The organism is Escherichia sp. B1147, from assembly GCF_001660175.1.
In the GTDB taxonomy this organism is placed as follows: domain Bacteria; phylum Pseudomonadota; class Gammaproteobacteria; order Enterobacterales; family Enterobacteriaceae; genus Escherichia; species Escherichia whittamii.
In genome coordinates, this window is record NZ_LFHY01000025.1 from 1 (window position 1) to 56,852 (window position 56,852).

The window sequence follows — 56,852 nt, forward strand, 5'->3', positions numbered from 1 at the left end:
CTACGCGAATTTTAGCGAAGCCAGCACGGCAATAACGAATTACATCACAGGATATTACAGCCAGCTCAGACCTCATCAATATAATGGTGGTTTGACGCCGAATGAATCAGAACGATTGTTCTGGAAAAACTCTAAAGCTGTGGCCAGTTTTTGTTGACCACTACAGTTGGCGATGGAGTATTGCTTGTTGCAGGAGAAGGCGGGGCAGCTTTTCATAATGGTGTTTTATGGCAGAGTTTATTTTTACAGTATAAAATGACTCAGGCTGTAGATAATCCATCATAACATTTAAACGGTGGCGACACAGAGTGACGTATAGAAACCAACGTTTATATAAACGGGCGGGAAGCCAGTTCCAAAGCATCAGACGGAAAATCCGCTGGTGCATTTCCCGATCCCTGCTGGTCCCCTCCTCCTCCGCCCACAGGCCCAGTCGTTGTGCCTTATTCCAACACTGCGTATGCACGCGATTTGCAGAACGGGACAGCAACAGTATTTATCTGTAAATCGATGGTGGCACAGAAAGATCGCTCATACTTCTCCACCAGTGAAGGGAATGTTCCGGCAACGCCTGGATTCCAGAAGGGGGTTGCCTCCCATGTGATTAAAGGAAAAGCGTATTTCAAATCCTGGTCGCCCAACGTCAAGTTTGAAGGGCTGGAGGTTCCGCGCCATGAAGATTTGATAACACACAATCATGGTTCCACGGCCAATACACCGCCACATAAGTATATTGATAAAGATGTATTAATAGACGAATGCAAGAAAAACTATGATAAGGTTAAATCAGCTTGCAAAAAAGATCCTAACCAAAAACCTACGTTTGAAAGATTATTGGGGGAAAAGAAATATAAAAATTTAGAACCTTTGCTTAAGAAAGTTGGAATAGATTCAGCCGACTGGATGGAGCATTGTGATGGTTTATGGGTGAAACCCGGATCATTTGGCCTGTCGAAAATTAAGGAAGACTTATCAGAACTGCTTAGCGATATAAAAAACATTCTGAATACCGAGATTGGTGATATCGCAGAGCAAGTTGGGGATGAGATTATCGACCGAGCCATAGAGGCAGGCGAAGACATTGCTATAAGAAAAGCACGTAATGCCGGAATTCGTCATGTTGCAGCTTTGGGCGGAGCTGCTGCTGGTGGCGTGGGAGCTCTAGTAACAGAAGGCGCGGCGGCAATATGGACCATTGGAGATTCAGCCTGGGGGGTAATTGAAGGCGGAGTAGAGGCTTATGATGCTTTGGATATTATAGGTGCCGCAGGAGATGAACTTAAGCTTCTGCCTGGGAAAGTCGAGAAAATGTTAAAAGATGCCGTTGATAATCCTGTAAAAGCAATAACCGATATGATGTCACTGCTCAGCCGACTCAATCCCTGTACCAGGGCCAAGAAATGCATTTTTGTTCCATATGATATGGCAGAAGACTTACAAGGGCATGGATGCTGCCCTGGACAAACCGGACATCATGTGTTACCCGGCGCTATGTTTTATAACAACACAAATTGTCCGAAGTATCGAGATGGTAAAACTCAAGCACATAAAAATGCACCAACAATTTGTGTTGAAGGTACAACAAATAGTCCTGAGTGGGGTAGTCATGGTCAATTGCATGGTAAAATGAGGGATAAAATAAACGAATACAAAAAACCGGGTATTTTTAAGTTCGGTGATCATAATAAGATTGATTATGATGATGCCAGGGATATGGCGATTGATGCTGTCATGGAAACTTTTCCTGAATCTCTATGTAAGCGTAAATGTCTTGAGAAACAATTAGATGAATATTATAAAGAAATGTGCAAGCCTAATATATTAAATGCAAGTAGTGGTATGGGAGGAAAACAATCCCGTCCATACTCTTCCTCCAGTAAAAACAAATAAAAATAACGCGAGATTAAAAATATGCTTATTACTCAAGATGAGTACAATGAAATATTCAACGGGTTTTATATTAATGGTGTTGCAGTAAGAGACACTGGTTATATTTATATAACCATACGAGAAAAGCGAGACGATATAGACCCTGTAATGGAAGAACATCTGGCAAGAAAAAAATTTGTTTCCTTTTTTTTGATGAACCATTAGGAGAGCAATGGGGATACAGCGGTTATGAAGGAATGGACAAGATATTTTCGGCTACAACCAGTATTCCATTCAGTCAGTACGTGGGCGTTACAATGGAAAATGAGGTTTTTGCTATAGGTAGTGGTTTTGAAGGACTTGAAGAGCCGATCCCATATGAATTTGCCATTAGGAATACCCGAACTATTGGTGGACGAGTGTATGTTGTAGGATGCGCACGTAGTGTTGTTCGCAGGATAGACAGAAATAATTGGGAGAAACTAAATAAAGGTATCAATCTACCTGCGCAAGATGAAATTAAAACAATCCGTGAACAGATGCTATTCCTGGGCGCTGCTGGATTTAGTTGTGTGGATGGCTTCTCTGAAAATGATATCTATGCCGCAGGCGGTAAGGGGGATGTCTGGAATTTCGATGGTGATGAATGGAGGCAAATTCATTTTCCCAGCAACATGCTCATTGAATCTATCTGTTGTGGTCAGGATGGCTATGTCTATATTGGTGCGCAAAGCGGTACTATATTTAAAGGTCGAAAAGATCAATGGAAAATGATTCATCGGGGAGAGTTAACCTTACCGTTCAGGCAAATGGTATGGTATGAAAATTGTGTCTGGGCAACGTCTGATTATGGTGTGTGGCAAATAATTGGGGATGATGTTGTTCAGCCAGATTTACCCAGCGAGGTAAAAATGTGCGCTGGTTATATCAGTTGTACAGAAAAAAACCTAGTTCTGGCCGGGTATTATGGTGTAGCACGCTTAGAAAACGGTCACTGGGATATATTGATTAATTGTGTTCAGGCAGAGAAAGGTGATTTCTGTTCTGAGTAGTGATTGTCGCACTGCCATTACAGTCCAGAGACAGGATGTCAACTTTCATTATTAATCAGAAAATATCATAGATAAAAACGTTTAAGAATGCAGTTGGATATTTATTATGCATAAATTATACACCCCTAATAAATTGAATGCAAATAGTGGTATTGGTGGGCGTCAGTCTTGACTATTCTCTAATAAAGAAAAATCAAAATAAAATACATATTAAATTTATGCTGATCACTCAAAATGAATACGATGAAATTTTTAAATATTATTATATAAATGGTGTGGCTGTAAGGGATACTGGTTATATATATTTAACTTTGCGTGAGGCCAGAGATGATATTGTTCCAGTGATGGAAGAGTATAAAGCAAAAAAGAAGTTCGTCTCTTTTTATCATAATGAACCATTAGGTGAACAATAGGGATATTGTAGGTATGAATGAATGGATAAGATTTTCTCAGCTACAACCATTACTCCATTTAGTCAATATGTCGGTGTTACAATGGTCGGTGAGGTTTATGCTATTGGCAGCGTATCAGGATCGTGTATGGGGACGTCTGACTATGGTATATGGCAGATTATGGGAGACGAAGTTATTCAACCAGTTTTACCGCCGGAGGTAAAAATGTGCTCTGGTTATATTAGTTGTACAGAATTAATTCTGGTACTGGCTGGATACTACAGCGCTGCTCGCTAGGAAGACAATAACTGGGATATACTGATTAATCATCTTCAGGCAGAAGGGGGAAATAGTTAGTAATTGCACAATACTTTCATCACAACTAATTATCATGGAAATTTAAATGGGCATTAATATAATAAAACCACTAATACAACAACATGCCAGAGATGCTGTATTTTACTGGCAACAGATTGTTTCAGGATGTTATTCACCACTTATTACCACACAGAAACGCTATCATTTTCATCGTCAGTTAAACGCGCATATGGATGGTTTACGGGCAGCAGGTAACCATGGCTGGGACGCAGCATTTAAAAATTACTCACGCTGGAAATCTGAAGGTGAAGCTTTTGTTTGCTGGTTGCTGGCACTGGAACAGAATGACAAATCGTATATTGCGCAGTTGCATAAAATAGCTACCAGGAATATTGAACCATCATTACGAGGTATGACAGAAGCTCTAGCCTGGCTACCTGAGTCGCAAGCCCGATTAATTCTTGCACACTGGCGTCAGGATTCAGCATCAGATGATTTTATGCTTGAGGCCTGGCTACGCGCTTCAGCAATTGCCGGAATAATTCCACTGGAGGATCTGTCTCCATTATTCGCGCATAAAAACCCACGAATACGCGCCAGTTGCTGTTATCTGGCAGGGAAACTGCGTCTGCATAACTGGCAGCAGGCCATAATCAATATTCTGTCAGACTATGAAGCCGACGTAAGAGAAGAAGCTATACTGGCACTGGCCTGGCTGTCACCTTGTACTGATATCGTGTATGAACTACATGATCTCCTGCTTTTCCATTTGCAGAACGCGCCTCAACGAGGGCTTGCTGCGGTTATTTTGCTCAGGAAACAGGAATATATTGCACGTATGACAGGACTATGCCTGCCACAGGGTGATCCACGTTTAGACAATATTATCAGTTCCATACCAGAGCGTTTACGTCTGCTGACTCTTGCTTATCACGGTGATCCAGCACAACTTCCCGTTCTTTATGATGCTATTAAAACAGAACATACCGCTCGTCTGGCATTCTGGTCAATTGGGTTCATTTCCGGGCTGGATATGACCACACCAGAACACTGTATACAGGAAACTGCAACAACAAATAATGATGAAGAACCACTGAGTTTTAAATCTGATGACACAGATATCGGACTTGTGAGACCAAATGCTCCCGCAGTAATTGCTGACTCCAGTGCATTAAATATCCCCTCTGGTCCTCTTATTTATGGAAAAAAACCATCAATTGAATGGTGTCATGAGTTGTTGTCAACAGCGACTCAGGCAGCACGTTTCGCAGCATCATGGCATCTTGCCACTGGTGATTTGACAGTCCCTAAAGTTGATATCCGTAACGGAAGGATTACATTATGAATAGTAAGAGGAATTACTGGCTTCCAGGTGATAATGCAGTTCAGATAAGCAAGATGCTCCATGAGGGGCGCCGCCTGATTGTATGCCTGTGTGCCAGTTGGTGTTCATCCTGCCAGACATGGGAGAATCATTTCTCCCAATTGGCACAAGAATATACCGCTGATTGCTTCGTATGGCTGGATATTGATAAGCATCCTGACATGGTTGCAGATGTCGATCTTGACACATTGCCCGTTATTTTAATCCAGGATAACAAAACTGTATATTTTCTCGGTACGATAAAGCCAGAAATATCAATATTAAAAAAATTGCTCGGCACAGATAATTTGAAGATAAAAGTGCAAGACCCCGGAATCAGAAGTTTCCTATTAGAAGATGGAGAGGCTGAATACAATACTGGGGAAATATATTATTGATTAGAGCCGATTTTCAACGATGATTATTATACTCAAAAAACATCGATTCGTCTGGGTGACAAATCTTAATTAATTTATTTTTAATGATTTTATAGCAAAAAACTAAGCATTTTGATGTTTATTGGGAACATGTACATTAATTAAGTTGATGGATTTTTTTTTGCTTGTTAATAAATAAGCCTTCCCAGCCCTGAATGCACGATAAGATTATCGGTTTGCATTTAATTACTTATCAGGGAAAGATCACGTAACGCTGCTTTTTTGTACTAAATGATTCGCATTTTATGTTCAATAATTGAGATATTCCTTATTGTCTAAAACTGTTTTTCATAGCTTATATATGATCAAATACTCCTTACATAAATAAGGAGAGCAAAATGGAACTTAAAAAATTGATGGAACATATTTCTATTATCCCCGATTACAGACAAGCCTGGAAAGTGGAACATAAATTGTCTGATATTCTACTGTTGACTATTTGCGCCGTCATTTCTGGTGCAGAGGGATGGGAAGATATAGAGGATTTTGGGGAAACACATCTCGATTTTTTAAAACAATATGGTGATTTTGAAAATGGTATTCCTGTTCACGATACCATTGCCAGAGTTGTATCCTGTATCAGTCCTGCAAAATTTCACGAGTGCTTTATTAACTGGATGCGTGACTGCCATTCATCAAATGATAAAGACGTCATTGCAATTGATGGAAAAACACTCCGGCATTCTTATGACAAGAGTCGCCGTAAGGGAGCGATTCATGTCATTAGCGCGTTCTCAACTATGCACAGTCTGGTCCTCGGACAGATCAAGACGTATGAGAAATCTAATGAGATTACAGCTATCCCTGAACTTCTTAACATGTTGGATATTAAAGGAAAAATTATCACAACTGATGCGATGGGTTGCCAGAAAGATATTGCAGATAAGATACAAAAACAGGGAGGTGATTATTTATTCGCTGTAAAAGGAAATCAGGGGCGGTTTAATAAAGCCTTTGAGGAAAAATTTCCACTGAAAGAATTAAATAATCCAAAGCATGACAGTTACGCAATTAGTGAAAAGAGTCACGGCAGAGAAGAAATCCGTCTTCACATTGTTTGCGATGTCCCTGATGAACTTATTGATTTCACGTTTGAATGGAAAGGACTGAAGAAATTATGCGTGGCAGCCTCCTTTCGATCAATAATAGCAGAACAAAAGAAAGAACTCGAAATGACGGTCAGATATTATATCAGTTATGCTGATTTAACCGCAGAGAAGTTTGCCACAGCGATCCGAAATCACTGGCACGTGGAGAATAAGCTGCACTGGCGTCTGGACGTGGTAATGAATGAAGACGACTGCAAAATAAGAAGAGGAAACGCAGCAGAATTATTTTCAGGGATATGGAAGATCGCTATTAATATTTTAACGAAAGATAAGATACTCAAGGCAGGGGCAAGATGTAAGGTGTGAAAAGCAGCTGCGGACAGAGACTACCTCGCGTCAGTCCTTGCGGGGGCGGGCTTTCGTAATCTTGCTCTGCAAGGGATGATAAAAAGTGCAACTTTATTCCACGCAGCTATTTAGACAGCGTACAGTAAACAAACGAAAGTTGTTATTTCAATGGTCAGGACAAGAGCATGAAGTGTTTACTACACACTATGCTCTTGTCCTGGAGTCAGGTCTTGTTTGGAGGGATAAATGGTAGATATTGTCGAGGCCGATAAAACGGATATTTATTTCATTCAGGAGAGTGTTTATGGCAAAATCGGGTTGCCAGCTTTTGGTAATACAATAGGACCATCTGCACAGCAGATTGTTAAAAAGGTATTCGTTGTCGTTAAAGAACGAGATAAAACACATGCAAAACAGAGATTATTGTTGGAATATAATGGTAATAAACTCTGGATGAATGCTATAGATGGCAGTGAAGCTATCCTGCCAACAGAATTTTCTAAGCGATACGAACTTTCATTATTCAATACTACTAATTTTGGAGAAGATCCTTTTCCTGATGTTAATTTATATAATAATGTGAAATCGAGTTTTTTTGTAAGGTTTGGTGGAACATCCCATCCCGAGGCTTGGGCTATTTATAATGCAAGGACGAAAGAGGTAAAATATATAGAAACTGCAAGGGAGATTGATAAAATATTCAGTGATTTTAATTTGAATGATATATTGCCAATTCACATTGGTCAATGACTTTTTATATTGTGTGATTAAACGATTAAACGATTAAACGATTAAACGATTAAACGATTAAACGATTAAACGATTAAACATTAATGATGATTTATAATATCATCATTATTCTATAACATGAATAAATGGGTTGAATGTGTTATGTTAAAAATGAGTTTATACGTAATAATATTGTTGTTTTCCTTTCAGATTAGTACAGCCATTGCTGGCAAGGAAAGTGAGGTTGTTTCGCCATTATCCATGGGTGTTAATTCTTCACTAGCAATGGAAAATATTTCTGAATATTCCACATCATCGGAACCACAGCAACAGGGAGTATTTCCTGTAATATGTACTCGACTTCATCCAGGCACTGTAATGAAACGCCAGTTATTTTCAGGCTGGGGGCCTGTTTTTATAATTGGTGATGATCCTTTTTCTCTGCGCTGGATGAGTGAACATCTGGCGATGCTTAAATCGCTAAATGCCCTTGGTTTGGTTGTTAATGTTGAATCAGTAGATCGAATGGATGTATTACAGCAGCGGGCTGATGGGTTATTGTTATTGCCTGTTATCTGCGATAATTTTGTGCAAGCTCTGCAATTAAATGCGTATCCGGTATTAATCACAGAGATGGAAATATCACAATGATTAATAACGTAATTACTGCTAATGATATGGTTATTTTGAAAATGGTATTCCTGTTCACTACACCATTGCCAGAGTTGTATCCTGTATCAGTCCAGTAAAATTTCACGAATGCTTTATTAACTGGATGCGTGACTGCCATTCTTCAGATGGCAAAGACGTCATCGCGATTGATGGAAAAGCACTTCCACACTCCTATGTTAAAAGTGGTCGCAGGAGAGCGGGCTTTCGTAGTCTTCACCGACTCTCCCCGTCCTTAAACACAACGCCCACTCACAGCAACCTAAACTCATCCGCATCCCGCCATGCCGGAAACTTTTCTCTATATTCCCGTAACGCCACCATCGAAAGTTCCGCATCTATGCGCGTGGCCTGGTGCGGTTCGGCGGTGGCGATAATCTCTCCTTGTGGGTTAATTACCCGACTGTCACCGCGATAATGGCAGCCGTTGCCATCGCTGCCGACGCGATTACATCCCACCACATACGCCTGATTCTCAATCGCGCGGGCTGTCAACAACGCCTGCCAGTGCAGAGAGCGTGGAGCAGGCCAGTTGGCAACGTAGATTGCCAGGTCATAATCATTGAGATTGCGTGACCACACCGGAAAACGCAGGTCGTAGCACACCAGCGGCAAAATACGCCAGCCGCGCCATTCCACAATCACTCGCTCATTGCCCGCTTTATAATGCAGATGTTCATCCGCCATTCGAAACAGATGACGCTTGTCATAAAAATGCACCGTGCCGCCCGGCTCAACCAGCAAAAAGCGATTAACCGCACCAGAGTCCGTTTGCAATGCAACACTGCCTGCAATCAGCGCATTGCACTGCTGCGCTTTGGCGGTCATCCAGTTCACCACGTCGTGCTGCGCCAGAGACGTAACCGCCGCTTCCATGGCAAAGCCGCTGGTAAACATCTCCGGCAAAACGATCACATCACGCCCGGTAATACTTTCCAGTTGTCGATCAAAGTGGCGCAGGTTGGCGGGACCATCCATCCACACCAACGGTTGCTGCAAAAGCGTAATCTTCAAACCAGGCACGGTGTACAACTCCTTTATGCGAAGGGTTTTATCACTTTAACACCTTATCAGGCTATTACCTTACTGCGGAATAAATTGATAACAAATGCTGATATTGGAAATATCTGATTTGCAAACTATCGTGTTATCGCCAGGCTTTAGGGTGTTAATAACATGGGCAGGATAAGCTCGGGAGGAATGATGTTTAAGGCAATAACGACGGTCGCCGCTTTGGTCATCGCCACCAGTGCAATGGCGCAGGATGATTTAACCATTAGCAGCCTTGCAAAGGGCGAAGCCACCAAAGCTGCGTTTAATCAGATGGTGCAAGGGCATAAGCTGCCAGTCTGGGTGATGAAAGGCGGTACTTATACCCCCGCACAAACCGTAACGTTGGGAGATGAGACTTATCAGGTAATGAGTGCGTGTAAGCCGCATGACTGCGGCTCGCAACGTATTGCGGTGATGTGGTCCGAGAAATCTAATCAAATGACGGGACTGTTCTCGACCATTGATGAGAAAACTTCCCAGGAGAAACTCACCTGGCTGAATGTGAACGATGCGCTCTCGATTGATGGTAAAACGGTGCTGTTCGCGGCGTTGACAGGCAGCCTGGAAAACCATCCGGATGGCTTTAATTTTAAATAATTAGCAGATAAAGAAACGGAGCCTTTCGGCTCCGTTATTCAATTACGCGGCTTCAACTTTCCGCACTTTCTCCGGCAACTTTACTGGCTTCGTCGCCAGCTCTTCCGGCTCAAAGTCATCAACGTTAATACTGCGCAGACGGCTCTCTTCCGCTTTCACCAGAATGGCGGCTTCATCTTTATCAATCAGCCCCTTCGCCAGCGCGTTGTGCGCCAGTTCATCCAGACGGGTAAATGGCAGGTTTTTACCCAGCTCTTTACAGATCCGCTGATGAATCGGGTCGGCGGCAATCACATCCACCAGCGCCTCTTCCAGCAGGCCAACCGGATTATGCTCGCTCGGCGTCAGGTACTGACCGCGACCAATGCGGGAACGGGTGTCGCTCGGCACTTGTAAAATCTTCGCCACTTTATGATCCAGCTTGTCAGACGGTGCCAGATAGTGACGTCCGGTCGGGAAGATCACCACATTCAGCAACCCGGCAACCACGCGGTTCGGGAAGTTTTGCAGTAAATCATCCATCGCCTGTTCAGCCTGATACAGCGCATCCTGAACGCCCCAGTGTACCAGCGGCAGATCGGCTTCATTACGGCCTTCATCGTCATAACGCTTCAGAACGGCAGAGGCGAGGTAAAGCTGGCTTAAAATATCCCCCAGACGTGCCGAGATGCGCTCGCGACGTTTCAGGCTGCCGCCCAGCACCGCCATTGAGACATCAGAAAGCAGGGCGAGGTTGGCGCTCAGGCGGTTCAGATGCTGATAATAACGTTTAGTGGCATCGCCGGTTGGCGTGCTGCTGGTTAAACCGCGCGTCAGGCCCAGCCAGAAGCTGCGAACTTTGTTGCTGCCGACGTGACCGATATGTTTGAACAACAGTTTATCGAACGCGTTGACGTCATTGTTCTTCGCCGCTTCCATCTCTTCCAGCACGTACGGATGGCAACGAATCGCCCCCTGGCCGAAGATCATCATGCTGCGGGTCAGAATATTCGCCCCTTCAACAGTGATGGCAATCGGTGCGCCCTGGTAAGCACGCGCCAGGAAGTTGCTCTGCCCGAGCATAATACCTTTACCGCCAGTGATATCCATCGCATCAATAATCGACTGCTGCCCGCGGTGGGTACAGTGATACTTAACGATAGCCGACAGCACGGCAGGTTTTTCACCGAGCATAATGCCGTAGGTAATCAGCGATGCCGCAGCATCCATCACATAAGCGTTCCCGGCAATACGCGCCAGCGGTTCTTCAATCCCTTCCATCTTGCCGATAGAGATTTTGAACTGACGACGAATGTGAGCATACGCGCCGGTTGCCAGTGCTACCGACTTCACGCCGCCGGTTGAGTTGGAAGGCAGGGTAATGCCGCGGCCCACTGAGAGGCACTCCACCAGCATCCGCCAGCCTTGTCCGGCCATTTTTGGTCCGCCGATAATGTAATCGATCGGTACGAAGACATCTTTACCGCGCGTCGGTCCGTTCTGGAATGGCACGTTCAGCGGGAAGTGGCGACGACCAATCTCCACGCCCGGCGTGGTGGTCGGGATCAGCGCACAGGTAATGCCTAAATCTTCTGCACCACCGAGTAATTTCTCCGGATCGGAGAGTTTAAACGCCAGACCAAGCACGGTCGCAATTGGCGCGAGCGTAATGTAGCGTTTGTTCCAGGTCAGACGCATGCCCAGCACCTGCTGGCCCTGCCATTCACCCATGCAGACAATCCCGGTGTCCGGAATCGCGCCCGCATCGGAACCCGCTTCCGGGCTGGTCAGTGCAAAGCAAGGGATCTCCTGACCACGCGCCAGACGCGGCAGATAGTGATTTTTCTGCTCGTCAGTGCCGTAATGTTGTAGCAGTTCGCCCGGGCCTAGTGAGTTCGGCACGCCGACGGTAATCGCCAGGATCCCGCTCACGCCAGAGAGTTTTTGCAGCACGCGAGACTGGGCATAAGCCGAGAACTCCAGCCCGCCGTACTCTTTTTTGATGATCATCGCGAAGAAGCGATGCTCTTTCAGATACGCCCACAGCTCCGGCGGCAGGTCTGCCAGTTCATGGGTGATCTGGAAATCATTCGCCATCCGGCAGGCTTCTTCTACCGGGCCGTCGAGAAACGCTTGCTCTTCAGCGGTCAGGCGCGGCTGCGGATAGTTATGCAGCTTTTTCCAGTCCGGTTTGCCCTGGAACAAGTCGCCTTCCCACCAGGTGGTGCCGGCATCAATCGCTTCTTTCTCGGTGCGCGACATCGGTGGCATCACCTTACGGAATCCACGGAATACCGGAGCGGAAATCATCGACTTACGCATAGGCGCAAAGTTAAACGGCACGAGGATAATGGCCAGAGGCACCAGTACCCACGCCGACCACAGACCAGCGACGCCGAGGGCGGCTGTCCAGGCGAGCAAAATCAGACTGCTGATAAATAAGCTCACGCGGTGATAGAACAGCGCGCCGAGCAGGACAACCGTAGCGAGAATACTCAAAATCATCATAACGAAAAGCCCCTTACTTGTAGGAGGTCCGACCACTTGTGATGATATGGTTGTAGTGGATGTGAAAACATTTAGCAATGCATTTACAATATAATTACAACAAAGCTCACATTGTTGCTGTTTTTATCCGCACTTCAGGTCAAAAAGTCCTGGTCATTGCACCTGCCTGTACTTCTCGCTTTTGGCGGTATCCGGTACACTGCATTTTGTCTATTACATTTATGCTGAAGGATATCCTCATGTACCAGGATCTTATTCGTAACGAACTGAACGAAGCGGCGGAAACGCTGGCTAACTTTTTAAAAGATGACGCCAATATTCACGCCATTCAGCGCGCGGCGGTCCTGTTAGCAGACAGCTTTAAAGCCGGTGGCAAGGTGCTTTCCTGTGGCAACGGCGGCTCCCATTGCGACGCCATGCACTTTGCTGAAGAACTGACCGGTCGCTACCGTGAAAACCGTCCGGGCTATCCGGCGATTGCCATTTCAGATGTCAGCCACATCACCTGTGTTGGCAATGATTTTGGCTTTAACGATATTTTCTCCCGCTACGTTGAAGCGGTAGGTCGCGAAGGCGATGTGCTGCTGGGGATCTCCACTTCCGGCAACTCAGCGAACGTGATCAAAGCGATTGCGGCGGCGCGTGAGAAGGGCATGAAAGTGATCACCCTGACTGGTAAAGACGGCGGTAAAATGGCAGGCACGGCGGATATCGAAATTCGCGTTCCGCATTTTGGTTATGCCGACCGCATTCAGGAAATTCACATTAAAGTGATCCATATCCTGATCCAGTTAATTGAAAAAGAGATGGTTAAGTAAGTCTGGCGTAGGCCGAATAAGGCGTTCACGCCGCATCCGGCCTGAAAATTCTTAAATCAATCTTCGCCGGGGGCCATGCGCTCCCGCTGTTGTGGAGGTTACCGATGTGCGAATTGCTCGGGATGAGCGCCAACGTCCCTACCGATATCTGCTTTAGTTTCACCGGGCTTGTACAGCGTGGTGGTGGAACCGGGCCACATAAAGATGGCTGGGGCATTACCTTTTACGAAGGTAAAGGCTGTCGCACATTTAAAGATCCACAACCCAGCTTTAATTCCCCCATCGCCAAACTTGTCCAGGACTACCCGATAAAATCCTGTTCGGTTGTGGCTCATATTCGCCAGGCAAATCGGGGCGAGGTGGCGCTGGAAAATACTCACCCGTTTACCCGCGAGTTATGGGGACGCAACTGGACTTATGCCCATAACGGGCAACTGACGGGCTATAAATCACTGGAAACCGGCAACTTTCGCCCGGTCGGTGAAACTGACAGCGAAAAAGCCTTTTGCTGGCTGCTGCATAAATTAACGCAGCGTTACCCGCGCACGCCGGGCAACATGGCTGCGGTGTTTAAATATATCGCTTCACTGGCGGATGAGCTGCGGCAGAAGGGCGTTTTCAACATGCTGCTCTCGGACGGGCGCTATGTAATGGCGTATTGTTCGACCAATCTGCACTGGATCACCCGCCGCGCACCGTTTGGCGTAGCAACGTTGCTGGACAGGGATGTGGAAATCGACTTCAGTTCGCAGACCACACCGGATGATGTGGTCACGGTAATAGCGACACAGCCGCTGACGGGCAATGAAACCTGGCAAAAGATTATGCCAGGCGAATGGCGCTTATTTTGCCTCGGGGAGCGTGTAGTTTGATGCCAGTTGTGGCTGCACAACTTCGTGGCTCAACGGTTTGCTGACCACGTAACGGCCATTGACCACAGAAACGGTCGGTGGCTTACGGGTCTGTTCAAAGTAGTCGTAGCCTGGCTTCAGCTGCTCCCAGAAGTCTTTAAAGTTGGAATACTTATGACGTTGCATGTTGGCGTCGGTCATACGGAACGGGTAAATGCTCACCTGCACACTTGACTGACCAAACACCAGCGCACCAGTAACGAACTGGAAGATCTCATCAATGCCCTGATTGGTCATCGCGTAGCAGCCGATGGAAACACAATCGCCGTGGATCATCAGGTATTTCCCTTCATAACCATGCGCACGGTCATAGGCGTTAGGAAAACCAATATTAATCGCTTTGTAGTAACGGCTATCTGGTTTTAACTGATTACGCTGGACACTATAAAACCCTTCCGGACTTTTGAAATCGCCCTGACGCTGTTTTGGTCCTAACCCGCCGGAATATTTACAGATTTTATAGCTGTCGAGTAGCTGATATTGCTCGCCCATTTTGACGTAGAGATCGAGCGTACGTTCTTCCTTGAAGATTTGGATGTAGACAGGGGATCCCATCAACTGCTGCTTATACTCTTTGCTCACTGGCGTGGTAGAGCTACTGCTGCCCAGCAAACCGGCAAACGAAACGCACGGGACCAACAACATCGCAAGAATTAATGCGATTTTACGCATACTGCTTATTCCTTGATAAAACGGTTACACACGCCAGGACGGCAAAATAGATCCCAAATCGGAATAGTCTGGATTTGGAAGGCTCACATTATCACCAAAAGAGTTTTACGCAAGTCTGTCGGCGCTGGGTTTACAAATTTAGCATAAGTGGTGATTTTCAAAAGTCCGAAAAGCGCATGTAAAACGGATTTATTTCTTATTTCCTAAGATTATGAAACCTCGATAGTAATATGCAAATAAGCAATTAATAATCCCGCTTCTCCTTCCTGTCCTCTAATATTCTCATCTTCATTCAGCCGGTTTATATCCTCCATGTATTTGTTCTCACACGGCAGATTTCTGCATCCAGGCGTGCTTTCGTTATGCGTTTTGCTTCCTTTATTCGCCAGCGCCACCACATCACATATCTCTTTTAGCTACGCCGCCCGCCAGCGGATGCAAAACCGTACGCGGTTGCTAAAACGGTACCAGGCACATCTGAAAACACAGGCCAGCTACATTGTGGAAGGCGATGCACAAAGCAGAAGGGCGCTGCGGCAACATAACCGCGAACAGATAAAACAGCATCCGGAGTGGTTTCCTGCGCCGCTCAAGGCAAGTGACAGACGCTGGCAGTCGCTGGCGGAAAACAACCACTTCTTAAGCAGCGACCACCTGCACAATATTACCGAAGTGGCGATCCACCGTCTGGAGCAGCAGCTTGGCAAGCCTTACGTCTGGGGCGGCACGCGGCCCGACAAAGGCTTCGACTGTAGCGGGTTGGTTTTTTATGCCTACAACAAGATCCTCGAGGCGAAGCTCCCGCGTACGGCGAATGAGATGTATCACTACCATCGGGCGACGATTGTGGCGAACAACGACCTGCGCCGGGGAGATTTGCTGTTTTTCCATATCCACAGCCGCGAAATTGCCGACCATATGGGCGTGTATCTGGGCGATGGGCAATTTATCGAGTCGCCACGTACCGGCGAAACCATTCGGATAAGTCGGTTAGCCGAACCTTTCTGGCAGGATCATTTTTTGGGCGCGCGACGGATTTTGACGGAAGAGACGATTTTGTAGGACGGATAAGGCGTTCACGCCGCATCCGGCAGTTGTGCGCGGATGCCTGATGCGACGCTTTGCGTCTTATCATGCCTACGAGTCTGCGAATTTTTTGCGAGCCGCTTTCCCGATATAAAACAACCTTATTGTCGACTTTTCCTTTTCTTCTTACCGTTGAGAAAAAGGAGTCGCTATGTCTGAATATCGTCGTTATTACATCAAGGGGGGAACCTGGTTTTTCACGGTAAATTTACGGAATCGTCGAAGCCAGCTTTTGACCACCCAGTTTCACGCGCTTCGAAATTCCATTATAAAAGTTAAGCGAGACCGCCCCTTTGAAATCAATGCCTGGGTTGTTTTGCCGGAGCATATGCACTGTATCTGGACATTACCGGAAAATGATGATGATTTTTCTTCTCGCTGGCGGGAAATTAAAAAGCAATTCACCCATGCCTGTGGAATGAAAAATATCTGGCAACCGCGTTTTTGGGAGCACGCCATCCGTAATACCAAAGATTATCGCCATCATGTTGATTATATTTACATAAATCCAGTGAAACATGGCTGGGTAAAGCAAGTGAGTGATTGGCCATTTTCAACGTTTCATCGCGATGTCGCGAAAGGGTTATATCCCATCGATTGGGCGGGTGATGTAACGGATTTGAATGCCGGGGAGCGTATCATTTTATAACTGTGCGCCGGTGCCGGATGCGCTTACGCTTATCCGGCCTTGTATTATCCCTCCTGTGCAGAGAAAATCGGCCAGTTTTCTCTGACCTGCAGTCCGCATGCCGTATCCGGCCTTGGGTTTCTAACCTGCGTTGTAGATTTATGCAGCGGACTGCCTTTCTCCCAGAGTGATAAACCGGACAGTATCATGGACCGGTTTTCCCGGTAATCCGTATTTGCAAGGTTGGTTTCACTATGGAACATGAACTTCATTATATTGGTATCGACACTGCTAAAGAGAAACTGGATGTCGATGTGTTGCGCCCTGATGGCCGTCATCGCACCAAAAAATTCGCTAACACCACTAAAGGGCACGATGAGCTGGTGAGCTGGCTGAAGGGCCACAAGATTGACCATGCGCATATCTGCATCGAAGCGACCGGCACCTATATGGAACCTGTCGCAGAGTGCCTTTACGATGCTGGCTACATCGTGTCAGTCATTAATCCTGCACTGGGTAAAGCTTTCGCTCAGAGTGAAGGACTGCGTAACAAGACTGATACCGTGGATGCGCGCATGCTGGCAGAGTTCTGTCGTCAGAAGCGTCCTGCAGCCTGGGAAGCGCCTCACCCGCTTGAACGCGCGTTGCGTGCCCTGGTAGTACGCCACCAGGCGCTGACAGATATGCACACGCAGGAGCTGAACCGCACTGAGACGGCGCGGGAAGTCCAGAAGCCGAGCATTGATGCCCACCTTCTGTGGCTTGAAGCAGAGCTGAAGCGCCTTGAGAAGCAGATAAAAGACCTGACAGACGATGATCCGGATATGAAACACCGCAGGAAGCTGCTGGAAAGTATCCCGGGTATCGGAGAGAAAACATCCGCGGTATTACTGGCTTATATCGGTCTGAAGGACCGCTTCGCCCATGCCAGACAGTTCGCCGCTTTTGCGGGTCTGATAGCACGGCGTTATGAATCAGGGAGCAGTGTGAGAGGGGCAAGCCGGTTGAGTAAAGCCGGACATGTGTCGCTTCGCAGGGCGTTGTATATGCCTGCAATGGTAGCCACCAGCAAGACAGAGTGGGGACGAGCGTTCCGCGAGCGTCTGACGGCTAATGGCAAGAAAGGAAAAGTGATTCTTGGCGCGATGATGCGCAAACTGGCCCAGGTGGCGTATGGAGTGCTGAAGTCAGGCGTGCCGTTCGATGCGTCACGGCATAATCCGGTAGCTGCATAAAAATCGCGGAAGGGATGAAAAAAACAGCGCCTGACGGCGCTGTGTCTGGCATGCCGGGATACCGGAGTATAAAAAAACTTGCAGGTCATAACAGTATCTACAAATCGTGCCTGAACCGTAGGCCGGATAAGGCGTTCACGCCGCATCCGGCGGTTGTGCGCCGGTGCCTGATGCGACGCTTTGCGTCTTATCAGGCCTACAAACTTGCGCCGAACCGTAAGCCGGATAAGGCGTTCACGCCGCATCCGGCAGTTGTGCACCGATGCCGGATACCTACATCAACGCCCCCATAATCTTCAACTCCAGCTCGTCCGGCACTTCGTTATACGACAGCACATGCAGACCCGGCGCAAACAACCTTGCATAACGCGCCAGTAAAGGGCGCAGCTGCGGCGGCACCAGCAGCACCGGGTCTTTCCCCGCCGCTTTCATCTGCTCTTTTACCTGCGGCATCGTGCTCTGGAACTGGTTGAGCATATTCGGGTCCACCGGCACGCTGTCGAGCATCACTTTCCCGGCCTGTTGCGCCTGATTCACCACATTGGTCAGCAGATTTTCCAGCTCATTATTCAGCGTATATACCGTCAGCTCCTGCTTGCGAACGAACGGATGGGTGATACTGCGCCGCAGTGCCAGGCGCACATCGGCCGCCAGCAGAATATGATCTTTGGTGACGGTGCTACTGGCTACCAGCACGGTGGCGATGGTGACGATATCGCGCAGGGAAACGCCTTCGGTCAGCAGCGCCCGGTACACTTTCAGCAACTGGCTGTAATTCAGCGCCGCGCTCAAATCTTCCGCCAGCCGTGGTGCCATCGACGACAAACGGTTATGCAACTGCGTGATGTCGTCATAGTTAAATAAATCAGGAATATAGCTGCGCACAATCTTATTCACATGGGTAGCAATCACGCTGGCGTTGTCGATCACCTGATACCCCATATTTAGCGCCTTCGCCTTCTGCGCGGGCTGAATCCAGGTGACCGGCATCCCGTACGCCGGGTCGTTCCCCAGCACGCCGTCAATCTCGCCGTAGGTTTCGCTGGAGGGCAGGGCCATCAGTTTATCCGCCGGAATATCCGCTTCATCAGCCTTAATGCCGTTGATGAAAATGGCGTACTGGCTGGGCTTGAGGCGGAAGTTTTCCCGAATGCGGATCTCCGGCAGCAGCACGCCGTTGCCGTCGGAAATCACTTGCCGCACGCCGCGAATACGCTGGGTGAGCGGGTTGCCCTGCGCTTTATCCACCAGCGCCACCAGTTTGTAACCGAGGCTTAAACTGATAGGCTCGATCAGCGGAATGGTTTCCCAACTGACCTGTTGCTCGCTGGTTTCGGTGATGGTGCGGGTCAGCGTTTCGAGGCTTTTCTCTTCCGCCTCCGCCGCCTGCGGCTGTTTGCTCATTCGCCAGCCGGTAAAACCCAGCAGGGCGCTGAACAGCAAAAACGGCAGGTGCGGCATCCCCGGCACCACCGCCAGCACGAACATGATCCCGGTGGCGGTGTAGAGCACCGACGGGCTTGCCAGCAGCTGGTGGCGCACGTCATGGGCGATATCGCCGTTATCGCTGACGCGGGTGACAATAATCGCCGCCGCGGTGGAGAGCAGCAGGGAAGGGATCTGCGCCACCAGCCCGTCGCCGATGGTCATCAGCACATATTGCTGGAAGGCGGCGTCGGCGCTCAGGTTGTATTTGAAGATCCCGATACAGACGCCGCCGATCAGGTTGATCGCCAGAATCATCATCCCGGCGATGGCATCCCCGCGCACAAACTTCGATGCCCCGTCCATCGCGCCGTAGAAATCGGCCTCGCTGGCAACATCTTTACGCCGGGTTTGCGCCTGCGCCTGGTTGATCAACCCGGCGTTAAGATCGGCGTCAATCGCCATCTGCTTGCCGGGCATCGCGTCTAAGGTAAAGCGGGCAGAAACCTCGGAAATACGCTCGGCCCCTTTGGTGACGACGATAAAGTTGATGATCATCAGGATGATAAACACCACGAAGCCGACGACAAAGTTGCCGCCAATCACCACCTGACCAAACGACTCAATCACCTTACCCGCCGCCCCCGCTCCGAGATGCCCGTGCAGCAGCACCACGCGCGTGGAGGCGACGTTCAGCGTCAGGCGCATTAAGGTGGTGATCAGCAAAATGGTCGGGAACAGGCTGAATTCCAGCGGCCTTTTCGCCGATACCGCCACCAGCAGCACCATCACCGCCAGCACAATGTTGAAGGTGAACAGAATATCCAGCAGCGCAGGCGGCAGCGGCAGAATAACCATCGCCAGAATACACAGTATGACCAGCGGCACGCCGAGATTGCCGCCGCGCAGCAGCGCGAGGAACGATTTAGTTGTTTTCGCCATCCAGTTTAAGCACCTCTTTGGGAATGGAAATATGTCTGTTCAGAGCCGGGCGCGGCTGTGTGCCGTCGCGCCAGTGTTTCATTTGCAGGACGTAGGTCAGAACGTGGGCGATGGCCCGGTAAAGCTGAAACGGAATTTGCTGGTTCACCTGAGTGGTGTAGTAAACCGAGCGCGCCAGTCGCGGGAACTCGACCACTTCCACCTGATTTTCAGCAGCGACCTGGCGAATATAGAGGGCGATCTCATCGGTGCCTTTCGCCACCACAAACGGCGCGGCGGCACGCGACTGGTCATACTGCAACGCCACGGCGTAGTGGGTCGGGTTGGTGATCACCACGTTGGCTTTCGGCACCACTTTGCGGATTTGCCCCATCGCCAGCTGCCGTTGCAGCCGCCGCACACGTGCCTTCACTTCCGGCTTGCCTTCCTGATTTTTGTACTCTTCTTTCAGCTCCTGTTTGGTCATCTTCAGCCCTTTGGTAAACAGGGCTTTCGCCAGCGGCACGTCGATCAGCGCAAAGAAGATAAACAGGATGACAAAGTTGCGCATCACGCTGGCGTAGAGCGATAAACCATCATTAATTGCCAGTTTGAACGGCAGCGCCTGCAGGCCGAGAAAGGCGGTAAAGTTATTGCGCAGGCTAATCCACAGCATCACCAGCACCACCACCGACTTCACCGTCATCTTCCCCGTTTCCGCCAGATGTTCACTGGAGAACAGCCGCCCAATGCCTTTTAACGGGCTGATTTTGCTGAAGTCCGGGAGGATTTTTTTCGGCAGAAACAGCCAGCCGCCGGGCACCAGCGAAGAGAGCAGCGCGGCGGCGGGCATCGGCAGCAAGGTGAGAATAAACTTGCCGAGAATTAACAGGTGATGGCGCAGAAACTGGCCGATAACGTCAGGATTATTAATCTCCTGCGCATACTGATGCACGCTGATAAAACTCTCGCGCACAAAATCGGCATACCACGGAAAACTGCTGGAGATCACCACAAATGCCGCAAACAGGCTCGCCGCCAGCCCCATATCCTTCGAGCGCGGTAGTTGCCCCTCTTCACGCGCTTTACGCAGCTTTTGCGCCGAGGGTTTCTCTGTTTTTTCTTCGCTGCTGCTATCCGCCATAGTGACCTTTCAGCGCGTCGAGTTGCTGCAACACAAAATTCGCCAGATGCAGATAGTGATCCGGCAGGTTGTAGAGCAGGGTGGCAAAACAGACCAGCCCCGCCAGCATGTTGATGGGAAAGCCGAGCGAAAAGAGATTCAGCGGCGGCGCAATGCGGTTAAGCAGGCCAAAACAGCCCTGCACAATCAGCATGATAAAAGTGGTCGGCAGCGCCAACAGCGATGCCGACGCCAGCACCCAGCTAAAGGCCAGCGCGACGGTGCGCAGGGTTTGCGGATGCAGCGCGTTGCCAATCGGCCAGTAGGTGAAGCCCTTGTACAACACGCTCACCAGCAGCAGATGCCCGTCCATGGCAAAAAACAGCAGGATCGCGTAGACGTTGATAAGCTCCGCCAGCACGGTGGTCGATGCGCCGCTGCTCGGATCATTCATCACCGCCATGCTCATCCCCATATTGAACGAGAGAATTTGCCCGGCCAGTTGCAGCGCCAGAAACAGAAACTGGAACATCAGCCCGAACAGCATGCCCCATAATAGTTGCTCCACCGTCAGGATCAGGCTGTTGAGCGATAGCAGATCGTGGGGAATGGGATGGGGGATCAACGGCGTGATGATGATTGCCAGCGCCAGCGACAAAATAATCCGCACGCGCACGGTCAGGGCGCTGTTATCCAGCACCGGCACATAGCGCAGAAATGCCATAATGCGCACGAAGGGAAACCATAGCCCCAGCGCCAGATCCATCAGTTGTGTAACGTCGCTTGTGCGCATCTCAATGAACCAGCAACGCGGCCTGGATAAACAGGTGAATGCACAGATCATGCAACTGGATAATCATCCATTTGCCGCACACCCCCAGCACCACCAGCGTGACAATCAGCCTTGGCAAAAAGCTCAGGGTCTGTTCGTTAATCTGCGTCACCGCCTGGAACACGCTCACCAGCAGGCCGACGAGAAGGCTTGGTACTACCAGCACCGAAACCAGCAGGATCACCACTTTTATGCCGCTGGCGACAATGTCGGCGGCGACGTCTACGGTTAACATAATCAGCCCAGCCCCAGCCCGCGAATGCTGGTGGTGAGCGTGCCGATGGTCAGCGACCAGCCGTCGATCAGCACAAACAGCATCAGCTTAAAGGGCAGCGAAACGATCAGCGGCGACAGCATCATCATTCCCATCGCCATCAGCACGCTGGCGACAATCAGGTCGATAACCAGAAACGGGATGTAAATCATAAAGCCAATCTGGAACGCGGTTTTCAGCTCGCTCAACACATAGGCGGGGACCACGATGGAGAGATCCTGGTCGGCGGCATTGCCCTTCGCGCCGCCAATGGTCATGATTTGTGCCATCGCTTTTTTGTCGGTCTGCGCCAGCATAAAGCGTTTCAGCGGCGTAGCAGCGGTACTTAGTGCATCGGTCAGGGTAATCTGATCGTTTTCGAACGGCACCACCGCGTGGTCGTAAATATTGAGCCAGATAGGGCGCATCACCAGCAGGGTGAGAGAGAGCGCAATGCCAATCAGAATGCGGTTTGGCGGCGTTTGTTGCAGCCCCAGCGCCTGGCGCAGCAGCGACAGCACGATAATAAAGCGTGTAAAGCAGGTCATCATCAACACCATCGTCGGCAACAAACCGACGAGGGTCATCAGAATCAACACCTGGATTTTGACGCTGTACTCCTGAGTGTTGCCGTGGGTGACCACATTAAGCAGCGCAATATCGCCGCCCTGGGCCAGCGCCAGAGGGGCGAGCGCCAGCAGCGCCAGACCCAGCGTTAGTTGAGTGCGGCGTTTCATGGCGCCAGGTCGTTGATATCGCGGGTGTTAAACTCCAGCACGCGCAGGCCGTACTTCTCGTTGACCACCACCACTTCCGCTTTGCCCAGCAGGATATTGTTCACTTTAATATCCAGCGGCTCCCCGGCGAGTTTATCCAGCTCAATCACCGTGTCGTCGTCGATGTTAAGCAGGTCGGCTAACATGATTTCTACCGACGACACTTCCAGCGTTAAGGTGACCGGAATGCGTTTTAGCAGCGTCATCGAGTCGGAAAAGCGGTCTTCCTGGCGGGGGACCCGCGTTTCGGTGTCGGCGGAGTTCACCGCAGGCGCAACGTCATCGGTGAGGCCAAAATCCCCGGATAGAATATCGTCTTGTTTACTCATGGCTATTCTCATTTTTGCCCGCCAGTTCCGACAAAAACAGTTTGTCTTTGTCTTCCACAATCAGGGCGCTAAATAATTCAGATTGCCCAATCGCCACCGGAAATGTTTCTCCCAGCGAAAGGGGTAAAATATCCCCGGCTTTTATCTGCGCCAGATCCGCGACATTCATCGACAGCTCGGCGATTTTGACGGTCAGGGTCAGCGGTAGGGAGCGAATGATTTCTTTAATCAGGGCCGGTTTATTGACCGATTTCGCCACCTGCTGCGGTTTACTGTGCTCGCTGTGGCGAATCAGATTTAAAATAAAATCGGTATGGGCGTCGTCGAGCAAAATACGGAAACTGCTCTCTTCATCGCCCGCGAGAGTAAAGGTTAATTGATACGCCCAGTGGGTAATAACCGTGCTGCTGTCCAGTTTTAATTTCAGCGCAATACCGGAGGTTTGCAGATTAAAAATCAGCATGCAGATATCCAGCGCCAGACGGTTCTTTAGTCGCGTTTCGGTTTTGGTCGGCAGTCCGTTATGGGCTTTCGTCTCTTCGAGAGAGGACTCCAGACCATAAAAATTGCCCAGCAGCATTAACAGCAAGGAGCGATCAATATCAAACGCCAGATGCCCGACCTGGGAAACCATCAGCTCGGCGTTTTTATTGATAATATCCATTTCGCAGCCAATCTTTTTTAAGGTGATATTGCTGCGATGCTTTTTGAGAAAATAGCTGCCAAGATGTGAATCAATAACATCAAAATTCCCTGTAAACAGGGTCGGCAGGCGATGGTAGGGGCGTCCAAGCCGATTACCTTCTAATTTAAAGATGCCTGGCGTTTTACTGTACTTCAGCATGGCTTACTTTCTCTGCTGTAATGGTATGGGCGTTTTTGTGCACGCAAATCCGGCAGTGACACAAGGTGAGGTATTAAATAGAGGAGGCGTGAAAGGGGCAAATTATTAATAGAGTGAAAAAATAATTAAATTATTAATGGGTGAGATGTCGGGCATTGTCATAAAACATTGCACGAACGGTAGGCCTGATAAGACGCGTAAGCGTCGCATCAGGCATCGGTGCACGATTGCCGGATGCGGCGTAAACGCCTTATCCGGCCTACGATTCTAACTCATTGTTCATCAACAAATAATATTTTTATTATCGTTTAATTCAAACTTGTTAATCCCGCCGGTGATACGCTTCAGAACATCCTGTTTTCTGTCGCTACTGATATCGTTCACCCTATGTCTGAACTTATTGCAACTGCCGCTTCCAGCATTAACGCTTTTACTCTGGCAAAGCGTGTCGCCGCCTTTAACGTGCCGGTGCTCATTCAGGGCGAAACCGGCGCGGGCAAAGAATGCGTGGCGAAATATATTCACTCCGTAGCCTTTGGTGAAAACGCGCCCTATATCGGTGTGAACTGTGCGGCGATCCCGGAAAATATGCTGGAGGCCACGTTATTTGGCTACGACAAAGGCGCATTTACCGGCGCGATTGCCAGCGTCCCAGGTAAAATGGAACTGGCGAATAACGGCACCTTATTGCTTGATGAAATTGGTGAAATGCCGCTGGCGCTACAGGCCAAAATATTACGCGTATTGCAGGAACAGCAGGTTGAGCGATTAGGTAGCAACCGACAAATTAAACTTAATTTTCGCCTGATTGCCTGCACCAATAAAAACCTTGAACAGGAAGTCGCTGCCGGGCATTTTCGTGAAGATCTTTATTATCGCCTGGCGGTTATTCCTATTACCATGCCGCCGCTGCGTGAACGCCTGAACGATATTATTCCGCTGGCCGAATCATTTATTAAAAAATACGCTACGGTGCTGGTGAAAAATATCACCCTGTCAGAATCTACCCGCCGGGCGCTGCTCAATTACCGCTGGCCCGGCAACGTGCGTCAACTGGAAAACGCCATTCAGCGGGGAATGATCCTGAACCGCGACGGCGTAATTTACCCTGACGCTTTAGGCCTTCCGGAAACGGACGTTGCCGAGCACAGCGAACTGCAATGGCCTGTTCAGCCCACCGTACACATTGCCGAAACCCGCGATTTAGGCCAGCACGGACGAAGCGCCCAGTATCAATATATCGCCGACCTGATGCGTAAATATCAGGGCAACCGCAGCAAAATTGCCGACCTGTTAGGCATTACCCCGCGCGCACTGCGCTATCGACTGGCCTCCATGCGCAAGCACGGTATCGAAGTTTTCTCCTGACCCGGAAGTTAAAAATGAGCATTACCAATATCAACAGCACCATGCAGGCGCAAATCATGCAGGACGTGCAGCGGATGCAGGCCAACGCCCAGGCACCGGTGCTGCCCGCCATGACCTTCAGTTCCACTGACCCGGACGTTTCGTTTAACCGCATTATGTCCGGCGCACTCGGTCACGTAGACCAGTTCCAGCAGGTGGCGGAGCAGCAGCAAACGGCTGTCGACACGGGCAAAAGTGATGACCTCGCCGGGGCGATGATCGCCAGCCAGCAGGCGTCGCTCTCTTTTTCCGCGCTGGTGCAGGTGCGCAACAAAATCGCCACCGGATTTAACGATCTGATGAGTATGTCGATCTAACCCTATGAATGCACAAATAAAGAAGTTAACCCAGGCGTTTCCGGCGTTTCGACTGCGTCTCGCAGATAACAAACGCTGGGCGTTGATGGCGGGAGTGGGGCTTGCCGTTGCGGCGACGGCGATTATCGTCAGTATGCTGTGGACCGGCAATCGCGGCTATGTCTCGCTCTACGGACGCCAGGAAAATCTGCCCGTGTCGCAGATTGTCACCGTGCTGGACGGTGAAAAGCTCACCTACCGCATCGACCCGCAAAGCGGGCAGATACTGGTGCCAGAAGATGCACTGTCGAAAACGCGCATGACCCTTGCCGCGAAAGGCGTGCAGGCGATATTGCCCAGCGGCTATGAGCTGATGGACAAAGACGAAGTGCTCGGCAGCAGCCAGTTCGTGCAGAACGTACGCTATAAACGCAGTCTCGAAGGGGAGCTGGCGCAAAGCATTATGTCGCTGGACGCGGTGGAGAGTGCGCGGGTGCATCTGGCGCTCAACGAAGAAAGCTCGTTTGTGGTCAGCGATGAGCCGCAAAACAGTGCCTCTGTGGTGGTGCGCCTGCACTACGGCGCGAAACTGAATATGGACCAGGTGAACGCCATTGTGCATCTGGTTTCCGGCAGTATTCCGGGGCTGCACGCCAGTAAAGTTAGCGTCGTCGATCAGGCGGGAAATCTGCTGACCGACGGCATTGGCGCGGGCGAGGCGGTTTCTGCCGCTACCCGTAAACGCGATCAGATCCTCAAAGACATCCAGGACAAAACCCGCGCCAGCGTGGCAAACGTGCTGGATTCGCTGGTCGGTACGGGAAATTACCGCGTTAGCGTGATGCCGGATCTCGACCTCAGCACCATCGACGAAACCCAGGAACACTACGGCGATGCGCCGAAAATCAACCGCGAAGAGAGCGTGCTGGACAGCGACACTAATCAGGTGGCGATGGGCGTACCCGGTTCGCTTAGTAACCGCCCGCCGGTTGCGGCGAATCAAATGACCAACGGCACGGAAGAAAACCGCTCGCCGGAAGCGCTTTCGAAACACAGCGAAAGCAAGCGCGATTACTCTTACGACCGTAGCGTCCAGCATATTCAGCATCCCGGCTTTGCGGTGAAACGCCTCAACGTGGCGGTGGTGCTCAATCAAAACGCCCCGGCGCTGAAAAACTGGAAGCCGGAGCAGACCGCACAGCTTACCGCGCTGCTGAACAATGCCGCAGGTATCGACGCCCAGCGCGGCGACAATCTCTCCTTATCACTGCTCAACTTTGTGCCGCAGGTGGTCCCGGTCGAACCGCTAATCCCGCTGTGGAAAGATGACAGCGTGCTGGCCTGGGTGCGGCTGATTGGCTGTGGCCTGCTGGCGCTGTTATTGCTGTTCTTCGTGGTGCGTCCGCTGATGAAACGCCTCACTACCGTGCGAGTGCCTGCCGTTATCGCGGATCCGGAAGCCGTGAGTGAACCGTGGATCGCCACGCCGGAAGACGATCGTAAAAACGTCGATCTGCCGTCGCTGCCTGGCGATGACAGCCTGCCGTCCCAGAGTTCAGGCCTCGAAGTAAAACTCGAGTTCTTGCAAAAACTGGCCATGAGCGACACCGATCGCGTTGCCGAAGTTCTCAGACAATGGATTACCAGCAATGAGCGAATTGACAATAAATAAGAGCAACAGCTACCTGGAACAGGCGGCGATCCTGCTGCTGTGTCTGGGTGAAGAAGCGGCGGCGACGGTGATGCAAAAACTCAGCCGCGAAGAAGTGGTGCGCCTGAGCGAAAACATGGCGCGGCTTTCCGGCGTCAAAACCAGCATGGCGCGCAAAGTGATCAATAACTTCTTTGATGAGTTCCGCGAACAGAGCGGGATCAACGGTGCGTCGCGATCCATGTTGCAGGGCATTCTTAACAAAGCCCTCGGTACCGAGATCGCCAGCAGCGTGATCAACGGCATCTACGGCGATGAGATCCGCTCGCGGATGGCGCGCCTGCAATGGGTGGAACCGCGCCAACTGGCGATGCTGATCTCTGAAGAACATCTGCAATTACAGGCGGTGTTTCTCGCCTTTTTGACGCCGGAAATTTCGGCGGCGGTGCTCTCGTATCTCAACGAATCGGTGCAAAACGAAATTCTCTACCGGGTGGCGAAACTCAACGATGTTAACCGCGACGTGGTGGATGAGCTGGACCGCCTGATCGAACGCGGCCTGTCGGTGCTTTCGGAGCACGGCTCGAAGGTGAAAGGCATCAAACAGGCGGCGGATATCGTCAACCGCTTCCAGGGCAACCAGCAGGTGATCCTCGACCAGATGCGCGAGCGCGATGAAAACGTGCTGGAGCAACTCCAGGATGAGATGTACGACTTCTTTATCCTCAGCCGCCAGAACGAAGAAGTGCGTAGACGTCTGCTCGACGAAGTGCCGATGGAAGACTGGGCGGTGGCGCTGAAAGGCACCGAAGCCCTGCTGCGCCGCTCCATTTATGCCGTAATGCCAAAACGTCAGGTGCAGCAACTGGAAGCGATCACCGCGCGTCTGGGGCCGGTGCCGGTCAGCCGTATCGAACAGATCCGCCGCGAAATCATGGGTATCGCCCGTGAACTGGAAGAGGCGGGAGAGTTTCAGCTACAGCTCTTTGCGGAACAGACGGCGGAGTAACCCATGACCATTGAAACACTGCGCGGGCGCTATCGCCTGCACCGTTTTCCGCCGCGCCAGCGTGCGGTGACCGGAGAACCGCTCACCGCGAGCATCAGCGCCGCCGATTACCAGCGCCAGTTGATGGACGGTTTTCAGGAAGGGCTGCAAAAAGGGTTTGCTCAGGGAATGACCGAAGGCCAGGAGCAGGGCTTTAGCGAAGGTCATCAGCAAGGTTTTGCTGAGGGGCGACGCCAGGGCTACACCGAAGGCAGCCTCGCCGGGCAGCAGGAAGGGCGCAAACAGTTTGTTGAGGCGGCGCAGCCGCTGGAAGCCATCAGCGGAAAAGTGAACGACTTCCTCGCCCATATTGAACGCAAACAGCGGGAAGATTTGCTACAACTGGTGGAAAAAGTCACCCGTCAGGTGATCCGCTGTGAACTGGCGCTGCAACCGACGCAGTTACTGGCGCTGGTGGAAGAGGCGCTGGCGGCCTTCCCGGCGATGCCGAAAACCCTGCAAGTGATGCTGAGTACGGAAGAATTTAACCGCCTGCGCGACGCGGTGCCGGAAAAAGTCAGCGAATGGGGGCTGACGCCTTCGCCGGATCTGCCGCCGGGCGAATGCCGGGTGATTACCGATAAATCTGAACTGGATATCGGCTGCGAGCACCGCCTTGAACAGTGCATGACCGCGCTGCAAGAAACGCTAACGCCGGAGTCGCAGGGTGAGTGATTTTTCTGCTTTCGATAACGCGCTGCGCTCACTGGAGTCGATCCCGCTGGCCCGCGTCGCCGGACGGCTGGTGCGCCTTAACGGCATTCTGCTGGAGAGCGTCGGCTGCCCGCTAATGACCGGGCAACTGTGCCGCATCGAAAGCGCCAATCACACGTTGATTGACGCGCAGGCCGTGGGATTTAATCGCGACATCACTTACCTAATGCCGTTTAAGCAGCCGGTCGGCCTGATGGCGGGGGCGCGCGTCTTCCCGGAAGAAAAAGCCCACGACATCCTGATTGGCGAAAGCTGGTTAGGCCGCGTGGTGAACGGCCTCGGCGAACCGCTGGATGGCAAAGGACGCCTGAACGGCAACGACCTTCTGCCGCCGCTGCCGCCCTCGGTCAACCCCTTAACCCGCCGTTCGGTGGACGAACCATTAGACGTGGGCGTGAAGGCGATCAACGGCCTGCTGACCATTGGTAAAGGCCAGCGCGTTGGGCTGATGGCGGGCAGCGGCGTCGGGAAAAGCGTGCTGCTGGGGATGATCACTCGCCAGACCAAAGCCGACATCGTGGTGGTTGGGCTGATTGGCGAACGCGGGCGCGAAGTGAAAGAGTTTATCGACCACTCGCTGGGCGCGGAAGGACTGGCAAAATCGATTGTTGTCGTTGCGCCCGCCGATGAATCGCCGCTGATGCGCCTGAAAGCCACCGAACTGTGCCACTCCATCGCCGCCTGGTTTCGTGACCGTGGGCATCACGTTTTACTGCTGGTGGATTCCCTCACGCGCTACGCGATGGCGCAGCGGGAAATCGCCCTCTCGCTCGGCGAACCACCTGCCACCAAAGGCTATCCGCCATCGGCATTCGGCATGATCCCCAAACTGGTAGAAAGCGCAGGCAACAGCGAAAGCGCGGGATCGATGACCGCCATTTACACCGTGCTGGCGGAAGGCGACGACCAGCAAGATCCGATTGTCGACTGCGCCCGCGCGGTGCTGGACGGGCATATCGTGTTAACCCGCAAACTGGCGGAAGCGGGGCATTATCCGGCCATTGATATCGGTCAGTCGATAAGCCGCTGCATGAATCAGGTCACCAGCCTGGAACATCAGCAATCCGCCCGCGCGTTAAAGCAAAACTACGCCGCCTATATGGAGATCAAACCGCTGATCCCACTCGGTGGCTACGTGGCAGGCGCGGACGCCAGCGTCGACAAAGCGGTGAAAATGTTCCCTGCAATCGAGCGATTTTTGCGCCAGGAGATGCGCGAACCCGCCTCCCTTGAACTGGTGCAAAGCCGCCTGCAAATTCTCTTTCCTGGTGCTAAAAAGGCAGAACAGTAACTATGCGACAAATCATTGACACCCTGGCGCAATTGCAGCGCCTGCGAGATAAATCGGTCAAAGACAAAACAGTCGAGCTGGCAAAGCAAAAACAGATTTGCGCGGGCTATGACAACAATATCAAGGCGTTAGGCTACCTTGTGGAGAAAACGGCTGCGGGCGCGGCGGCGTCGGTGGAATCGCTGAAAAACGTCAGCGGCTACAAAGGCACCCTGCGCAAGGTAATCGCCTGGCAGGAGCAGGAAAAAACGCTGGCCAACATCAAAGCCACGCGAATGCAGAAAAACCTGACGGCGGCGGCATGCGAAGAGAAAGTGGTGGCCCTGACGCTGGACGACAAACGCCGCGAGCAGCAGGAAAGCGCCACGGCGAAAGCGCAAAAAGCGGTGGACGATATCGCCGTTCAATGCTGGCTGCGGCACAAATTGGCGGAGTAGCCATGAAAACGGTTATCACCTTCGGTACCTTCGATGTGTTTCATGTCGGTCATCTGCGCCTTTTGCAACGCGCCCGCACGCTGGGCGAGCAACTGCTGGTCGGCGTATCGTCAGATGCCCTGAATATCGCCAAAAAGGGCAGAGCGCCGGTTTACCAGCAGGATGACCGCATGGCGATTATCGCTGGGCTGGCGTGCGTGGATGGCGTATTTCTGGAGGAATCGCTGGAAAAAAAAGCGGAGTATCTGCGGGGGTACGGTGCAGATATTTTAGTGATGGGCGATGACTGGGCAGGGAAGTTCGATAGCTTCGCGTATATTTGTGAGGTGGTGTATTTCCCCCGCACGCCGTCGGTGTCGACGACGGGGATTATTGAGGTGATTCGGGGGAGGGGAGGTCGTTATTTATTTCCGAAATAATTAAAAAAATACCCATTATATTTATTGATTTCTTTCTGTTGCACCCCATTAATTTTGAGGTAATCATCTTTGTTTTTTGTCAAGCCTATCTCAATAAAATTCTGTTTCTTCAAAAAATCAACTCTACACTTGTAGTATCTAATAATATCTCCTTTGCTTTGCGAAGCCTCAAAAATATTAGCATCATGAATATTACCGAGTTTTTGGTTTAAATAAAATGCATCTGTTACAAGGTCGTTGACTTTATTTTTATATGAGAAATAGAAACTTGCCCCTCCCATGTCATTACTTTCAGCGACATCCTGGATTTCACCATTAAAAATTATAGTCTGGGTTTTAGCGATGCGAACAAGTTTTGTGTTTTTTTCATAAGTAACCATATTGATGATCATGTGCTTAAGAATGCTTTCATCACCATAGACTTCAAAGACAGGTGTTTGTTTACCACAGCTAATACATACAAATGAAATGATCATAATAAAAAGTCGATATTGTTTATTAATCATCTGATATATTTTTCCTGTGATCATTAAAAACGCTTTGATCAGAAGTTAAACATAGCTCACCATTTTTGTAACATTGCATGGGTAATGCTCTGAGTGGATTTTTTTTATCAGGAAATATAGCATCCCATCCTTCACCTTCTTGAGTTGCAACCATATATGTAAAGTCGAAAGACCATCCAACATTTAATGTCCTTGATATTGATGTTTCTCTTATGTCTGGATAGATAGAAGGGTAGGTGCTTTCTGTTTGCCCCCATACCTTCACATTTTTATAATTATCTAATTTTGATAATTTACTGGCAAAACCAGCACCTGATTTCTCGCCATTAAAGCTGGTTCGGCAACCATACATTATGAACATTGAATCGGTTGTCCAATTGAAATTTATAGAGTCCCAGCCATTTTTTATGTTCATCTGTTGAGGGAAGTCTGGTACTGAAGGGGTGTTAGTTGTCAATTTAGTCGTTGGACCATCGATTTCTCCCGCATGAGAGAATAAGCTAATTTCTTTTACTTTTGCTTTGCTTTCCCCACCATTCTGACTAATTCTGTTCGCTACTATTCCTTTTATTTGATCGAAGCGACTGATTGCAGTGTAATAAACTGGTTGTGTTTCTTTTTTATATGTCTTTGACTTTGTAATATTGAAGTAACGCGTCATGCAAGCTTCTTCAAAAAAAGAACGTCGACTATCATTTGGCTCATCAACCCAAAATAATAGAAACAATTCCTTTGGGCGAGATATTTTTTGAGTGATAATGTTGTTTTGTTTCTGGCTTGTTGTACCGGAAGTTACTTTTTTATCATAAGTCATGTTATCGTTTATGCTCTATCAATTTTAGATAAATGTTAAATTACGCAGTAATTGTTATAGTGTGTAACCTATATTTATGATAAGCAATATGTTTAGCAAGATTCAGGTTTTTTTCAGAATTCATAAAGATCGCGCCCCCACAATCTACGACTTTTACCGATTAATCAGTCTTAAAGATATATGATTTTTAATCAGAGGGTAGATAAGTGCGCTGTTCGTGCCGGATGCGGCGTGAACGCCTTATCCGGCCTGGAAATCCTCACAAATTCAATATATTGCAGGGGCCACGTAGGCCTGATAAGCGAAGCGCATCAGGCAGTTTAACTCAGTGCCTTAACAATCACCATCGCCGCCCGTTCTCCGGCCTTGCCATCCATAAACGCATCGCAATAGTGATGGCGAATCTCCGTAAGCCCCGCCTGCACCGCATCCCAGTCAAACGCCTCTGACAACAAGTAACGCAACTCTGCCATATCATGAGCAACCGGCAATATTTCGCGGATTTGCTGATCGGCGCTTTCAGGAGTGGAGTAGCTTTTCTCGCCGTCGAGCAATGCATTCATGCCCGGAAAGTCGAGCAAGATCACCCGCTTATCAACATGGATAGCATCGAATATAAAACCGCTGTTATCGGTGAGCACGTAATCGGCCTTTGCCAGTAGCGCCAGCGTGTGCTGCGCGGAGTCGGTACGTTGCTTTAAATGCCTGCGGGCCAGTGCCAGTGAGACCGCTTCTTCCAGGCGCGAGCAGGTGCCATGGTGCAGTTTGCAAATCAGGTTCACATCGCCACTTAAGCGCCCTAATTTTTCTGCCCAATGGGGCAGGGAGCTTAATGCGCCAAACGTGGGGGCGTAGAGCACCGTAGGTTTACGGCAATCTGGTTGGATATTTTCCGGCAGAGCGCGGTCGAATGTGCCGTTATGCCAGGCATCGAAGCGCGGGTTACCGACCACCTTCGCGCTGCCATACTGCGCCAGCGCCCGCTGGCTGTAATGGCTGTAACACAAAATGTGCTGATAAAAGCGGTTCCATTCGGCATGGTTCCACGCTTCTTTTGCCAGGCCGTACATGGCGCGGACGTTCACAGGTGCAAGGCCATTAAGCGCGGGCGTGTGGTAAGGGCTGACCAGGCATTTTATTCGCTGACCGCGCGTCAGCATTTCTGACAGACGCATACCTTTAAGGTGTGGATCATCGATGCGCTTCAGCGTCGCCTGCATCTCATCAAGAAACGGTTGATAAGTGCGGTCATTAACCAGCAGCGTGCAGTGTTGCCCTTGCGCCTGAAGCGCGGTGATGATGGGGCGGTAAAGCGCGTAATGGAAGGAGGTTTCCATAAAGAAGCTGATGGTATCGGTAATCGGTGAGGCAGACGGTTTTTTGCTTACCGGTGACTGATTGATTTTATTGAAATAGTGACCAATGTTGTCGGTCTCTTTTTGCTCAATATCACTATAGCCTGCGCGTTGATAACAAATACTGGGGTAACACGCCAGCCATTTGTCGGCGCGCAGCAGCGGCTGCCAGCAGGCTTCCAGCGATTCGTCGTTGTTGCACATCTGCTGCGCCAGTTGCGGGTAGTAGCGGCTGTTCACCAGATAAGCGCATACTTTGCGGCAATCGCGTGCGTGCACCATACCCGGCAAGCTTTTCAGCACGGTTCCTTGCTGTATTTCGCCGCCGAGGAGTATCACTTGCCACGGAATTTTCGCCATGCTGGCAAGCAGCGTGTTCAGTACCCGAATATGTTTTTCCTGTTTGAGGATGAGCGCATCATCTTCCAGTAGCAGATAGTTTTGCCAGCCATGCTGTTGTGCCAGGCGCAGCGCCTGTAAGTGCGACTGATGGCGGCCCCGCTGGCCGTCTTCATTTTCGCAGGCGCTAAGGCGGGTGATCTTCCCGGCAGGAATGCGCAACTGTGCCAGTTCATCGCGGATTTGTTGCAGGCGATCGGCGCGTTTATCGAGGTTAATGATCACCACCTGATCGATAGCCTGATGGTTTATCGGTTGTTGATGCGTGGCGTTATGCAAACTCAGATACTGATTTCTCAACAGCGGATCGGTGACTTTCTCCGTGAGCGGCGTGCTGACTGGCGCACAGGTTCTCAGCACAAAATCTTTATCGAACGTGTTCTGGCTGTGCGAGATACAAAGGATAGTGCGTTCTCCGGGCAGTTGTAGTGGATTCACGCGGAAGTTATCTGTGAAGCTTTTCTCTTCGCCGAGATTACAATTATCGTCGTAACGGTGCTTTTTCAGGTAGTTACGGTGATAGCAAAAGGTGCCGTTGAGGATGTTGCGCGGGCCAAAACTGCGGCTTTTAAAGATGCGGTTGATATGGCTGTACCAGATGGGGATCTGATCGGAACCGGAGATGAGCGCCCGGTGCTTTTGCATCATGGCGATGGTGTACGAGATTTTATCTGCCGGGTAGTAGTCATCATCGTCCATACACAGAATGTATTCGCCTGTCGCCAGTTCGTTGAGCATATTGCGTTTTTTGCCCAGCGGCAGTTTTTCCGGATGGTGAAAATAGCGGATGTTAAAGGCTTCCGGCGTGCCATTGGTCAGGCGGTCAATGATGTGCTGGTGACTTTGTGGGGAGTCGTCGAGGATCACCAGTTCGCGGCGGTCTGCCGGATAATCCTGATAGCGGTACATGTAAAGCAGGTACGGCAGGAATGCGCCACGGTTCCAGGTTGGTGTGACGACGCTGACGAACGGTTTTTCGCGGTGGGTGGCGAGTGTTTTGATAATGGTTGGTGTTGGCATGGTGTCTGGGTGAGTTAATGGATGAATGTGATGGGTAAGGGGGAATCGGTGCACGATTTGCCCTCACCCTCTCCCCGGAGGGGCGAGGGGACCGATCGAGTGCGGCTTCACGTAAGCAGCGAAAACGCTGACAGCAGCGGGTCGGCGGCACATAACGACTGAATTCGCTGGCGAATCAGCTGTGCATTTTCGCTGGCCCGCCAGCGTTCAAACATGGCAAAGAGAGCAAAAATATCCTCCTGTCGCAGCGGCGAACCATCCAGCGTCCACAAACTGATTAACGTGCGGATGAGATAAAAATCGCAAACCAGCGGGCAATAGTCCGCGCCGTCTGCCTGCCCAATCACATCGTGGTAAACCCGGTAGATCAGGTAATTACGTAAAATCCAGGGGGAGGCTGTGAAATGTTGCTGCCAGGTCGTTTGCCACTGCGCCTGAAGCTGCTGTTGTAACAAGGCTTCACTGTTGGCGTCATGCAGCGTCAGCAAGGTAACCTGCAACGGCAGCGAGGCTTTGCGTGGGCTTTCCGGCAGAAGCGACCAGTCAAACGCAAAACTCCCGAGCAGCGTCACCAGTTGGCGCGCCAGCTGTGGCACGGGGGGGAGCTGGGCGAACTGTGCCTGTAGCGTGCCTTTTTGGGCATGAGCGGCCAGCGCCTGTGGCAGCGTCGTCAAACGGGCAAGAATGTCGCCGTCTCTGCCTGGCATTTTGCTGGCGCGGGAGAGCAGGATCCCGACGGCATACAGTGAAAGCTCTGGTGTTAAATCGGGTAGCGTAAAGGTGCTCAAAATTATCTGGTTTACTATTGCATCGCGCGCGGAAAGCTCTGCGGCATTTTCTTCCTCAGGGCGGTAGGTGAGCTGTAATTCAAAGGCCCTGGCATCGTTGAGCACCGCTTCGCAGCTGGCAATATCGGTCAATGCCAGGCTCTGGCGAATCTCGTTTTTCCACACCTTGCGGACGTATAAAGGCGAACCGGGATGTTGCGTCATAAAATTGCGCACATATTCCGGTTCGTAACATTCAATAAAACTCATAGGTGGCTTCCAGTCTTTATTACTAAGCAGGATTTGCAATAAGCGTGCCGGGATTTTTGTTAATCAAAAACAAAGAATTAGGAATGAGGCGGAAAATCCGTTTCCGCTATGGGGGAAGGTATTGCTGTTATTCCTGATACAGAAAATCCGCTTCGCCGCCTAAAAAAGACTGAATAAATTCATACTGGCGAATCAACAGCTCGCCGTTTTTGTCGTTATAGGCTTTGCAGCGTTCCGCTTTTTGCTCAAGGCGTTGCCACAACTGCTGTGCAGCCGCTTTTTGAACCGCCGGAAGCCAGGCAAACACCTGCGCCAGACCGTCACGATTTACGCTGACACCCAGCAGTTGCAGCAGGCTGTGTCGCTGATGGCTATGGCTGTGTAAGTGCTCATAGTGATGCGTTATCTCATCATTTACCGACAGCAGCTCTTCGCTTGCGCGGCGAATCATGCAGATCCGCTGACGCTGAAGCAGTTCGCGCAGGGAATCATACCGCGCGTCGTCGTCGCGAATGCCATTCAGCAGCGCCTTCACCTGTTGTAACCGGATACTCACTTCATCGGCCTCTTAGTTCTGGAAAAAACTCAGCATATCGCTGGCTAACTGTTCGGTGTCTACTTGCAGACTGCCGGAGGCCAGCATCGCCTGCATTTGCGCCACTTTGTCGCTGTCGATATCGCTCTCTTGCTGGTCGTTCAGCGTTTGCTGGGCAGACTGTAATCCCGCCTGGGTAATGTCGTCGGCGCTTAGGGGCGTGGTGGTAGTCGCCGTGCTTTTGCGCGGCTGGCTGGAGCCTGCCGCAGTTGCTGTCGGGCGATTGCCAGGCATAGTCGGGGTGATTTTCATCGCAACCTCGTCTCTGTTTGAAGGTGTGTTACTCCTGTAAAGCGGTGAATGTGGGGCAAAACTTTAATCGCCTGCACAAATTACTCCGCACTTACTGTCGTCACCACGCCGCTTTCCGCCACCCTCGCGCTGATAACCCGCTGGCTGCTGGCGTTACGCACTTTCACCATTTCCCCTTTGCGTCCATTTTTCAGCGCCACGCCGGGCATCGAGGCGGTGATCCCCGCGTTCTGGTAAACAATCATCACTGGCTGCTCGCGCTCGACCAGCACAGGCGAAACCAGTTCTTCTTTGGTAAGCGGTCTGCCCGGTTGCAGCGCGTGTTTACTGCTTAAACCAATCGCTTCATCAAGATCCATCAACACATCACGACGCTGGGCGCTAACGTTGTAAGGCTTCAGTTCCACATCATTCGCCGTGAGCGGCGTATCGCGGGCAATCAGTGACTTCGCCATCACCACCGGCACTCGCACATCCGGGCGCACCGCCACGTTCATCTGCCAGCTTTGCGGGCAACTGACGGTGAAGTTCATTCGGTTGAGGGCGATGTTCGCAGGCGAAGTCAGCGTGACGGCGGGTGTCGTCGCACAGGGTGCAGCGGTCGCAATCTGCGACGGAATGTAGACCTTAAAGGTGTAGCGATAATCATGCCACTGCCGCTGTTGCGCCAGCGATTCAATTTTTTGGCTCGCGGCATTCAGCACCTGGGCGTTGACTTGTTCCCGCGCGCTATGTTGCACGGGATGGACGGCGGCGTAGCCCGGTAAGGCCAGCGCGAGGAGGAAGAACATCTTCCGCCTGCAAAATTGAAAACTCATAAACCCTTTCTCATCAGTCACTTAAAAAATGGCACGGTAATTGCCTAGCGTATGCGGATTGAAGCAGGAGTGACGCAAGAAATGGGGATCAGTTTTCAGCAGGCATTGGGAGTGCATCCGCAGGCAGTGAAGTTACGTCTTGAGAGGACCGAGCTACTGACTGCGAATCTGGCGAATGTCGATACGCCAAATTTCAAGGCTAAAGATATTGATTTTGCCAGGGAGATGCAACGGGCAAATAACGCTGCGGTGGATGTCCAGTACCGCGTGCCGATGCAGCCTTCGGAAGATGGCAACACCGTGGAACTGAACAGCGAACAGGCGCGGTTTTCACAAAATAGTATGGATTATCAAAGCAGTCTGACCTTTCTGAATCTGCAAATCAGCGGTATCAGAGAGGCCATTGAAGGGAAATAAGCATGTCATTTACTGATATCTATCAGATTTCTGGCTCGGCGATGACGGCGCAAACGCTGCGCCTGAATACCGTCGCCAGTAACCTGGCGAATGCCAATGCGCCCGCCAGCAGCGAGGCGCAGGCGTATAAAGCGCGCAGTCCGGTGTTTGCGGCGGTGTATCACCACAGTTTGCTGGCGGGTACACATCGTCATGCCATTGACGGCGCCAGCGTACAGGTGCAGGACGTGCTGCAAACCGGCGGGGCGGTGAAACGCTATGAACCGCATTCGCCGCTCGCCGATGCCAACGGTGATGTCTGGTATCCCGACGTCAACGTGGTGGAACAGATGGCGGACATGATGTCGGCCTCGCGCGATTTTGAAACCAACGTCGATGTGCTCAACAACGTGAAAAGTATGCAGCAAAGCCTGCTGAAACTGGGAGAAGCCTGATGAATACCCTGGCGCTGAATGCGCAATCGCCGCAGCCGACCGCTACGGCGGAAAGCAATAATGTGGCGGCCAGCGACACGCAAAGCAGCAGCGATAGCTCGCCCGTCGATACTTTCCTGACGCTGTTTGTCGCTGAGATCCAAAACCAGGACCCGACTGACCCGACCGACGCCACCGAATATATCGATCAGCTTTCGTCGATGGCGCAGGTGGCGATGATGGAAGAGATGAGCGTGCAGGCCAACACCAACGCGGTGCTGATGAGCAACATTCAGGTGATGGCGCTCGGCAACCTGGTAGGCGACGACATTATGGTGCAGACCACCGCCTTGCAGGTGAGCGACCAGACCATTAACGGTCGCGCTACGCTGGACGATGCCTGTACCACCGCCGATCTCCACTTTACCGATGCCGCAGGCGATGACTACACCGTCTCGCTGATCCCGCAAGGGAGCTCTTCGGTCGGGCCAGGTCAGGTCGATTTCTCGGTGGATCCCGCCGATTACGGCATCCCGCCCGGCGATTACGACGTTTCGGTGGTGACCAACACCGGGGAAGAAGAGGTGCCGATTGAAGTCTCCGGCGAAGTGGAAGATGTGCGCATCCCGCTCGACGGCAGCTCTCCGGTGCTCAACGTTGCAGGTGTGGGGGAAGTGCCGTTCACCATGATTAGCCAGTTTGGCGTACCCGATGCCGACAGTGATGTGGCGTGATGACCGGTGCCAAATTGCCTGATGCGCTTCGCTTATCAGGCCTACATGAATCTGCATGGTTTTGTAGGCCGGATAAGGCGTTCACGCCGCATCCGGCAAAACAACGGGCACGCTGTCAAAATTTGAATTAACAGGACGAAACAATGAGTTATGAAATTGCCGCAACGGGGCTGAATGCCGTTAACGAACAGCTGGACGGGATCAGTAACAACATCGCCAACGCCGGAACGGTGGGCTATAAGTCGATGACCACCCAGTTTTCAGCCATGTATGCCGGAAGCCAGGCGATGGGCGTCAGCGTGGCGGGCACCGCGCAAAGTATTTCGCGCGGCGGTTCGCTGGTCTCTACCGGAAACGCCCTTGATTTGGCGATTAATGACGACGGTTTTTTTGTGATGTGCGACAGCGCGGGCAATATTTCTTACACCCGCGCAGGCTCGTTTGAAACTGACAAAAACGGCTATATCGTCAATGCGTCGGGCGCCTATTTGCAGGGTTATCCGGTGGATGACAGCGGCACCCTGCAAACCGGTACCGTCACGGACATTCAGATCAAAACTGGCAATATTCCGGCGCAGGCCAGCAGCGACCTGACCTTTACCGCTAACTTTGATGCCAGCGATACGGCTATCGATCGTACCACCGTACCGTTCGACCCGACCAACAGCAGCTCCTATACCGATAGCTACACCACCACGGTGTATGACGCGTTAGGTAACGAGCACTCGGTTTGCCAGTATTTTACTAAAACCAGCGATAACACCTGGGAAGTGCAGTACACCTTTGATGGTCAGCAGCAGGCAGGCGTTCCGGCAACTACCTTAAGCTTCGATCCGAATACCGGGAAACTGACCTCGCCCACCTCGCCGCAGACCATTGAGTTTCAGACCAGCGGCAGTGCGCCTATCGATCTCACCGTCGATTACACGACCTGTACGCAATACGGTTCTGAATTTTCGGTCACCACCAACGTCGCCAACGGCTACGCCTCCGCGACTCAGAACGGCGTGCAGGTCGATGACGATGGCAAAGTGTACGCCACCTACAGCAACGGCGAGCGCATGTTACAGGGGCAGGTAGTGCTGGCGACGTTCCCCAACGATGACGGCCTGCAAGCGGTGAGCGGCACCGCGTGGGTACAAACCGGGGAATCAGGCACGCCGCTGATTGGCGTTCCCGGTTCCGGCACCTGCGGCACGCTCACGTCCGGCGCGCTTGAAAGCTCCAACGTCGATATCACCAGCGAACTGGTCAACCTGATGACCGCCCAGCGTAACTATCAGGCCAACACCAAAGTTATCGCCACCAGCACGCAGCTCGATGACGCGCTGTTCCAGGCAATGTAATGGATCGCCTGATTTATACCGCCCTGAGCGGGGCTTCGCAGATCTTGTACGAGCAGCAAATTAGCGCCAACAACCTGGCGAACGTCAATACCAACGGTTTTCGTGCCGACATGGCAATGGCAACCAACGACAAGGTGAAAGGCGGCGGCTTCGACACGCGCTATATGGCGCAGGAAGGGGCCAGCGGCGTGAACGACAGCACGGGCGTTGCGGAGAAAACCGAACGCCCGCTGGACGTGGCGATTCAGGGCGTGGGTTACATCGCGGTGCAGGATAAAAACGGCAACGAAGTCTATACCCGCAACGGCAACATTCAGCAGGATGACCAGGGGCAACTGACCATCGACGGCAATCTGGTGCTCGGGGATAACGGGCCGATCATTCTGCCACCGAACGCGATTGCCTCGTTTGGCAGCGACGGCACGCTCTCGGTGACGCCCGATGACGGCGACGTGACCGCGACGATGGATATCGACCGCCTGAAGCTGGTGGATATTCCGGTTGCTGACCTGGCGAAAAACGGTGAAGGGATGCTGATAACGGCAGACGGCGTTCCGGCTCAGCGCGATGAAAACATCAAAGTTAGCGGCGGTTTTCTGGAGGGCAGCAACGTCTCAGCGGTGAGCGAGATGATGTCGTCCATCGCCATGAACCGCCAGTTTGAAGCGCAGATCAAAATGATGAAAACCGCCGAAGATATCAGCGACGCGGGCAACCGCTTATTGCGCGGCTCGTAACCGCACATCGTAGGCCGGATAAGGCGTTCACGCCGCATCCGGCAACCGCGGCCCAAAAACAACACGGAATTTACCACCATGAACGCAGCATTATGGATCAGCAAAACCGGCCTCTCGGCGCAGGATGCTGAAATGAGCGCGATTGCCAACAACATCGCCAACGTTAACACCACTGGCTTCAAGCGCGACCGGGTGATGTTTCAGGATCTGTTCTACCAGACCCAGGAAGCGCCGGGCGCGATGCTTGACCAGAACAACATTATGCCGACCGGGCTGCAATTCGGTAGCGGCGTGCGCATTGTCGGTACGCAGAAAACCTTCACTGAAGGCAACGTCGAAACCACCGACAACGCCATGAATGTCGCCATTATGGGGCAGGGCTTTTTGCAGGTGCAAAAAGCCAACGGCGATATCGCCTACACCCGCGACGGCAACTTACAGGTGAACGCCGATGGCGTGCTGACCAACTCGCAGGGCTTGCCGTTGCAGCCTGAAATCGACGTTCCGGCGGGGGCGACCAGCGTCGCGTTTGGTGAGGATGGCACGGTGACGGCGATCTTACCCGGCGACAGCGATGCGACCGAGCTGGGGCAACTGACGCTGGTGAACTTCGCTAACCCGGCGGGGCTTTCCGCTGAGGGTGACAACCTTTATCTGGAAACCGCCGCCAGCGGTCAGCCGACCGAAGGCGTGCCGGGCGAAGATGGGCTTGGCACCTTGCAGGACAACGCGCTGGAAGGCTCAAACGTGGATATCGTCAACGAAATGGTGGCGATGATTACGGTGCAACGCGCGTACGAGATGAACGCCAAAATGGTGTCGGCGGCGGACGATATGTTGCAGTACATCAGTCAGACGCTGTAAGGCGAAATGTCGGATGCGACGCTGACGCCCTTCCAGGCACGATAAACGAGTGGACGGCGCATATGAGTTTGGTTGATTAACTGTTAATAAACCGTCCACACGCGCATCAGGCAATGTGCGCACGCTTGTTGTCGGATGCGACGCTGACGCGTCTTATCCGACCTACAAGAGCAGATAACTCATTGTATTTTAAACAGGCAGAACGTGAAAAATTATCTCTGGCTGGTGGCGCTGCTTCCACTCCTTAGCGGGTGTGAATCGCAGGCTATTCTGGTCAAAAAAGACGACGCATACTTTGCGCCACCTACCACCGAAGCGCCGCCTCCGGCAGACGGGCGTGCCGGAGGCGTATTTGAAACGGGCTACAACTGGTCGCTAACCGCCGATCGGCGGGCTTATCGTGTGGGCGATATCCTGACGGTGATCCTCGAAGAATCGACCCAGTCGAGCAAACAGGCGAAAACCAACTTCGGCAAAAGCAACACCGTCGATATCGGCGCGCCGACGATTTTTGGTCACACCAAAGATAAGCTTTCCGGCTCCATCGACGCCAATCGCGACTTTGACGGCAGCGCCACTTCCCAGCAGCAGAACAGCCTGCGCGGGGAGATCACCGTTTCCGTTCATGCGGTGCAGCCCAACGGCATCCTGGAAATTCGCGGCGAGAAATGGCTCACCCTCAACCAGGGCGATGAGTACATCCGTTTAAGCGGCCTGGTGCGCGCCGACGATATCCAGAATGACAACTCGGTTTCCTCTCAGCGGATTGCTGACGCCCGCATCTCCTATGCCGGACGCGGCGCGTTAAGCGACGCCAACGCCGCAGGCTGGCTGACGCGGCTGTTTAACCATCCTCTGTTCCCGATTTAATGCCGGAGAGTGCAATGCAAAAATGGATTAAAACGGTGGTGGTAGCCGTAAGCCTGACGCTGCCCGGCGTGGCGCTGGCGCAATCGCTGGAGTCGCTGGTCAACGTACAGGGCGTGCGGGAAAACCAACTGGTCGGCTATAGCCTGGTGGTCGGCCTTGACGGCACTGGCGATAAAAATCAGGTCAAATTCACCAACCAGACCATCACCAATATGCTGCGCCAGTTTGGCGTGCAACTGCCGAATAAAATTGACCCGAAGGTGAAAAACGTCGCCGCGGTGGCGGTGAGCGCTACGCTGCCGCCGATGTACTCGCGCGGGCAAACCATCGACGTTACCGTCTCGTCGATTGGAGATGCCAAAAGTATTCGCGGCGGCACTTTGCTGCTGACCCAACTGCACGGCGCAGATGGCGAAGTTTACGCGCTGGCGCAGGGTAGCGTGGTGGTGGGCGGGATGAATGCCACCGGGGCCAGCGGCTCAAGCGTAACGGTTAATACGCCGACCGCCGGGTTAATTCCCAACGGCGCGACGGTGGAGCGCGAGATCCCCAGCGATTTTCAGATGGGCGACACCATCACGCTCAACCTGAAACGCCCATCGTTTAAAGATGCCAACAATATTGCGGCGGCGATCAATGCCTCGTTTGGCGGCATTGCCACCGCGCAGAGTTCCACCAACGTTACCGTGCGCGCGCCCACCAGCCCCGGCGCGCGGGTGGCGTTTATGTCGCAACTGGACGATGTACAAGTGCAGGCGGAGAAAATCCGCGCCCGCGTGGTGTTTAACTCGCGCACTGGCACGGTGGTGATGGGCGATGGCATCGCGCTGCATGCGGCGGCGGTGTCGCACGGCAGTCTTACCGTCTCGATTAGCGAAACCAGCAACGTCAGCCAGCCGAATGCCTTTGCGGGCGGGCGCACGGCGGTGACGCCGCAAAGCAATATCGCGGTGAATCATGCGCGCCCTGGCGTGGTGAGTTTGCCGGAGTCGAGCAGCCTGAAAACGCTGGTCAATGCGTTGAACAGCCTGGGCGCAACGCCGGACGACATTATGTCGATTTTGCAGGCGCTGCATGAGGCGGGCGCGCTGGATGCCGACCTGGAGGTGATCTGATGAAAGTTAACGCCAGCGGTGGGATTGACGGCAGCGACGCGTTAATGGGGCCGAAGGTTCAGGCCAATGACATCAAGCAGGCCGCGGAACAGTTTGAGGCGATTTTTTTACGCAACATGCTGAAAGAGATGCGAAAAACCAACGAGTTGTTCGATTCGAAAGATAACCCGTTTAACAGCGATTCGGTGCGCATGATGCAGGGGTTTTATGACGATGAGTTGTGTAACACCCTGGCGCAGCAGCACGGGATTGGGATCGCGGCGATGATTGTGAAGCAGTTGTCGCCCAAGGGGAAATGAGGTGCGCGCTTTGCCCCTCACCCATTTAAGAATCCCCAACCTAACGCCGCTTTTAACCGGCACGATTTACCGGTAAGGACCCAACATGGACATGATTAACATCGGCTACAGCGGCGCATCAACCGCGCAGGTGGAGCTGAACGTCACGGCGCAAAACACCGCCAACGCCATGACCACGGGCTATACCCGCCAGGTGGCGGAGATCAGCACCATCGGCGCCAGCGGCGGTTCGCCGAACAGCGCCGGTAACGGCGTACAGGTGGACAGCATTCGCCGCGTCTCCAACCAGTATCAGGTGAATCAGGTGTGGTATGCCGCCAGCGATTACGGCTATTACAGCACCCAGCAGGGGTATCTTAGCCAACTGGAAGCAGTACTGAGCGACGACAACAGCAGCCTGAGCGGCGGTTTCGATAACTTCTTCGCCGCCCTTAACGAAGCCACCACCAGCCCCGATGATTCTGCCCTGCGCCAGCAGGTGATCAGCGAAGCCGGGGCGCTGTCGTTGCGTATCGACAACACGCTGGATTACATCGACTCGCAAAGTACGGAAATCATCAGCCAGCAGCAGGCGATGGTGTCGCAAATCAACACGCTAACCAGCGGCATCGCCAGCTATAACCAGCAAATCGCCCAGGCCGAAGCCAACGGCGATAACGCCTCCGCTCTGTATGACGCGCGCGATCAGATGGTGGAAGAACTGAGCGGAATGATGGATGTGCAGGTCAGTATCGACGACCAGGGCAACTACAACGTTACCCTGCAAAACGGCCAGCCGCTGGTGAGCGGGCAGCAGAGTTCGACCATCGCGCTGGAAACCAACGCCGATGGCACGCCGTCCATGTCGCTGACCTTTGCCGGAACTACCTCGACCATGACCACCGATACAGGCGGTTCATTAGGCGCATTGTTCGACTATCAAAACGACGTGCTGACGCCGCTGACCGACACCATCAACAGCATGGCGTCGCAGTTTGCCGATGCGGTCAATAACCAGCTGGCGCAGGGTTACGATCTCAACGGTAATCCCGGCGAGCCGCTGTTTATTTATGACGCCAGCAACGCCGATGGCCCGCTGACCGTCAACCCGGATATCACTGCCGATGAGCTGGCGTTCTCCAGTTCGCCAGACGAAAGCGGTAACAGCGACAACCTGCAGGCACTGATCAACATCTCCACCGAACCGCTGGAAATCGACAATCTTGGCAGCGTGACGGTCGGGCAGGCGTGCTCGTCAATCATCAGCAATATCGGCATTTACAGTCAGCAAAATCAGACGGAAGTCGATGCTGCGTCCAATGTCTATTCAGAAGCGCAAAATCAGCAGAGTAGCGTCAGCGGTGTCAGCATGGACGAAGAAGCGGTGAACCTGATCACCTATCAACAAATTTATGAAGCCAATCTGAAAGTCATTTCCGCCGGCGCCGAGATTTTCGATTCGGTGCTGGAAATGTGCAGCTAAGCGGGAGCGCGAGAATGCGAGTAACCACCCAACAAACCTACGTCTCGATGACGCAAAGTTTTAATAATCTCTCCGGCGATCTGGCGCACGTGGTCGAGCAGATGGCAACCGGCAAGCAGATTTTGCAGCCGTCGGATGACCCGATCGCCGCCACGCGCATCACCCAGTTGAACCGCCAGCAGTCGGCGATTGAGCAGTATCAGAGCAATATCGACTCCGCGTCGGCGGGCTTAAGCCAGCAGGAGTCGATTCTCGATGGCGTCAACAACAGCCTGCTGGCGGTGCGCGACGACCTGCTGGAAGCGGCGAACGGCACCAATACTGCCGATTCGCTCGCAAGCCTCGGGCAGGATATTGAGTCGCTGACCGAATCGATGGTCGCGGCGCTCAATTATCAGGATGAAGACGGTCATTACGTGTTTGGCGGCACCATCAACGATCAGCCGCCGATTGTGGCGGTGGACGATGACGGTGATGGCGTTACCGACAGCTACAGTTATCAGGGCAACAGCGATCACCGCCAGACCACCGTGTCGAACGGCGTGGAAGTGGATACCAACGTGGCGGCGAGCGATTTTTTCGGCAGCAATTTAGACGTGCTCAACACCCTGAATTCCCTGTCGCAGGAGTTGCAAAACCCGGATGTTGACCCGGCAGATCCACAAGTGCAGAGCGATATTCAGAACGCCGTTGATGTGGTGGATACCGCCTCGGACGACCTCAACGCCTCGATTGCATCGCTCGGTGAGACGCAAAACACCATGTCGATGCTGAGCGATGCGCAGACCGATATCTCTACCTCTAATGATGAGTTGATTGGTTCATTGCAGGATCTCGATTACGGCCCGGCGTCAATCACCTTTACCGGACTGGAAGTGGCAATGGAAGCTACCCTCAAGACTTACTCGAAAGTGAGTGAGTTGAATTTGTTCAGCGTTCTCTAACTCTTTCAGGAACAGTATGCAGGTCGGACTTACTTCTTCGTCACTCGCTACCGGCGGCGCGCATAGTGCTGCGGTATCGTCGTCAACCGTTGCGCCCACTCAGGCGGTGCGGCAAAAACTCCCGGCGACGGCGAGTGAATATCCGGCCTCGCCGCTGATTGCCACTCGCCCGCAGCGTTACAGTGTGCAGCTTAACGATCAGCTCACCACCTTGCAGCAGGCGGTGAGCTATCTCGGGCAACTGGAGCAGCAGTTGCTCGATTATCGTCATAGCCAGCGTAAGGGCGGGCAGGCGCAGAGTTCAGCGCTGATGCAGATGCTGGACAAACGCACCGCGCTTTCCGGCGGTGCGGTGGACCGCCAGCTGCAGCCAGTGTTGCAGGGGGAAGCGCGGGTGACCTTTCACTCGCCGGATCTGGTGAATCTCGTACACAATCCCACGCCTGGAACGCGGATGTTCAGCGTCTCTGACGGACGGCAGACCCAGCTTTCGGCGGTCATGTTGTCTGAGGATGACAGTCCCGGACAGTACCAGACACGGCTGAATAACGCCCTGCGCCGCGTAGGGGTGCAGATACATCAGCAAGCGGACGGTATAAGTTTCTCCTCCACCGAAAAACAGTGGCCCAACATCGAACGTACCTTAAGCGTGCGCACCGATGGCGATAAGTTGGCGTTTACACCGCTACAAACATTTGCCGAACCGTCGCAGGTCGACCGTTTAGTACAAAGTTTGCAACAGGGTGGGGCGGGGATTTCTCAGACTTTAGAAAGAATTAGTCAGCAACGTGCGCAAATGGCGGTGCAGCAGGAAAAAGCACGGCAGTTGATCGACGGCATGTCCCGCTTCCCGCAAACGGAAAACGCGGTGCAGGCGTCGGAAAACCTCGGCGGTGTGCTCAATAGCGCCAATCATAATTATCAGGTGTTATTACAGGCGGTGAACGGTCAGGCGCGAATTTCCAGCCAGACTGTGAGGAGTTTATTGGGGTAATTATCTGTAGGCCGGATAAGACGCGTCAGCGTCGCATCCGGCATATATTGGCACTCATCAGCATTTTTGCACAGTATTTAACAATTTCTCTAAATTCTGATAAATCGCGCTATTAATATCGTTATTCTGCCAGTCTTCCATATTAAAGGTTAATTGCCAGCTGCCGTTACACTGGTTGCGCAAAACAATATCACTCTCCAGTCGATTACGAACATATTTATAATAGGTTGTCATTGTCATATTATGCGCTGACAATAAATTATCTAATTTGTCTTTTCCTGGAGCGAGAGCTTGCGAAAGTAACGGTGCGGAATTATTTTCTCCAGCAGAACTTAGATGAAATATTTTTATTCTTGGACTATTAACGGATTCTTTTACCAGTTGCGGGGCGTCAGGTGTACTTTTCAAGTGTGAATAACCCATGGTCGAGCCAATAAATATAACAGCCGCGATCAACGCTAACCCCATCAGTCCTTTATGTTTTTTTCTACCAGCCACAGGCGGTGTTGTAGAAGATATCTCTTGTGGCACTGTTTCCTGTGCCTGGTCGGTAATAATCAACTCTTCTGCAGACGATGACTCCGGTAAAGATACATATTCTTTATTGCACAGGTAACCTTTCTTCGGGATGGTTTTGATAACGTTCTGTTGTTTGCCATCATCATCGATGGCGACGCGCAACGCATGGATCGCAGTCGGCAGGCTGTTACCGCCGACAATGCGGTTCTTCCATACTTCGGCACATAAATAAGATCGCGATAAAACAGCATCGGCATTTTTTGCTAATGTTTCCAGCAAAATAAAATGGTATTCGCCGAGGCGACGTGTTTCACCCGTTTCGCAATGTATTAAGGCATTAAGCGACGGGTCCATCCGCCAGTTGTTGATAATAATACTCATAGTCGAGTTTACCTTAGCAAGGGATAAATGTTTCCTGATAGTGCTTTGTATAAAGCACAGTCTTATACGTCCCTGAGAAGATGATTTTTCTGCGTGATAATTAATATTTTATGGTAATAGGATTAATCTTAATCGCTATATGGCATGGAAATGTAACGAAATGACAGGACAGGTACAATAGCCAAATGTGTACTATTTGCAACGCAATGTAAATTTTGGCATCAGTCCATTGATAAGAAAACGAGATAATTGATAGTAATCTTAACTATATCAAGCAATTGAAAAAGACATATTTTGACACCTGGCCATGTGGCAGATATTGCTAATAATCTTTTTATCTGAATTTAAATTCGGCTTTTTTTAGCTAAAAGTGGCATCAGATAAAGTGCAGCGAAAATTTTTTAACGGCGATTTTAAGTTTGCTCCTTAGGTGTCGTTTTTACAGGGTATCGAAACGAAAACGATTAATCCCAAGGAGCAGTATCATGTTATCTATTAACACCAATAACGCCTCAATGGCCGCAGTAAATGCAATCAGCAAAAGCAGCTCTTCTCTGTCTACATCTATGGAACGCCTGGCGACAGGTAACCGGATTAACTCTTCTGCCGATGATGCCGCAGGCAAACAGATTGCTAACCGCCTGACAGCACAGTCCAGCGGTATGGGCGTGGCGCTGAGTAACATCAACGACGCCACCGCGATGCTGCAAACCGCCGACAGCATGTTCGATGAAATGTCTGATGTGCTGGGCCGTATGAAAGACCTGTCAACTCAGGCAGCGAACGGCACCTACAGCGACGACGACCTGCAGGCGATGCAGGATGAATACGACGAACTGGGCCAGCAGATGTCTGACATGCTGCAAAACACCACCTACGGCGGCACCAACCTGTTCGGTGTTTCCAGTACCAGCAACACCGGTACTGACGGTCTGTTCCAGAGCGCAGTGACTTTCCAGGTGGGCGCGGAATCTTCCGACACCATGACCGTGAATATTTCAAGCCAACTGAACACGCTGGTGACCGATCTTTCTGCTATTAGCAACTCCTTTAGTGCAGATCAGGCTGACACCACTGGCACCGCAGGCGTTTCTGGCGGTACTGAACTGACCGCGTCTGGCTCGGCTAACCAGATGATCACCAGCATTTCTACCGCGATGGATGACGTTTCTCAGATCCAGTCCAAGCTGGGTGCGTCTATCAACCGTCTGAACGACACCGCCAACAACCTGACCAGCATGCAGGACAACACTGAAGTCGCTATCGGCAACATTATGGATACCGACTACGCGACGGAAGCGTCCAACATGACCAAACAGCAGGTGCTGATGCAAACCGGCATCACCATGCTGAAACAGTCCAACAGCATGTCCAGCATGGTATCCAGCCTGCTGCAGTAGTGCGGGATTGCCGGATGCGGCATAAACGCCTTATCCGGCCTACAAAATATTGCAAATTCAATATATTGCAGAAACCTTGTAGGCCTGATAAGCGCAGCGCATCAGGCAATGTTGCGTTTGTCAGTCTCAACACCGCCTGTGGGCGGTGTTGTCCTTTCTGCGGCAGGCACTCTTCCGCCAGACCGGAAACGCCATTTCCGCCTGTTTTTCAATTAATTGATTATTCACATAAAAATTATTGGCACGCCTTTTGCCAATAACCATACATCGTTACCCGGAGTCATCAATGATTAACCCAAGAACCATTGCGCAAGAAATTGCTTATGCGGATGTCGCCACTCAGGCAGCAAATTTGCAGGAGAAGCAGAGCGAGCTGGATGCCGAGAGCAGCGGCCTGGAAACCCTTAGCTCGGCGTTGAGTGATTTCCAGAGCGCCGTCGATGCGCTGAACAGCGATACCGACGGCCCGGTGATTTTTGCCGCCACCAGCAATAATGACTCAGCGACCGTTTCCGCTAACTCACAGGCGCAGGCGGGGAGCTACTCATTTTTCGTTGAGCAACTGGCGCAGGGGCAGCAGACCACGTTTAGCATGGGCGATGACACCTTTTCTGCGACGGGGACGTTTGAAATGACCATGGGTGACAGCACCATGGATATCGACCTGGCGTCGGCAGATCAGAACGGCGATGGCGACGGTTTTATCGACGCCAGCGAGCTGGTGAATGCGATTAACAACTCCGACGACAATCCGGGCGTTTCGGCGGCACTGGTAAAAACCGACGGCACCACCACCATTATGCTGACGTCGGACAGTACCGGCGCGCAAAGTGCATTTTCGTTCAGCGTAACGGGGCATGATGCCACGAATGACAGCGCCAGCGCGCCCGTTCCCACGGATGTTTCATCCGCCCAGGACGCGATTATTCATCTCGGCAGCGCCACGGGGCCAGCCATCACCAACAGCAGCAATACGTTTGATGATGTGATCCCCGGCGTCACCATGACCTTTAGCGAAGTTAGCGATTCTGACAGCGATCTCACCACCTTTAACATCAGCGAAGATTCCAGCGCCAGCCAGGAAAAGGTGCAGACCTTCGTTGATGCTTATAACACGCTGATTGATACGGTGGATTCTCTGACCACCAATGGTAGCGACAGCAGTAGCGCCGGGGTTTTTGCGGGCGACGCAGGGCTAAGTTCACTGGCGAACCAGCTCGATGACATCGCCCATGCCAGCTACAACGGCGTGTCGATTGTTGACTATGGCATTACGCTCGATTCTCACGGCCACTTACAGATTGACTCCGACCAGTTCAGCGATGAAATGGCGAAAAATCCTGACGGTCTGAGCTCTATTTTCGTTGGCGACAACAGCATGGTGGCGCAGATGGATGACCTGATTAACACCTACACGGACTCCAGCAACGGCATCATCACCCTGCGCCAGCAGAACATCGACGATCAGATGAGCAAAATTCAGGACGAAGGTGATCAGCTTACTGACACCTATAACGCCAACTACGACCGTTATCTCGAGGAGTACACCAACACGCTGGTTGAGGTGTACACCATGAAAGCCAGCATGGCGGCATTCGCGTAATTTACAAGGGATCACCTTAACGATGTACGAAGTACAGGACGGCTATTCGCAATACAAAGAGGTCGATCTCGCGGCGCGTACCGCGGCGGCCTCTCCGCTTGAACTGGTGCTGGTACTGTTCGCCGGGCTTCTCGACGAACTGGAACGCGCCAAAAGCCACATTGAAGGGCGGCGTTTCGAGAAGAAAGCCCAGAGCATCAACAAATGCATCGACATTCTCAATGCGCTCACCAGTTCGCTGGAGTTTGAAACCGGCGGCGAGCTGGTGGTGAACCTTTCGCGCCTCTATGACCACTGCGTGTATCGCTTGTATGAGGCCAGCGGCGAGCTGTCGGCGGAGAAAATCGATGAAGTGATGCTGATTTTAAGCAACCTGCGCGAAGGCTGGGAAGGGCTTTCGGGCAAGCTGGGTTAACGCCATGAATCAACAACATAAACCGCTTTTCGCACTGATAGATGCGATGAACGAAGCTCTCGATAAACAGCGCTGGCGACGACTTCCGGCGCTGCATCAGCAGTTGATGCGTCAGTTTCACGATTACGCGGCAGCTGAAACCGACGCGGCGCAGTTGGATACGGTGAAGGCGCAGCTGTACGGCGCGTTTAATACCCTGATTAAACGGCGCGAGCAGCGTGCAGATGTGTTAAAGGCGCGTATGGAACAACATCAGCGGCATCAGGAAGGTGTGCTCGCCTACTCAATTGTTAATTTACTTGCGGAGAAGTCATGAATCCGGCATTGCTTGCCACGCTCGGAACGCTTGTTGAAACCGCTTCATTGAAAGCGGACATTTTGCCGCCGGTGAGTGGTGAAAACGCCCCTGCGTTTACGCTGCCAAAAATGGCGGAGCGCGTTCATAGCGCTAAAACTCCCCAGCAACAGGCGACGCGCCCGCAGGATAGCGATCCGGCGGCGATGCAGGCGTTAATGGCGCTGTTACTGCCGCAACCTGCCGCGCCGCATCAGGACACGTCGCAGCCGCGAAACGTGGCGACATCGCCTGTTATCCAGCAGTTGACGAAAGCCGTGGTGCAAAACGCAACGCAACGTCCGGCGCAGCAGCAGGAACTCGCGCCTTTGCCGCCGCAGCTGCAGGCACTGGTGAGCCAGTTGCCACAAGTCAAACCGGATCAGCAGGCCAGACTGGCGACTTACGCCAGTGAAGATTTACACGCCATTGCGCCAGTGCAACCGCGTGCGCCCGCGAAACCAGAACGCGCGAAGCCTGAGCCAACCCGCGTGACTGCGCGCCCGCAGGTCGAGCGTAAAACGGAAAAAGTAGTAACAAGCGAACCGGTTATTGCGCGTTCCGTGTTGCAGGTTAAAACTCCTGAGTTGGTCAGCGATCCTCACGAGATCGTCGCCAAACCTGCCACACCCTCGATGGATGAGCTGGGCGAAAAACTGACGACGCTGTTGAAAGATCAGATCCACTTCCAGCTCAACAAGCAGCAGCAGATCTCCACGATACGTCTCGATCCGCCGTCGCTGGGCAAGCTCGAGATCGCCGTGCAGCTGGATAACGGCAAACTGACGGTGCATATCGGTGCGAATCAAAGCGAAGTCTGCCGCGCGTTACAGCAGTTTAGCGACGATCTCCGGCAACATCTGACGGCGCAAAATTTTATGGAGGTGAACGTGCAGGTCTCCTCCGAAGGGCAGTCGCAGCAGCAGCAACAGTCGGGCCATCAGCAGGAAGAGGTGAGTGCTGCCTTACTTCTTGATGATGCGCCTCAATTTCAACAGAACGAATCCGTTTTGATCAAAGTGTAAAGGCAAGATGAAGAAAATCGTGGTGGCAGGCGTGGTCAGCGCCGTTCTGGCGTTAGTGGTCGGTGCCGGAGCAGGATGGGGAGTCTGGCATCATTATGCTGGAAAAGGAAAACCGACTCATGTCGCGCAGGCGGAATCGGTGGAAACGATGGATGAAAGCAAAAGTGTGTTTGTGACGTTGCCAGAAACCATCGTCACGCTTCATGACAAGAACGGCGCTGACCATTATTTGTCGGCAGAATTAGTGATGGTGGTCGCCAGTGATAAAGAGGCGGAAAAAATAAAACATCAGGAGCCGCTGTATCAAAGTATTGCGGTGGAATGCCTGACGGAAATGAAATTTGAAGATTTGCGTAGCATGAAAATATCTGCCATCCGCAAACTGATTTCTGATGCGCTAAAGAAAGATCTTCAGCGACGAAAAATGAGCGCACCGTATAAGGATTTGCTGGTGAAAAAAGTGGTCTTCCAGTAATCACCAGGCGGATATAAACATGCTACAGGACGTATTCGAGTCAGAAGAATTTGCTGCCGCGCCGGTATTAACCCCGCAGCAGGAGAGCCACTACTTGCAGGCCTATTTACCACTGGTGCGTAAAGTGGTGCGGCAACTTGCGCCGCAGTGCAACTGCATTATTGACCGTCAGGATATGGAACAAACGGCGTTAATGGGGCTGCTTAACGCCATTCGCCGTTACGGGCTGCCGGATGAAGGTTTTGCGGGCTATGCCGTGCACCGTATTCGCGGGGCGATCCTGGATGAATTGCGCGCTCTCGACTGGCGCCCGCGCCAGCTGCGGCAGAAATATCATCAGATGAAAGACCTGATTCGCGAAACGCGTAAAAAACTGGGACACGAGCCGGAGTGGTCAGAACTGGCCGTGGAAGGGATCTCGCATGAAGATTATCTCGAATATCAGCAACTGGAAGGGGCGGAAACGCTCGCCAGCCTGGACGAACTGCTGAACGGCGAAGGGCCTGGTATTCCGCTTGTTGGCAGGGAGCTGGAAGATCAGTTTGTCATCCAGCAAATGTTGCAACAGGCGCTTTCACAATTAAGCGAAAAAGAACAACTGATCCTTTCGATGTATTACCAGCATGAGATGAATCTTAAAGAGATTGCGCTGGTATTAGGGCTGACCGAGGCCCGAATTTGTCAACTGAATAAACAGATCGCGCAGAAAATTCGTGATTTTGTCTATCCGAATTAAAGTGAAAAAATCATGCAAAAAATATTAGGTTTACTGGTGGTGCTCGGCTGCGTATTTGGCGGGTATTTTGAAGCTGGCGGGCAATTAATTGCTATCTGGCAGCCTGCAGAGATAGTTATTATTTTAGGTGCCGGTTTCGGGGCAATGATTATTGGTAACCCGAAACATGTGCTGAAAGAGATTGCCCATCAAATTAAAGGTGTGATCAGTAAAAAACAGCTCGGGCCGGAGTTTCAGCGCCAGCTATTAATGTGCCTGTATGAGTTGCTCGAAATGGTGCAAAACGGTGGTCTGCGCATGTTGGATCAACATATTGAACAGCCGGAAGAGAGCACCGTTTTCCAGAAATACCCGCTGGTGTTAACCCAGAAACGGCTGGTGACCTTTATTGCCGATAACTTTCGCCTGATGGCGATGGGCAAAATCGACGCCCATGAACTGGAAGGTATTCTCGATCAGGAACTGGACACCGCTGAAGAGTCGTTGCTCACGCCGTCGCGCTCGCTGCAACGTACCGCTGAAGCGATGCCGGGATTTGGCATTTGTGCGGCGGTGCTGGGCATCATTATCACCATGCAGTCGATTGACGGTTCTATCGCCCTGATTGGCCTGAAAGTGGCGGCGGCGCTGGTGGGTACGTTTTTAGGCGTGTTTATTTGCTACTGCCTGATGGATCCGCTCGCCAACGCCATGGAACAGCAGGCGCGCGCCGAGCACTCGCTGCTGGAGTGCGTGCGTACCGTGCTGGTGGCCCAGGCGGGCGGCAAACCGACCCTGCTGGCGGTGGATGCCGGGCGTAAGCTGCTGCATCTGGCGTCCAAACCGACCTTCGCCAATCTCGACGCGTGGGTGAACGCGATGCTGGAGCAAGAATAAGCATGAGAAAGACGGGCAACCGCCGCGAGCGTGGGGCAAAAACCACCATCGTCCGGCGGCAGATCAAAAAGAATCATGCCGGGCATCACGGCGGAGCGTGGAAGGTGGCGTTCGCCGACTTTACCCTGGCGATGATGGCGCTGTTTATGACGCTGTGGATTGTGAACAGCGTCAGCAAAAGCGAGCGCGAAAGCATTATGGCGGCGCTGCATGGGCAGTCGATTTTCAATGGTGGCGGGCTGTCGCCGTTAAATAAAATCAGCCCGTCTCATCCGCCGAAACTTGCTACCGTGGCGGTGCCGGAAGAGACAGAGAAAAAAGTGCGCGACGTCAACGAGAAAACGGCGCTTTTGAAGAAGAAATCTGCCACCGAGTTGGGTGAGCTGGCAACCAGTATCAACACCATCGCCCGCGATGCGCATATGGAAGCGAATCTGGAGATGGAGATTGTCCCGCAGGGATTACGCGTGCTGATTAAAGACGACCAGAACCGCAATATGTTTGAGCGCGGCAGCGCGAAGATTATGCCGTTCTTTAAAACGCTGCTGGTGGAGTTAGCGCCGGTTTTTGATTCGCTCGGCAATAAGATCATCATCACCGGGCATACCGATGCGATGG

61 protein-coding genes and 3 pseudogenes (1 of these 64 running past the window's edge) are annotated in these 56,852 nt (G+C 51.8%); 46 read left to right on the plus strand and 18 right to left on the minus strand.

The features are described from left to right. From A9180_RS24450 to A9180_RS23660, 11 genes and pseudogenes are all read left to right on the plus strand, one after another. Window positions 1-157, plus strand: a pseudogene (locus A9180_RS24450) (IS3 family transposase); the annotation flags it as partial. Window positions 158-333: 176 nt separating this feature from the next. Beyond that, a complete protein-coding gene (locus A9180_RS24840) occupies window positions 334-1,890 on the plus strand; it encodes a PAAR-like domain-containing protein (protein WP_262364637.1) in 1,557 nt (518 codons plus the stop codon). Between the two features lie 236 nt (window positions 1,891-2,126). Further along, window positions 2,127-2,921 (plus strand): hypothetical protein, encoded by a 795-nt coding sequence (locus tag A9180_RS20970; protein ID WP_064530426.1) that lies wholly within the window; start codon window positions 2,127-2,129, stop codon window positions 2,919-2,921. Window positions 2,922-3,058: 137 nt separating this feature from the next. Continuing rightward, the gene (locus tag A9180_RS20975) at window positions 3,059-3,334 is read left to right on the plus strand and encodes a hypothetical protein (RefSeq protein ID WP_064530427.1); all 276 of its coding nucleotides are present in this window, start codon (window positions 3,059-3,061) and stop codon (window positions 3,332-3,334) included. Window positions 3,335-3,355: 21 nt separating this feature from the next. Then, window positions 3,356-3,610, plus strand: coding sequence for a hypothetical protein (locus A9180_RS24455; protein WP_105289595.1), 255 nt, complete (start codon window positions 3,356-3,358; stop codon window positions 3,608-3,610). A 106-nt stretch (window positions 3,611-3,716) separates the two neighbouring features. Continuing rightward, window positions 3,717-4,976, plus strand: coding sequence for a hypothetical protein (locus A9180_RS20980; protein ID WP_064530428.1), 1,260 nt, complete (start codon window positions 3,717-3,719; stop codon window positions 4,974-4,976). Further along, window positions 4,973-5,392, plus strand: coding sequence for a thioredoxin domain-containing protein (locus tag A9180_RS20985; RefSeq protein WP_077883554.1), 420 nt, complete (start codon window positions 4,973-4,975; stop codon window positions 5,390-5,392). Before A9180_RS20980 ends, A9180_RS20985 begins: the two co-directional genes overlap by 4 nt. Window positions 5,393-5,769: 377 nt before the next feature. Continuing rightward, window positions 5,770-6,843: pseudogene (locus A9180_RS20990) on the plus strand (ISAs1 family transposase); the annotation flags it as partial. Between the two features lie 231 nt (window positions 6,844-7,074). Beyond that, window positions 7,075-7,578, plus strand: coding sequence for a hypothetical protein (locus A9180_RS20995; RefSeq protein WP_064530430.1), 504 nt, complete (start codon window positions 7,075-7,077; stop codon window positions 7,576-7,578). Window positions 7,579-7,719: 141 nt separating this feature from the next. After that, window positions 7,720-8,208, plus strand: coding sequence for an integrating conjugative element protein (locus A9180_RS21000; protein ID WP_064530431.1), 489 nt, complete (start codon window positions 7,720-7,722; stop codon window positions 8,206-8,208). Window positions 8,209-8,233: 25 nt separating this feature from the next. Next, a pseudogene (locus A9180_RS23660) lies at window positions 8,234-8,428 on the plus strand (ISAs1 family transposase); the annotation flags it as partial. A gap of 50 nt (window positions 8,429-8,478) precedes the next feature. Here A9180_RS23660 and yafV read toward each other — a convergent pair. Next, entirely contained in the window at window positions 8,479-9,249 is a 771-nt protein-coding gene (yafV, locus tag A9180_RS21005) for a 2-oxoglutaramate amidase (RefSeq protein WP_064530432.1), read from the minus strand. Between the two features lie 180 nt (window positions 9,250-9,429). On the opposite strand from yafV, the gene ivy reads away from it, so the two are divergent. Then, window positions 9,430-9,876 carry an Ivy family C-type lysozyme inhibitor gene (gene ivy / locus A9180_RS21010; RefSeq protein WP_016159303.1) on the plus strand — a complete coding sequence of 149 codons (447 nt, stop codon included), beginning with the start codon at window positions 9,430-9,432 and terminating at the stop codon, window positions 9,874-9,876. Window positions 9,877-9,918: 42 nt separating this feature from the next. Here ivy and fadE read toward each other — a convergent pair whose 3' ends face one another. Beyond that, window positions 9,919-12,363 (minus strand): acyl-CoA dehydrogenase FadE, encoded by a 2,445-nt coding sequence (gene fadE / locus A9180_RS21015; RefSeq protein ID WP_064530433.1) that lies wholly within the window; start codon window positions 12,361-12,363, stop codon window positions 9,919-9,921. A gap of 239 nt (window positions 12,364-12,602) precedes the next feature. Between fadE and lpcA the strand changes: the two genes are divergently transcribed. After that, complete coding sequence (lpcA, locus tag A9180_RS21020) at window positions 12,603-13,181, plus strand: D-sedoheptulose 7-phosphate isomerase (RefSeq protein ID WP_016159301.1); 579 nt, start codon at window positions 12,603-12,605, stop codon at window positions 13,179-13,181. Window positions 13,182-13,285: 104 nt separating this feature from the next. Then, window positions 13,286-14,053 carry a class II glutamine amidotransferase gene (locus tag A9180_RS21025; protein ID WP_064530434.1) on the plus strand — a complete coding sequence of 256 codons (768 nt, stop codon included), beginning with the start codon at window positions 13,286-13,288 and terminating at the stop codon, window positions 14,051-14,053. Here the strand turns inward: A9180_RS21025 and dpaA are convergent. Further along, window positions 14,024-14,764, minus strand: a complete 741-nt coding sequence (dpaA, locus tag A9180_RS21030) for a peptidoglycan meso-diaminopimelic acid protein amidase (RefSeq protein WP_064530435.1) — start codon at window positions 14,762-14,764, stop codon at window positions 14,024-14,026. The two genes, A9180_RS21025 and dpaA, sit on opposite strands and share 30 nt — an antisense overlap. A gap of 312 nt (window positions 14,765-15,076) precedes the next feature. On the opposite strand from dpaA, the gene A9180_RS21035 reads away from it, so the two are divergent. The 3 genes from A9180_RS21035 to A9180_RS21045 all read left to right on the plus strand — a co-directional run bounded on the left by A9180_RS21035 (window position 15,077) and on the right by A9180_RS21045 (window position 17,713). Further along, window positions 15,077-15,826 (plus strand): C40 family peptidase, encoded by a 750-nt coding sequence (locus tag A9180_RS21035; RefSeq protein WP_064530436.1) that lies wholly within the window; start codon window positions 15,077-15,079, stop codon window positions 15,824-15,826. A 175-nt stretch (window positions 15,827-16,001) separates the two neighbouring features. Continuing rightward, complete coding sequence (locus A9180_RS21040) at window positions 16,002-16,499, plus strand: REP-associated tyrosine transposase (RefSeq protein ID WP_064530437.1); 498 nt, start codon at window positions 16,002-16,004, stop codon at window positions 16,497-16,499. A 233-nt stretch (window positions 16,500-16,732) separates the two neighbouring features. Continuing rightward, a complete protein-coding gene (locus tag A9180_RS21045) occupies window positions 16,733-17,713 on the plus strand; it encodes an IS110-like element IS621 family transposase (protein ID WP_064530438.1) in 981 nt (326 codons plus the stop codon). Window positions 17,714-17,986: 273 nt separating this feature from the next. Here the strand turns inward: A9180_RS21045 and flhA are convergent, their stop codons facing one another. From flhA to A9180_RS21080, 7 genes are read right to left on the minus strand one after another with little or no spacing between them, the layout of a single operon-like run. Next, window positions 17,987-20,080 (minus strand): flagellar biosynthesis protein FlhA, encoded by a 2,094-nt coding sequence (flhA, locus tag A9180_RS21050; RefSeq protein WP_064530439.1) that lies wholly within the window; start codon window positions 20,078-20,080, stop codon window positions 17,987-17,989. After that, the gene (flhB, locus tag A9180_RS21055) at window positions 20,064-21,203 is read right to left on the minus strand and encodes a flagellar type III secretion system protein FlhB (protein ID WP_064530440.1); all 1,140 of its coding nucleotides are present in this window, start codon (window positions 21,201-21,203) and stop codon (window positions 20,064-20,066) included. Before flhB ends, flhA begins: the two co-directional genes overlap by 17 nt. After that, window positions 21,193-21,975, minus strand: a complete 783-nt coding sequence (gene fliR / locus A9180_RS21060) for a flagellar biosynthetic protein FliR (RefSeq protein ID WP_064530441.1) — start codon at window positions 21,973-21,975, stop codon at window positions 21,193-21,195. Before fliR ends, flhB begins: the two co-directional genes overlap by 11 nt. Before the next feature lies 1 nt (window position 21,976). Next, on the minus strand, window positions 21,977-22,249 hold the full coding sequence (locus tag A9180_RS21065; RefSeq protein ID WP_064530442.1) for a flagellar biosynthetic protein FliQ: 273 nt from the start codon (window positions 22,247-22,249) through the stop codon (window positions 21,977-21,979). A gap of 2 nt (window positions 22,250-22,251) precedes the next feature. Then, window positions 22,252-23,004, minus strand: a complete 753-nt coding sequence (gene fliP, locus A9180_RS21070) for a flagellar type III secretion system pore protein FliP (protein ID WP_000830267.1) — start codon at window positions 23,002-23,004, stop codon at window positions 22,252-22,254. Further along, window positions 23,001-23,372 carry a FliM/FliN family flagellar motor switch protein gene (locus A9180_RS21075; RefSeq protein WP_064530443.1) on the minus strand — a complete coding sequence of 124 codons (372 nt, stop codon included), beginning with the start codon at window positions 23,370-23,372 and terminating at the stop codon, window positions 23,001-23,003. Before A9180_RS21075 ends, fliP begins: the two co-directional genes overlap by 4 nt. Continuing rightward, window positions 23,365-24,216 carry a FliM/FliN family flagellar motor C-terminal domain-containing protein gene (locus A9180_RS21080; protein ID WP_064530444.1) on the minus strand — a complete coding sequence of 284 codons (852 nt, stop codon included), beginning with the start codon at window positions 24,214-24,216 and terminating at the stop codon, window positions 23,365-23,367. Before A9180_RS21080 ends, A9180_RS21075 begins: the two co-directional genes overlap by 8 nt. Before the next feature lie 387 nt (window positions 24,217-24,603). Between A9180_RS21080 and A9180_RS21085 the strand changes: the two genes are divergently transcribed. Genes A9180_RS21085 through A9180_RS21120 form a run of 8 tightly spaced genes read left to right on the plus strand, consistent with a single transcriptional unit; the run spans window position 24,604 to window position 31,479 of the window. Further along, window positions 24,604-25,584, plus strand: a complete 981-nt coding sequence (locus A9180_RS21085; protein ID WP_064530445.1) for a sigma-54 interaction domain-containing protein — start codon at window positions 24,604-24,606, stop codon at window positions 25,582-25,584. Window positions 25,585-25,598: 14 nt separating this feature from the next. Next, the gene (locus A9180_RS21090) at window positions 25,599-25,940 is read left to right on the plus strand and encodes a flagellar hook-basal body complex protein FliE (RefSeq protein ID WP_038355520.1); all 342 of its coding nucleotides are present in this window, start codon (window positions 25,599-25,601) and stop codon (window positions 25,938-25,940) included. A gap of 4 nt (window positions 25,941-25,944) precedes the next feature. Further along, on the plus strand, window positions 25,945-27,591 hold the full coding sequence (gene fliF, locus A9180_RS21095; protein WP_064530446.1) for a flagellar basal-body MS-ring/collar protein FliF: 1,647 nt from the start codon (window positions 25,945-25,947) through the stop codon (window positions 27,589-27,591). Beyond that, window positions 27,569-28,579, plus strand: coding sequence for a flagellar motor switch protein FliG (locus A9180_RS21100; protein WP_064530447.1), 1,011 nt, complete (start codon window positions 27,569-27,571; stop codon window positions 28,577-28,579). The genes fliF and A9180_RS21100 overlap by 23 nt, the downstream gene beginning before the upstream one ends. A gap of 3 nt (window positions 28,580-28,582) precedes the next feature. After that, window positions 28,583-29,293, plus strand: a complete 711-nt coding sequence (gene fliH, locus A9180_RS21105) for a flagellar assembly protein FliH (protein WP_064530448.1) — start codon at window positions 28,583-28,585, stop codon at window positions 29,291-29,293. Then, the gene (gene fliI, locus A9180_RS21110; RefSeq protein ID WP_064530449.1) at window positions 29,286-30,623 is read left to right on the plus strand and encodes a flagellar protein export ATPase FliI; all 1,338 of its coding nucleotides are present in this window, start codon (window positions 29,286-29,288) and stop codon (window positions 30,621-30,623) included. Before fliH ends, fliI begins: the two co-directional genes overlap by 8 nt. Window positions 30,624-30,625: 2 nt before the next feature. Further along, window positions 30,626-31,060, plus strand: a complete 435-nt coding sequence (gene fliJ / locus A9180_RS21115) for a flagellar export protein FliJ (protein ID WP_064530450.1) — start codon at window positions 30,626-30,628, stop codon at window positions 31,058-31,060. Window positions 31,061-31,062: 2 nt separating this feature from the next. Further along, entirely contained in the window at window positions 31,063-31,479 is a 417-nt protein-coding gene (locus A9180_RS21120; protein WP_064530451.1) for an adenylyltransferase/cytidyltransferase family protein, read from the plus strand. Here A9180_RS21120 and A9180_RS24845 read toward each other — a convergent pair. The 7 genes from A9180_RS24845 to flgA all read right to left on the minus strand — a co-directional run bounded on the left by A9180_RS24845 (window position 31,461) and on the right by flgA (window position 38,275). Beyond that, the gene (locus A9180_RS24845) at window positions 31,461-31,985 is read right to left on the minus strand and encodes a hypothetical protein (protein WP_064530452.1); all 525 of its coding nucleotides are present in this window, start codon (window positions 31,983-31,985) and stop codon (window positions 31,461-31,463) included. The two genes, A9180_RS21120 and A9180_RS24845, sit on opposite strands and share 19 nt — an antisense overlap. After that, complete coding sequence (locus tag A9180_RS21130; protein WP_064530453.1) at window positions 31,978-32,799, minus strand: hypothetical protein; 822 nt, start codon at window positions 32,797-32,799, stop codon at window positions 31,978-31,980. The genes A9180_RS24845 and A9180_RS21130 overlap by 8 nt, the downstream gene beginning before the upstream one ends. 320 nt (window positions 32,800-33,119) lie before the next feature. Beyond that, window positions 33,120-35,573, minus strand: a complete 2,454-nt coding sequence (locus tag A9180_RS21135; protein WP_064530454.1) for a glycosyltransferase — start codon at window positions 35,571-35,573, stop codon at window positions 33,120-33,122. A gap of 107 nt (window positions 35,574-35,680) precedes the next feature. Next, the gene (locus A9180_RS21140) at window positions 35,681-36,610 is read right to left on the minus strand and encodes a hypothetical protein (protein ID WP_064530455.1); all 930 of its coding nucleotides are present in this window, start codon (window positions 36,608-36,610) and stop codon (window positions 35,681-35,683) included. Between the two features lie 127 nt (window positions 36,611-36,737). Next, a complete protein-coding gene (flgN, locus tag A9180_RS21145) occupies window positions 36,738-37,166 on the minus strand; it encodes a flagellar protein FlgN (RefSeq protein ID WP_064530456.1) in 429 nt (142 codons plus the stop codon). Window positions 37,167-37,178: 12 nt separating this feature from the next. After that, the gene (gene flgM, locus A9180_RS21150; protein ID WP_064530457.1) at window positions 37,179-37,457 is read right to left on the minus strand and encodes a flagellar biosynthesis anti-sigma factor FlgM; all 279 of its coding nucleotides are present in this window, start codon (window positions 37,455-37,457) and stop codon (window positions 37,179-37,181) included. 80 nt (window positions 37,458-37,537) lie between these two features. Beyond that, window positions 37,538-38,275: a flagellar basal body P-ring formation chaperone FlgA gene (gene flgA, locus A9180_RS21155; RefSeq protein WP_064530458.1), complete on the minus strand. Its 738-nt coding sequence runs from the start codon at window positions 38,273-38,275 to the stop codon at window positions 37,538-37,540. Window positions 38,276-38,356: 81 nt separating this feature from the next. Between flgA and A9180_RS21160 the strand changes: the two genes are divergently transcribed. From A9180_RS21160 to A9180_RS21215, 12 genes are all read left to right on the plus strand, one after another. After that, entirely contained in the window at window positions 38,357-38,692 is a 336-nt protein-coding gene (locus tag A9180_RS21160; protein WP_000512950.1) for a flagellar basal body protein, read from the plus strand. 2 nt (window positions 38,693-38,694) lie between these two features. Further along, window positions 38,695-39,126 (plus strand): flagellar basal body rod protein FlgC, encoded by a 432-nt coding sequence (gene flgC / locus A9180_RS21165; RefSeq protein WP_000010949.1) that lies wholly within the window; start codon window positions 38,695-38,697, stop codon window positions 39,124-39,126. After that, window positions 39,126-39,839 (plus strand): flagellar hook capping FlgD N-terminal domain-containing protein, encoded by a 714-nt coding sequence (locus A9180_RS21170; protein WP_064530459.1) that lies wholly within the window; start codon window positions 39,126-39,128, stop codon window positions 39,837-39,839. The genes flgC and A9180_RS21170 overlap by 1 nt, the downstream gene beginning before the upstream one ends. A 143-nt stretch (window positions 39,840-39,982) precedes the next feature. Next, window positions 39,983-41,185, plus strand: a complete 1,203-nt coding sequence (flgE, locus tag A9180_RS21175) for a flagellar hook protein FlgE (RefSeq protein ID WP_064530460.1) — start codon at window positions 39,983-39,985, stop codon at window positions 41,183-41,185. Then, window positions 41,185-41,922, plus strand: coding sequence for a flagellar basal body rod protein FlgF (locus A9180_RS21180; RefSeq protein WP_064530461.1), 738 nt, complete (start codon window positions 41,185-41,187; stop codon window positions 41,920-41,922). Before flgE ends, A9180_RS21180 begins: the two co-directional genes overlap by 1 nt. A gap of 78 nt (window positions 41,923-42,000) precedes the next feature. Continuing rightward, window positions 42,001-42,786: a flagellar basal-body rod protein FlgG gene (flgG, locus tag A9180_RS21185; protein ID WP_000990541.1), complete on the plus strand. Its 786-nt coding sequence runs from the start codon at window positions 42,001-42,003 to the stop codon at window positions 42,784-42,786. A 204-nt stretch (window positions 42,787-42,990) separates the two neighbouring features. Continuing rightward, complete coding sequence (flgH, locus tag A9180_RS21190; protein ID WP_000800871.1) at window positions 42,991-43,656, plus strand: flagellar basal body L-ring protein FlgH; 666 nt, start codon at window positions 42,991-42,993, stop codon at window positions 43,654-43,656. Window positions 43,657-43,670: 14 nt separating this feature from the next. Further along, a complete protein-coding gene (locus tag A9180_RS21195) occupies window positions 43,671-44,771 on the plus strand; it encodes a flagellar basal body P-ring protein FlgI (protein WP_064530462.1) in 1,101 nt (366 codons plus the stop codon). Continuing rightward, window positions 44,771-45,070, plus strand: a complete 300-nt coding sequence (locus A9180_RS21200) for a rod-binding protein (protein ID WP_000867178.1) — start codon at window positions 44,771-44,773, stop codon at window positions 45,068-45,070. Before A9180_RS21195 ends, A9180_RS21200 begins: the two co-directional genes overlap by 1 nt. Before the next feature lie 85 nt (window positions 45,071-45,155). Beyond that, on the plus strand, window positions 45,156-46,532 hold the full coding sequence (gene flgK / locus A9180_RS21205) for a flagellar hook-associated protein FlgK (RefSeq protein WP_064530463.1): 1,377 nt from the start codon (window positions 45,156-45,158) through the stop codon (window positions 46,530-46,532). A 14-nt stretch (window positions 46,533-46,546) separates the two neighbouring features. After that, window positions 46,547-47,476, plus strand: a complete 930-nt coding sequence (gene flgL, locus A9180_RS21210; RefSeq protein WP_064530464.1) for a flagellar hook-associated protein FlgL — start codon at window positions 46,547-46,549, stop codon at window positions 47,474-47,476. 16 nt (window positions 47,477-47,492) lie between these two features. After that, window positions 47,493-48,470, plus strand: coding sequence for a hypothetical protein (locus A9180_RS21215; RefSeq protein ID WP_064530465.1), 978 nt, complete (start codon window positions 47,493-47,495; stop codon window positions 48,468-48,470). Between the two features lie 57 nt (window positions 48,471-48,527). On the opposite strand, the gene A9180_RS21220 is transcribed toward A9180_RS21215, so the two are convergent. Continuing rightward, window positions 48,528-49,370, minus strand: a complete 843-nt coding sequence (locus A9180_RS21220; protein WP_064530466.1) for a transcriptional regulator — start codon at window positions 49,368-49,370, stop codon at window positions 48,528-48,530. 485 nt (window positions 49,371-49,855) lie between these two features. On the opposite strand from A9180_RS21220, the gene lafA reads away from it, so the two are divergent. The 9 genes from lafA to lafU all read left to right on the plus strand — a co-directional run. Next, window positions 49,856-50,770, plus strand: a complete 915-nt coding sequence (lafA, locus tag A9180_RS21225) for a lateral flagellin LafA (RefSeq protein WP_064530467.1) — start codon at window positions 49,856-49,858, stop codon at window positions 50,768-50,770. A gap of 286 nt (window positions 50,771-51,056) precedes the next feature. After that, entirely contained in the window at window positions 51,057-52,373 is a 1,317-nt protein-coding gene (gene fliD, locus A9180_RS21230; protein ID WP_064530468.1) for a flagellar filament capping protein FliD, read from the plus strand. A gap of 22 nt (window positions 52,374-52,395) precedes the next feature. Beyond that, window positions 52,396-52,788, plus strand: a complete 393-nt coding sequence (fliS, locus tag A9180_RS21235; protein WP_040100479.1) for a flagellar export chaperone FliS — start codon at window positions 52,396-52,398, stop codon at window positions 52,786-52,788. Window positions 52,789-52,792: 4 nt separating this feature from the next. Beyond that, a complete protein-coding gene (locus A9180_RS21240) occupies window positions 52,793-53,104 on the plus strand; it encodes a hypothetical protein (protein ID WP_064530469.1) in 312 nt (103 codons plus the stop codon). Continuing rightward, complete coding sequence (locus A9180_RS21245) at window positions 53,101-54,147, plus strand: flagellar hook-length control protein FliK (protein ID WP_064530470.1); 1,047 nt, start codon at window positions 53,101-53,103, stop codon at window positions 54,145-54,147. Before A9180_RS21240 ends, A9180_RS21245 begins: the two co-directional genes overlap by 4 nt. Before the next feature lie 7 nt (window positions 54,148-54,154). Next, a complete protein-coding gene (locus A9180_RS21250; protein ID WP_064530471.1) occupies window positions 54,155-54,622 on the plus strand; it encodes a flagellar basal body-associated FliL family protein in 468 nt (155 codons plus the stop codon). Between the two features lie 19 nt (window positions 54,623-54,641). After that, on the plus strand, window positions 54,642-55,358 hold the full coding sequence (locus A9180_RS21255; RefSeq protein WP_064530472.1) for a FliA/WhiG family RNA polymerase sigma factor: 717 nt from the start codon (window positions 54,642-54,644) through the stop codon (window positions 55,356-55,358). A gap of 12 nt (window positions 55,359-55,370) precedes the next feature. Then, window positions 55,371-56,234 (plus strand): flagellar motor stator protein MotA, encoded by an 864-nt coding sequence (gene motA, locus A9180_RS21260; RefSeq protein WP_064530473.1) that lies wholly within the window; start codon window positions 55,371-55,373, stop codon window positions 56,232-56,234. 2 nt (window positions 56,235-56,236) lie between these two features. Then, a protein-coding gene (gene lafU, locus A9180_RS21265; protein ID WP_064530474.1) for a putative lateral flagellar export/assembly protein LafU crosses the window boundary here: on the plus strand, window positions 56,237-56,852 show its 5' portion. The gene runs 308 nt beyond the window's last position; only the first 616 of its 924 coding nucleotides appear in the window; its start codon is at window positions 56,237-56,239; the stop codon falls past the right edge of the window.

Bases quoted from the DNA above. Each gene is read 5' to 3' on its own strand.
- A9180_RS20970 (WP_064530426.1), top strand. From the start codon at position 2,127: ATGGACAAGATATTTTCGGCTACAACCAGTATTCCATTCAGTCAGTAC.
- A9180_RS20975 (WP_064530427.1), top strand. From the start codon at position 3,059: ATGCAAATAGTGGTATTGGTGGGCGTCAGTCTTGACTATTCTCTAATA.
- A9180_RS24455 (WP_105289595.1), top strand. From the start codon at position 3,356: ATGGATAAGATTTTCTCAGCTACAACCATTACTCCATTTAGTCAATAT.
- A9180_RS20980 (WP_064530428.1), top strand. From the start codon at position 3,717: ATGGGCATTAATATAATAAAACCACTAATACAACAACATGCCAGAGAT.
- A9180_RS20985 (WP_077883554.1), top strand. From the start codon at position 4,973: ATGAATAGTAAGAGGAATTACTGGCTTCCAGGTGATAATGCAGTTCAG.
- A9180_RS20995 (WP_064530430.1), top strand. From the start codon at position 7,075: ATGGTAGATATTGTCGAGGCCGATAAAACGGATATTTATTTCATTCAG.
- A9180_RS21000 (WP_064530431.1), top strand. From the start codon at position 7,720: ATGTTAAAAATGAGTTTATACGTAATAATATTGTTGTTTTCCTTTCAG.
- ivy (WP_016159303.1), top strand. From the start codon at position 9,430: ATGTTTAAGGCAATAACGACGGTCGCCGCTTTGGTCATCGCCACCAGT.
- fadE (WP_064530433.1), bottom strand. From the start codon at position 12,363: ATGATGATTTTGAGTATTCTCGCTACGGTTGTCCTGCTCGGCGCGCTG.
- lpcA (WP_016159301.1), top strand. From the start codon at position 12,603: ATGTACCAGGATCTTATTCGTAACGAACTGAACGAAGCGGCGGAAACG.
- A9180_RS21025 (WP_064530434.1), top strand. From the start codon at position 13,286: ATGTGCGAATTGCTCGGGATGAGCGCCAACGTCCCTACCGATATCTGC.
- dpaA (WP_064530435.1), bottom strand. From the start codon at position 14,764: ATGCGTAAAATCGCATTAATTCTTGCGATGTTGTTGGTCCCGTGCGTT.
- A9180_RS21035 (WP_064530436.1), top strand. From the start codon at position 15,077: ATGTATTTGTTCTCACACGGCAGATTTCTGCATCCAGGCGTGCTTTCG.
- A9180_RS21040 (WP_064530437.1), top strand. From the start codon at position 16,002: ATGTCTGAATATCGTCGTTATTACATCAAGGGGGGAACCTGGTTTTTC.
- A9180_RS21045 (WP_064530438.1), top strand. From the start codon at position 16,733: ATGGAACATGAACTTCATTATATTGGTATCGACACTGCTAAAGAGAAA.
- flhA (WP_064530439.1), bottom strand. From the start codon at position 20,080: ATGGCGAAAACAACTAAATCGTTCCTCGCGCTGCTGCGCGGCGGCAAT.
- flhB (WP_064530440.1), bottom strand. From the start codon at position 21,203: ATGGCGGATAGCAGCAGCGAAGAAAAAACAGAGAAACCCTCGGCGCAA.
- fliR (WP_064530441.1), bottom strand. From the start codon at position 21,975: ATGCGCACAAGCGACGTTACACAACTGATGGATCTGGCGCTGGGGCTA.
- A9180_RS21065 (WP_064530442.1), bottom strand. From the start codon at position 22,249: ATGTTAACCGTAGACGTCGCCGCCGACATTGTCGCCAGCGGCATAAAA.
- fliP (WP_000830267.1), bottom strand. From the start codon at position 23,004: ATGAAACGCCGCACTCAACTAACGCTGGGTCTGGCGCTGCTGGCGCTC.
- A9180_RS21075 (WP_064530443.1), bottom strand. From the start codon at position 23,372: ATGAGTAAACAAGACGATATTCTATCCGGGGATTTTGGCCTCACCGAT.
- A9180_RS21080 (WP_064530444.1), bottom strand. From the start codon at position 24,216: ATGCTGAAGTACAGTAAAACGCCAGGCATCTTTAAATTAGAAGGTAAT.
- A9180_RS21085 (WP_064530445.1), top strand. From the start codon at position 24,604: ATGTCTGAACTTATTGCAACTGCCGCTTCCAGCATTAACGCTTTTACT.
- A9180_RS21090 (WP_038355520.1), top strand. From the start codon at position 25,599: ATGAGCATTACCAATATCAACAGCACCATGCAGGCGCAAATCATGCAG.
- fliF (WP_064530446.1), top strand. From the start codon at position 25,945: ATGAATGCACAAATAAAGAAGTTAACCCAGGCGTTTCCGGCGTTTCGA.
- A9180_RS21100 (WP_064530447.1), top strand. From the start codon at position 27,569: ATGAGCGAATTGACAATAAATAAGAGCAACAGCTACCTGGAACAGGCG.
- fliH (WP_064530448.1), top strand. From the start codon at position 28,583: ATGACCATTGAAACACTGCGCGGGCGCTATCGCCTGCACCGTTTTCCG.
- fliJ (WP_064530450.1), top strand. From the start codon at position 30,626: ATGCGACAAATCATTGACACCCTGGCGCAATTGCAGCGCCTGCGAGAT.
- A9180_RS21120 (WP_064530451.1), top strand. From the start codon at position 31,063: ATGAAAACGGTTATCACCTTCGGTACCTTCGATGTGTTTCATGTCGGT.
- A9180_RS24845 (WP_064530452.1), bottom strand. From the start codon at position 31,985: ATGATTAATAAACAATATCGACTTTTTATTATGATCATTTCATTTGTA.
- A9180_RS21130 (WP_064530453.1), bottom strand. From the start codon at position 32,799: ATGACTTATGATAAAAAAGTAACTTCCGGTACAACAAGCCAGAAACAA.
- A9180_RS21135 (WP_064530454.1), bottom strand. From the start codon at position 35,573: ATGCCAACACCAACCATTATCAAAACACTCGCCACCCACCGCGAAAAA.
- A9180_RS21140 (WP_064530455.1), bottom strand. From the start codon at position 36,610: ATGAGTTTTATTGAATGTTACGAACCGGAATATGTGCGCAATTTTATG.
- flgM (WP_064530457.1), bottom strand. From the start codon at position 37,457: ATGAAAATCACCCCGACTATGCCTGGCAATCGCCCGACAGCAACTGCG.
- flgA (WP_064530458.1), bottom strand. From the start codon at position 38,275: ATGAGTTTTCAATTTTGCAGGCGGAAGATGTTCTTCCTCCTCGCGCTG.
- A9180_RS21160 (WP_000512950.1), top strand. From the start codon at position 38,357: ATGGGGATCAGTTTTCAGCAGGCATTGGGAGTGCATCCGCAGGCAGTG.
- flgC (WP_000010949.1), top strand. From the start codon at position 38,695: ATGTCATTTACTGATATCTATCAGATTTCTGGCTCGGCGATGACGGCG.
- A9180_RS21170 (WP_064530459.1), top strand. From the start codon at position 39,126: ATGAATACCCTGGCGCTGAATGCGCAATCGCCGCAGCCGACCGCTACG.
- flgE (WP_064530460.1), top strand. From the start codon at position 39,983: ATGAGTTATGAAATTGCCGCAACGGGGCTGAATGCCGTTAACGAACAG.
- A9180_RS21180 (WP_064530461.1), top strand. From the start codon at position 41,185: ATGGATCGCCTGATTTATACCGCCCTGAGCGGGGCTTCGCAGATCTTG.
- flgG (WP_000990541.1), top strand. From the start codon at position 42,001: ATGAACGCAGCATTATGGATCAGCAAAACCGGCCTCTCGGCGCAGGAT.
- A9180_RS21195 (WP_064530462.1), top strand. From the start codon at position 43,671: ATGCAAAAATGGATTAAAACGGTGGTGGTAGCCGTAAGCCTGACGCTG.
- A9180_RS21200 (WP_000867178.1), top strand. From the start codon at position 44,771: ATGAAAGTTAACGCCAGCGGTGGGATTGACGGCAGCGACGCGTTAATG.
- flgK (WP_064530463.1), top strand. From the start codon at position 45,156: ATGGACATGATTAACATCGGCTACAGCGGCGCATCAACCGCGCAGGTG.
- flgL (WP_064530464.1), top strand. From the start codon at position 46,547: ATGCGAGTAACCACCCAACAAACCTACGTCTCGATGACGCAAAGTTTT.
- A9180_RS21215 (WP_064530465.1), top strand. From the start codon at position 47,493: ATGCAGGTCGGACTTACTTCTTCGTCACTCGCTACCGGCGGCGCGCAT.
- A9180_RS21220 (WP_064530466.1), bottom strand. From the start codon at position 49,370: ATGAGTATTATTATCAACAACTGGCGGATGGACCCGTCGCTTAATGCC.
- lafA (WP_064530467.1), top strand. From the start codon at position 49,856: ATGTTATCTATTAACACCAATAACGCCTCAATGGCCGCAGTAAATGCA.
- fliD (WP_064530468.1), top strand. From the start codon at position 51,057: ATGATTAACCCAAGAACCATTGCGCAAGAAATTGCTTATGCGGATGTC.
- fliS (WP_040100479.1), top strand. From the start codon at position 52,396: ATGTACGAAGTACAGGACGGCTATTCGCAATACAAAGAGGTCGATCTC.
- A9180_RS21240 (WP_064530469.1), top strand. From the start codon at position 52,793: ATGAATCAACAACATAAACCGCTTTTCGCACTGATAGATGCGATGAAC.
- A9180_RS21245 (WP_064530470.1), top strand. From the start codon at position 53,101: ATGAATCCGGCATTGCTTGCCACGCTCGGAACGCTTGTTGAAACCGCT.
- A9180_RS21250 (WP_064530471.1), top strand. From the start codon at position 54,155: ATGAAGAAAATCGTGGTGGCAGGCGTGGTCAGCGCCGTTCTGGCGTTA.
- A9180_RS21255 (WP_064530472.1), top strand. From the start codon at position 54,642: ATGCTACAGGACGTATTCGAGTCAGAAGAATTTGCTGCCGCGCCGGTA.
- motA (WP_064530473.1), top strand. From the start codon at position 55,371: ATGCAAAAAATATTAGGTTTACTGGTGGTGCTCGGCTGCGTATTTGGC.